Raw genomic sequence first — 56,736 nt, forward strand, 5'->3', positions numbered from 1 at the left:
CCTGCTTGACGCGCGTCGGCCGGTCGGTCGCGCAGCCGGGGCAGCAGCCGTCGGCGGCATCCGCGGCGGCCTGTGCCTTCTGGCCTTCCTCGGTTGCTGGTTCGGTGCGTGGGGTGATCACCAGCAGAGGGCGTTCGGCCGGGGCGGTTGCGGTGGTAGCGGGCTTGGGCGAGCAGTCGTCGGCGCTGGTCCGGCCGCTGGCGTCACTCGTCGTGGCCGCCGTGGCAGCCGTGGCCTGCTGTGGTGCGGATCGGGCGGGCACGGGCTGGCGCGAGCTCGGGGCGATGGCGATGGTGCCTGGTAGCGGGGTGGCCTTGGCGGCGCGGATCGCGTTGGCGATGACCAGGACCTCGGCGAGTTCGTGGATGAGCACCACGGTGGCCAGACCCAGGACGCCGAGAGCGGCCAGCGGGATCAGGACGGTGATGATGGCCAGGGACATGCCGATGTTCTGCAGCATGATGGTGCGCGAGCGGCGGGCGTGGCGCAGCAACTGGGGCAGGTGGCGCAGGTCCTCGCCCATCAGCGCGGCGTCCGCGGTTTCGATCGCGACGTCGGTGCCCATGGCGCCCATCGCTATGCCGACGTCCGCCGTGGCCAGGCTGGGGCGTCGTTGATGCCGTCGCCGACCATGGCGACACCACCCCGGCCGCCCTGGGCGCGCAGCTCGGTGACGAGGTCGGCCTTGTCCTCGGGGCGCAGGTCGGCGCGGACGTCCTCGATCCCCGCCGTACCGGCGAGGGCCTGGGCGGTGCGGGCGTTGTCGCCGGTGAGCATGGCCACCTTCACGCCCAGGCGGCCCAGTTCGCGTACGGTCTCGACGGCTTCCGGGCGGAGTTCGTCGCGTACCGCGATGGCGCCGAGCAGGACGGTGTCGCGCTCGACGAGGACGACGGTCGCGCCCGCGTCCTGCAGGCGCTCCACCTCCGCGGCGAGGGCGGCGGGTTCGATGAAGCCGGGTCGGCCGAGCCGTACCGGCGTGCCGTCGACGTCGCCGCGCAGCCCGTGGCCGACGACCGCGGTGACGTCCGCGGCCTCGGGTATCCGGTCGGCGGCGGCGATGATCGCGGCGGCGAGGGGGTGTTCGCTGCGTGCCTCCAGGGCGGCGGCCAGCCGCAGCACCTGCGGCTCGGTCGCGCCGTTGGCGGTGAGGGCGCCGATGACACGGGGCTCGTTGCGGGTCAGGGTGCCGGTCTTGTCCAGCGCCACGGTGCGCACGGTGCCCAGCTGTTCGAGGGCGAGGCCGCCCTTGACCAGGGCGCCGGTGCGGCTGGCCGCGCCGACGGCGGCGACGACGGTGAGCGGCACGGCAATGGCCAGCGCGCAGGGCGAGGCCGCCACCAGCACGACCAGGGCCCGCTCCAGCCACAGCAGCGGATCACCGAGGACCGCACCGAGCCCGGCGATCAGCACGGACAGGACCACGATGCCGGGCACCAGCGGCCTGGCGAGCCGGTCGGCCAGGCGCTGGCCGGAGCCCTTGCGTTCCTGGGCCTCTTCGACGATGTGCACGATGCGGGCCAGGGAGCTGTCCTTGGCCAGCGCGGTGACCTCGACCTCGATCGCGCCGCCGCCGTTGATCGCGCCCGCGTACACCGGCTCGCCGACGCCCGCCTCGACGGGCATGGACTCGCCGGTGATGGCGGACAGATCCAGGCTGGTGCGCCCGGAGCGGATGACGCCGTCGGTGGCGGCCCGCTGCCCGGGGCGCAGCAGCATCACATCGCCCAGCGCCAGGTCGTCCGGGGTGAGTTGCACTTCGCGGCCGTCGCGGAGGACGGCGGCGGTGTCGGGGACCAGGTTGAGCAGGGCGCGCAGGCCCTGCCGGGTGCGGACGACCGCGTAGTGCTCGAGCCCCTCGGCGACGGAGAAGAGCACGCCGAGCATGGCGGCTTCGAAGAACTGACCGAGGGCCACCGCGCCGATCGCGGCGATGGTCATCAGCGTGCCGACACCGACGTGCCGGTGGGTGAACAGGTTGCGGACGGCGGCCGGGACGAAGGTGGAGGCGCCGACCGCGACCGCGGCCAGCCCCAGTACCATCTCGGGGGTCTCGGCTCCGGCGCGGCCGGTCAGCCATGGGATCTGGCCCCTCAGCATGTCGATACGAGCTGCTGGACCCCTTCCGAGCGGCGTCCTACGGAAAGCCGCGTACGTCGTCCGCCCCTGGGAGCTCTGGTGCAGTTGGCGACTATTCCTGAAAACGTTGCACTCCGAGTGAATTAATATCTGTTCCCGGGAGGTCAGATTTTGACGGACCGCGCAGTGGGAGTTTTTGTCGCGAAGAGCAGAGTGGAATCATCCGACGCACACGGGCCGTTCCGGCGTGCTACTGTCTATCTCAGTTGCAGTTGTGGTTCCCGAAACTTCAAGTGCCCCCACCAGGCTTCTGCCGGTCGGGAGCACTTTTGTATTTCCGGTCATTTCCGGGCGGGGTGATCATCGCGGCGACACGGCGTTCGCGCGGTGCGGACGCCGATGCACTGCCCCAAAGGAGATATGACATGGCTGCTGGTACCGTGAAGTGGTTCAACGCGGAAAAGGGCTTCGGCTTCATCGAGCAGGACGGTGGCGGCGCCGACGTGTTCGCCCACTACTCGAACATTGCCGCGCAGGGCTTCCGTGAGCTGCTCGAGGGCCAGAAGGTGAACTTCGACATCGCGCAGGGCCAGAAGGGCCCGACGGCCGAGAACATCGTTCCGGCCTGACGCTCACGCGCAATCCGTAGCTGGGGCCCGCATCCTTCGGGGTGCGGGCCCCAGCTGCACGCGTATCCCGCAGCGGCTTTCACCCGCGGGACGCCCCGGAGGAATCCGCAGTACCACCACAAGCGGTTCCTCCCTCAGGACGCAGACGCATCCTGAAGCGCTGCACCACGGCCGGCGCCCGGATCGCAAGGTCCCCATCGCGTCACCCATTTCAGCACCTGCGCCCACGGATGTTTTCGCCGGCCAGATCTGCTTTCTTTTGCCACCGGTCCATACTTGTAATTCTCCGTGCCATTCATCGCAGCGGGAATTCCTTGATATGTGCCGCATCGAGGAAGGTTCCGCATGAACCGCACGTACACGAACGACCGCCCCGCCCGCTCCCGCGACGGCCGCGCCGACGCCGGAAGGGGCGGCAGCGGCTACGGCTCGCAGGCACCGCGTCGTACCGGAGCCCCCGTCCGCTCCGGCGGTTACGGCCGTCGGCCCGCCGCCGTGCATGGTGAGTTCGCGCTGCCCAGGACGATCACCCCCGCACTGCCCGCTGTTGAGGGCTTCGCCGATCTCGACATGCCCGAGCAGCTGCTGGCCGAACTCGGCAGGCAGGGTGTGACCGCACCGTTCCCGATCCAGGGCGCGACGCTGCCGAACTCGCTGGCGGGCCGTGACGTGCTGGGCCGCGGGCGCACCGGGTCCGGCAAGACGCTCGCCTTCGGCCTCGCCCTGCTCGCCCGCACCGCCGGACAGCGTGCCGAGCCCCGCCAGCCGCTGGGACTGATCCTCGTACCCACGCGTGAGCTGGCACAGCAGGTGACCGACGCGCTGACCCCGTACGCCCGCTCCGTGCGGCTGCGGCTGGCCACCGTGGTGGGCGGCATGTCGATCGGCCGGCAGGCCAGCGCGCTGCGCGGCGGAGCCGAGGTCGTCGTCGCGACCCCGGGCCGGCTCAAGGACCTCATCGACCGCGGCGACTGCCGGCTGAACCACGTCGGCATCACCGTGCTGGACGAGGCCGACCAAATGGCCGACATGGGCTTCATGCCCCAGGTCACCGCGCTGCTCGACCAGGTGCGCCCAGAGGGGCAGCGGATGCTGTTCTCCGCCACCCTGGACCGCAACGTCGACCTTCTGGTACGCCGCTACCTGACCGACCCCGTCGTGCACTCCGTCGACCCATCGGCCGGTGCGGTCACGACGATGGAGCACCACGTCCTGCACGTCCACGGCGCCGACAAGCACGCCGCCACGACCGAGATCGCCGCCCGCGACGGCCGCGTGATCATGTTCCTGGACACCAAGCACGCCGTCGACCGGCTGACCCAGGACCTGCTCAACAGCGGGGTGCGGGCCGCCGCGCTGCACGGCGGCAAGTCGCAGCCGCAACGCACCCGCACGCTGGCGCAGTTCAAGACGGGTCACGTCACCGTGCTGGTGGCGACCAACGTCGCGGCGCGCGGCATCCACGTCGACAACCTCGACCTGGTCGTCAACGTCGATCCGCCGACCGACCACAAGGACTACCTCCACCGCGGTGGCCGTACCGCCCGCGCCGGCGAGTCCGGCAGCGTCGTCACCCTGGTCACGCCGAACCAGCGCCGCGGCATGGTCCGTCTGATGTCGGACGCCGGAATCCGGCCGCAGACCACCCAGATCCGCTCGGGCGACGAGGCCCTGAACCGGATCACCGGCGCCCAGGCCCCGTCCGGCATCCCGGTCGTCATCACCGCACCGGTGGTCGAACGCCCCAAGCGCAGCGCCACCTCCCGAGGCCGCCGCCGCCCCACCTCCGCGACCAGGCGCACCCCCGTACGCCAGGCCGGCTTCGGCGCGGTGGCCTAGAACTTTCGTGATCAGGAAGCCGGCCATCTCTGCAGGAGGCACCCTTTGACGCTGGTCCAGACGCAGCCCCGCCCGGCGGACACCGACCCCGCGCACAGGACGGCGGTGGAGGTCATGGACGCGGCCGGACCGCAGGTATGTGACGACATGAGCGTCGAGGTGGCGCTGGCCGTCATGGCCGCCGCCCGCACGGTCCGACTGGTCGTCTGCGACCAGGACGGCCAGTGCACCGGCCTGGTCACCCGTACCGAACTCGCCGCCGTCCGTGACAGTTCCGACTACACGGACCGTGTCCGCCTGCGCGACATCCTCGGCGACCACGGTTCGTTCGCCTCACCCGTGACCACGATGGCCGAAGCCGAGCACGCGATGCGCACCCGTCGGCTCGGTGTCCTGCCGGTGGTCGACGAGCAAGGCAGCGCCCTGGGCGTCCTCGCCCTCTCCCGCTGAAACACCCCGCCCCTGGTCGGACCGTTCTTTCCTTCTCCCTGTGAGGCCACATGCGCTGCGTCATCGCCCGCTTCCCCTTCGAGCTCACCAAGGCCGGCGTGCTGGAATCGATGAAGGGCGTCAAGCCCGAACCGGTCACCGGCGAATCGGTGATCATCGGCCGCCGCCACTACCCCGTCAAGCAGGTCGGCCAGGTCATCACGCGCCAGGACCGCCGTGACTTCAGCGCCGCCGAAGTCCTGCGGGCCATGGCTCAGCTCGGCTTCACCTGCCGCGCCGTTCCCAAGGAAGCGCCCCTGGGCATGCTCAGCCCGATGCAGCACGCCTCCGCGATGCTCGGCACCCCCGTCACGGTCTGACCGGGTAAACGGACACGAGCCGACACCTGAGCAGCAGTGTGGGCCCGACCGGTACGCCGGTCGGGCCCACACTGCGTGCAGCTGGTGCCCGTCGCCGTTGCCCTGCAGGATCCGGGCGGCATGGAAGTGCAGACGCGTGGGGGCCCGTCCTTCTTCACGGGGGCGTCGAAGACGGCGGGCGAACTCGCCCAAGTGGGCGGAATCCCTCAGCACATCCGACACCCTCTGCCTCCACACCGCTTCGGCAGCCAGCCGACCGGTGAGGACAGCGCCACCGGTGGCCACGGTCAGGGACATCTGGTTGCTCTGGCCGGACTCCACCAGGGCGGCGACGTCAACCAGCAAGTCGTCAGGCTGCGGCATGAGGCGGACCATGCGCCGGCCGTCCGGCTGCTTGAGCGGTGACGCTACCGGGCAAGGAAGGCGCTCACGGTCTTGCCGCCGGAGGCCCCGTGGGTGACCGCCGTGGCGTGGGCGAGGCGGGTGACCATGGGCCAGCCGAAGCCCCCGGTGCCGCCGTTCACGTCAGGGGTGCGCATGCGCGGCACATGTCGGCCGGGATCGGGAACGGCGACCTCGATGGTGTCGGGGTGCGCAGTCAGTTCCAGGGTGCAGCGGCCCCCACCGTGGCGCAGGGCGTTGGTGACGAGCTCGGACACGACCAAGACCACAGTGTCCGCCGCGTCAGGAGCCACGGCCGGCTGCTGCAAACCTTCGAGGAAGGCCCGTGCCGTCTCGCGCGCGCCGGCAATGGCTGTGGAACGGACGGCTGCGGCGCTGGCCATCACCGTGATCATCAGGGTCACCCTGGCCTCTGAATCGTCCCTGCCCCTGCCCGTGCCTACCCAACCCCTGTGCCCCGCTCCTCCACCTGACAATCCCGCAGAGCCCCAGTGCTTGCCTGAAGGGGGCGGAGGACCACAGTCGACGCATGACGGCACCTGCTGCCGTGAGCCCGTGTCTCCGCAGCCCGCGGTCTGCTCGAGTCAGGGGCCGTGCCGGTTCGCCACCAGCTCCTCGACCATCCCGGGATCGTCGAGGGCGGCGCAGGGCCTTCTGCCACGCTCGTCAACGCCGACCTGGGGGGGGGCGTCACCGTGCCTGTCGGTGGTGGTCTTCACGAGACGCAGTGTTGGTCGGTGCCGCCGACGCTCGCCGCGGCGGAGTCGGCGACGTCACGCCCAGCCCGACATGCCACGCGGTGGTGGGTCACTGTGAGCGCCGGACAGAGCCTCGCAGCTGCTTGAACCATCCATGGGGACCGGCCGAGGCGGAGTACCTCATCTTCCAGTGCACCGAAATCTATACCCGCTGGAGTAGACATTGGTCGGCGGTGTGGTTAAGGTTTCTGTCGTAGCCGAGATCAAGAGAGGCCCGGCAGAGATGAACTGCCGGGCAGCAGTACGCAGTTGCAGTTCGCAGGACGGTGCGGTGGTGGAGTTCCGAAGCCAGAGCGGTTGCAGGACGGCGACGGGACTGACGACCGGACCGGGTGGCCCGCAGTGATCAGGGGCCGCCATGAGCAGTACCGCAGTGGAAGTAGCAGTAAGTGAAGGTTCGCAGTACTCAGCAGTGAGGTCAGTGAGCAGTACCTCGGTGAAGGCGTCGGCTGCGGGCGCGCGCACCGGGAGGTTCGGCAGTGGGGTTCCAAGCCAGAGCAGACGCATGACGGGCGACGGGGCTGGCTGCCGAAGAGTGGCGCTGTTCGAGGCCGCCAGCAGTTCGCAGTTTCCGTTAGTGAGTAGTTGATCAAGAGGGAAGAACGGAGGAGCCGAGCGCCATCAGGATCGCCCGGGCGGAAGTCTTGGGCCCGGGTACCGCAGGACATCGATAGTGAGGTGGTCTCCGGTCGAGCAACCGCGATCCCCGCGCCCCCGACAGCGTCTCGGTCGGGTCTGCGGAAACAGAGGGCCGGTGCAGTATCAGGGCCGGCAGATGGTGTAGCAGTTCCTTCGGGGCCCTGGTGCCAGTACGGCGCCAGGGCCCCTCCACGCATTCCACAGAGAGGTGCAATGACAGCAGACGACACCTTCGGCCGTCTCGATGACGACGACTACCCCGCCTACACCATGGGCCGGGCCGCCGAGATGCTCGGCACCACACAGGGCTTCCTCCGCGCCATCGGCGAACACCGCCTCATCACCCCACTCCGCTCCGCAGGCGGCCACCGCCGCTACAGCCGCTACCAGCTGCGCATCGCCGCCCGCGCCCGGGAACTCGTCGACCACGGGACCCCCATCGAGGCCGCCTGCCGAATCGTCATCCTCGAAGACCAGCTCTCGGAAGCCCAGCGCCTCAACGCCGAATACCGCCGCGCCACCGAATCAGCGAACCCAACGGCAGCAGCATGAGAGGAGCCGTGCCCGTCAGGTTCGGCGGGCACCGCACGCACAATCTCGGTGTACGGCGTGATCATTTCCTATGGTGACGCGGTGTGTAGGCGTGTAGCGTCTGCGTCAGCTGTCGTGGTTCGGAATTCCCTCTTGCCCACGCCTTCGGTGTGGGCGTTTTGCTGTGCTGTGCCGCAGGGACCAGGGCGATCACCTCCGTCTGCCACATGGAGTGGGAGGCGTTCATCGACTGGAAGGCATGAGACATGGCTACGGGAACTGTGAAGTGGTTCAACGCGGAGAAGGGCTTCGGCTTCATCGCCCAGGACGGCGGCGGCCCGGATGTCTTCGCGCACTACTCCGCGATCAACTCCACCGGCTTTCGTGAGCTCCAGGAAGGCCAGGCAGTGACGTTCGACGTCACCCAGGGCCAGAAGGGTCCGCAGGCCGAGAACATCAACGTGGCCTGACCTCGCAGACCTGCCCGAGAGATCGCGCACGCCGCGTCCAGGTGGCCGCCGCCCCTGCGGGCCCTGCCACCCGCCCGGACGAAGGCGCCTGCTCTCGTGCCGGGCCGGCAGGATCAGGAGCCGCGCAGCAATGGCTGCGCCACCCCTGATCTGTGGAGGGCCCCGGGCCGGTGCGAATTCGGCCCGGAACCTCCCAACCTCAGTCGCTGCAAGCGTCGTCGGGCACGGGAGCCGCATGTCGCGCGCGGCTGCCGTGCAGCTCGAAGGAGCCGACGCTCAGACGCTCGTCCAGGCGTCGAGGAAGGCTTTCCGCCCAGCCGGATCGTCCGACCTGCGATCTGCGTGCAGGACGCGCCAGGCGGTGAGCTCGAGATCTCGGAGCCACAGTTCCCCGATGACCTGTGTCTTGAGGTCGGGCAGATGGTCGGACTCGACGAGGGCTTGACCGATCACCTCCCCGGCCGCGACGCGCTGGGGTGGGGTCATCTCATCGACGGCCGAGAGGACCTGCCGGGCCAGGGCGGTTCCTTCTCCCGCCAGCGAACGCAGCACCGGAGCCTTGATGTTGACGGGCAGCAGGTACGCGGTGCCCGACGACCTCTACAGGTCCGACCAGAAGCGTTCTCCCGCCTTGGTGGGAGCAGGCAGCGCGGCCAGCAGCCCGAGGAGATGGCCGGTGGCCGCATAGCCGTCGCAGTGGGCAGCTGCGACCACCGCAATGCTGGCGACGCGCTCCACGTCGAGCTGGTCGGCTTCGAGATGCGGAGCCAGGTCCAGTTGGTGTTCCAACTGGTCTGCGAGGGCGGTGGATACGTGGGGGCGGACCTCAGGAAGCATCGGCGATCCTGGCGCGTAGGCGAGCGGAGATGCCCGTTCCGAAGCCTTGATCGTTCCCATGACCAGCCGTTCTGCTCGGCTTCGGCAAGCCCGATCGGCGGTAGCGCCAACGGGGCTGGAGCTCACACGGCGGCGAACCGGCCCGCGCCCGGCGACGTGGCTCTGGACCGACCTCCCGTTATGTATCCGGGTGAGGTTCCCTAGCATGACCGCATGGTTGCCAGTGACGCCGAGGAGCCCGGGGGAGGACGAGAAGCTGTGTCCCGCGACGCCGCTGAAGTCGAATGTGGTCACGTCGTGTCAGCGCGTGGAGAGCGCCGTGCAGACGGGCCACCCGACCAATCACAGGGCGACCATGCGGGGGAGGGGGCTCACTCGGTTGCTGCTCTGGTGGAGCGGGTGTCCGACCTGGCCGAGCCGATCAAGCCGAGGTTGCGTGGCTGGCTCCATGCCGGAATGGTCCCCGCCGCACTGATCGCAGGCGTCGTGCTCATCTGCCTGGCCCGTACTCCGCAGGCGGTCGTGGCCTGCGCCGTGTACTCGGTCACCGCCTGGCTGCTGTTCGCGACGAGCGCCATCTACCACCGCGGCACCTGGGGACCGCTCGGCGAGGCTCTTCTGCGACGCCTCGACCACGCCAACATCTTCCTGATCATCGCCGGCACCTGCACCCCCCTGGCCGTAACCCTCCTCTCGCCGGACCAGCGGTCCGTGCTGCTGTGGATCGTCTGGACGGGTGCTTTGGCCGGCGTCGCGTTCCGGGTCCTGTGGGTCGGAGCCCCGCGCTGGCTGTACACCCCGTGCTACCTGGCCCTGGGGTGGGCACCGGTGAGCTACCTGCCCGACTTCCTGGACACCGGCGGAGCGGCCGTAGTGGTCCTGATCGTTGTCGGCGGTCTCCTCTACAGCGCGGGCGCCGTGGTCTACGCCCTCCAGCGGCCCGACCCCGCACCCCGCTGGTTCGGTTTCCACGAGGTCTTCCATGCGCTGACCGTGGTGGCCTTCACCGCGCACTACACCGCCATTTCCCTCGCCACCTACTGACCCCGCGACAGTGTTCCGGTACGCCGCTCATCGCCCACGTCGCCGTGTGCTGGACCGCGGCGGGCCGGGCGGTCGCCGAGGCATCGCCCCGCGCGTGAAAGTCGAGGCGGAAGACATCAGGGGGATGGTTCGCTGTGGCGCGTCACGCGTACGCCGGTGGAGGGGCCAGGGATACGAGGTCGTACGCGCCGCCGTCCGCCCTGAAAGTTGGCTGCTCTCCAGGGTGTGACGCTCCGTAGGCAGGTAAGGAGGGAGGAGCGAGAGAAAGACGACAGCGGTCTTCAGCTGACCTGAGACCGGGGGCTCCGTGTTCGAGGCGCAAGACATCAGGGAATGGCGAGGCCACGACGTGGTCGACCACGAGCGGCACAAGATCGGCGTCCTGGAGGCGGTCTATGTCGACACGGCCACAGACCAGCCCGCGTTCGCGACGGTGACGGTCGGCCTGCCGACCCGGCACCGGCTGGTGTTCGTCCCCCTGGGCAACGCGACGGTCGGTCCCGGTTATCTGAAGGTCGCCTACGACAAGAAACAGCTCAAGGAAGCGCCCTCGATCGGCACGGACGGCGAACTGCTCGCGGAGGACGAGAAGACAGTCGCCGAGTTCGAGGCTGACGCGCTTGAAGTCGCGTGCGGCGGCCTGGTTGATGTGGCGGCCGGTGGCGTCCGAGCCGGTGAACGTGATCTTGCGGACGAGGGGGTGTCGACGAGGGCGGCGCCGGCGTCCTGGCCGAAGCCGGTGACGACGTCGACCACACCGGGCGGCAGCCCCGCCTCGTGGAGGAGCCGGACCAGTTCGAGAGTGGAGGCGGAGGTGAACTCCGACGGTTTGACCACCACCGTGCAGCCGGCGGCCAGGGCCGGGGCGATCTTCCAGACCAGCAGCAACAGCGGGGAGCCACGGTGTGATGACCGCGACGACCCCGACGGGCTCCTTCTTCGTGTAGGCGAGTTGGACTCGGCGAGGCCGTGGCCGACCGTGGTCCGCGGCGCAGCCTGGCCCAGGGCCGGTGCGGTGTGCTGGGCGCACGGATGTCCCGCGCGCGGGCTGTTCATGGCGGGGTGAGCCTGCCAACACCTGTAAGTCCGGTGTGGAGCTGGGGGGCTCGCGTGGCGTCGGTGCAGAGCAATGATCAGCGGCTGCTGGAGCGCATGCTGGAGGACCGGCATCGCAAGCTGGCGCCGGACAAGAGCCGGGATGACTTCTTCACGTAGGCGACTTGCTTAGAGCCGGGGCGCCGAGCGGCACCAGCACCATGAGCCGGGTGCTTCCGAACCTGCCGGCGAGCAAACCCAGCACCGTCATGCTCGCGATGGCGCGCACCGCGAACGCGAGAGCGCGAGCTGAGCAGACAAGTTGCTCAGCTCCGGTCGGGCCTTCACGGTGGGGACGCTGTCGGCTTCGGCACCCAGTCGGCGCCGAAGACCCCGGCGGGCCGGTGCCCTTCCGGCGCGGCCCCGGTTCCGCCTGGGAAGGCCACGGGGAGCAGGGGGCGATGTCAACGCTGCGGCCGGCGTAGTACGGGAAGGGATCCGGGAGATCGATGGCGGGCGTCAAGTGGATCTACTGGGTGAGGTCTGCCAAGAGTGCGGTGATGACCCGCTCCGTGGAGGCGGCCATGTCGACGGAGTCCGGCGCGAGCAGCCACTGGATCTGGAGGCCGTCCATGAGGGCGATGATCGCCGTGGCTGCCTCTTCGACGTTGAGGTCGGGCCGTGTCTCGCCGAGTTCGGAGGCTTCGGCCAGGGCTTCGGTGACCATGGTGCGCAGGCCGGCGTAGCGGTCGCGGAAGTAGTCCTGGGCGGGGTGGCCTTCGGTGACGCTCTCCGCCGAGAGGACGGCGTACAGCCGGACGATGCCTTCGCGTTCGGTGTTGCGGCGGATGGTGTCGACGAGGTGGCGCAGGAAGGCCATGCCCTGGGGGCGGTCGGGGCCGAGCTGTTCGATGTCGGTGGCGTCGCGCAGGTCCAGGACGCTGGTGAGCAGCTGGGCCTTGGAGCGGAAGTAGTGCAGGACGCCGGCCTGGGTGACGCCGGCGCGGTCGGCGATCTCTTGCAGGGAGGCGTTGTTGTAGCCGCGGGCGGCGAAGGTGTCCATGGCGATCTGCAGGATTTCCTGCCGTCGCTGCTGGGCTTTGAGGCTCTTCCCTGTGCGGGGCTGCCGCTCCCCGTTCGGCGTGCTCTCGCTCATCGTGCGGAGTCTACGGGGCTGTCGATCAGTGGTCACCTGTCGATCAAACCTGAGAAAGAACTTCCCCACAAGGACTTACTAAGTACTTAGTAAGTGTGCTTTCCTGCTCCCGTTCCGCCCGCTTCGTGCCGCACCGCGGCCTGGAAGGACGAGCATGAGCCGCCCTGCCCTCCCTGATGACACCGAACTCCGTGACCGCGTCCGCGGCCTGGACCTGGACTCCAAGATCCGCCTGCTGACCGGCGCCGACCTGTGGAGACTCCCGGCCGAGCCCCGGCTCGGGCTGTCGGCGGTGACGATGTCCGACGGCCCGCAGGGCGTGCGGGGGACCGGCGACGACCCCGCCGAGACCGGCCTGCTGGCCCCCGCGCCGAGTGCGCTGGCGGCAGCCTGGGACACCGACCTCGCCGAGCGCCTGGGGGAGCTGTTCGCCACGGAGGCCCGCCGCAAGGGCGTCGACGTGGTGCTGGCGCCAGTGGTCAACCTCCAGCGCACCCCGGTCGCCGGGCGCCACTTCGAGTACTTCTCCGAGGACCCGCTGCTCACCGGTACCCTGGCCGCCGCCGTCGTGCGCGGCCTGCAGAGCCGGGGTGTGGGCGCGTGCCTGAAGCACTTCGTGGCCAACGACTCCGAGACCGACCGCACCGAATACCGCGCCCGGCTGGACGAGCGGACGCTGCGGGAGGTCTACCTGGCCCCCTTCGAGCAGGTCCTCGCCGAAGCCGAGCCGTGGAGCGTGATGGCCGCGTACTCGGGCGTCGAAGACGGGACCGTGTCCGCGCCGATGACCGAGAACGCGCGCCTGCTGCGCGAGGTACTGAAGGGGGAGTGGGGCTTCTCCGGGCCCGTGGTCAGCGACTGGGCCGCGACCTGCTCCACCGCGGCCTCGGCGGTCGGTGGCCTGGATCTGGTGATGCCCGGCCCCGACGGTCCGTGGGGTGGTGCCCTCGCGGCGGCCGTGCGTGCGGGCGAGGTGGACGAGCGGCTCGTCGACGACAAGGTGCTGCGGCTGCTGCGCCTGGCCCGGCACGTCGGCCGGCTCGACGAGCCGGGGTCGGCCCCCGTGCCGGCACAGCCCGCTGAGGAGGAGTTCCGGTTGCTGCGCGACGTCGCCGCCCGGGGCACCGTGCTGCTCCGCAACCAGGAAGACCTGCTGCCCCTGACGCCTGACGGCATCCGCAGCGTCGCGCTGATCGGCCCCAACGCCGTGGCGCCGTACCTCCAGGGCGGCGGCAGCGCCTACGTCCCGGCGGTGCGCACGGTGTCGTTCGAGGAGGGACTGCGCGCCGCGCTCCCCGAGGACGTCCGCTTGACCGTGCACCGGGGCGGTGACGCCCGCCTGCGCCTGCCGTACGCCTCCGCCGAACTGCTCACCGATCCCGGCACTGGCGAGACGGGCGTGCGCGCCGACCACCTGGACGCCGACGGCAACCGGATCGGCGGCGAGGTCCGCGCCACCGGGGACTGGACCACGTACGACGGCTTCGGTTCGGAGACCCGTCGGGTGCTGCTGCGCACGGTGCTGACCCTCACCGAACCGGGGACCCACCGTCTGGAGTTCGGCTGCTCGGGGCGCTTCAGTGTGACGGTGGACGGCGCGGAGGTCCTGGCCGGAGACGATGGCCGAGGTGTGGAGCTGGTGCTGGAGTCCAGCCACAACCACCCGCCCCTGCGGGGGATCGGCGTCGAGGTCGGACCGGAAGGTCGCAGGCTCGCGCTCGCCCTGGACCTCACCGTCGTGGACGCCGGCGGCTACGGCCGCTTTGTCACCGCCCAGCTGAGGCACGCTCCGCCCGGGCCGACGCCGTACGAGGAGATCGCCGAAGCCGCCGCCGCGGCCCAGGCGGCCGATGTGGCCGTCGTCGTGGTGGGCACCAACGAGGAGGTCGAATCCGAGGGCTGGGACCGCACCGGCCTCGACCTGCCCGGCCACCAGAACGACCTGGTCCGCAAGGTGATCGCCGCCAACCCGCGCACCATCGTGGTCGTCAACGCCGGCGCGCCGGTGCTGCTGCCCTGGGCCGACGAGGCCCCCGCACTGCTGTGGGCATGGCTGCCGGGCCAGGAAGCCGGCCACGCGCTGGCCGGCGTCCTGCTCGGCCGGATCGAGCCGTCAGGCCGACTGCCGTGGACCCTGCCCGCCCGCGCCGAGGATGTCCCCGTCCCCGACGTCCGCCCTCGCGACGGCATCGTGGACTACACCGAGGGCGTCCACGTCGGTCACCGGGCCTGGGACCGTGCGGGGTTCGTCCCGGCCTTCCCGTTCGGCCACGGTCTGGGTTGGACCCGATGGACGTACGAGTCCGTGACCCTCTCCCCGACTCCCGTCTCCGCCACTCTGCCCAGCCCCGCGGGCGGAGACGGGCTCAATCTGACCGTGGAGCTGACCAGCACAGGCCCCCGGGCCAGCCGTGAGGTCATCCAGGTCTACCTAGAGCCGCCACACGACGGCATCGACCGGCCGGTGCGCCTGCTCGCCGGCTTCGCCACCGTCCAGGCGGCACCGGGCGCACGGGTCACCGCCGAGGTGCACGTGCCCGCGCGCGCCTTCCGCGTCTGGGACAGCGAGGCGAGCGCATGGCGTACGCCGCCCGGGCGCTACCGCCTGCACGTCGGACGCTCCAGCCGTGATGCGCGTCTCACCGCCGAGGTGACCGTCGACGACGGCCGCCTGTACCCCGCAGTCTGACCCATCCGGACGGCCAGCCCCTTTTGCCCCACTCACCCCCCCCGCGCCCTGTTCAGCACGATCGCAAGGAGCCGCAACGATGAGCACCCTCCGTCCCACCGCCAGAACCCTCCAGATCGCCTGCGCGACCGTCGCGGCGGCCCTGCTGGCCACCGGCTGCGGCCGCAGCGACGACGCCTCGGCCGCCGACAAGGCCCCGACGAAGATCAGCAGCGGCAAGGCCAAGGGCAAGCTGGTCATGTGGTCCATGGGCGACAAGGCCGACAAGGACCTGCAGACCCTGGCGAAGAAGTTCGAGCAGCAGAACCCGGACGTGTCAGTCCAGATCACCGCGGTGCCTTGGGACGCCGCGCACGAGAAGCTCACTACCTCGATCGCCGGCGGCAACACCCCGGACATGTCCCTGATCGGCTCCACCTGGATGGCCGAGATGGCCGCCATGAACGGCTTCCAGGCCACGCCGGCCTCGTTCGAGCCGTCCGCGTTCTTCCCCGGCCAGTGGGACACCACCAAGTACAAGGACACCTCCTACGGTGTCCCCTTCACCGCGGACACCTCGGTGATCTATTACCGCACCGACATCACCACGAAGGCCGGCATCACGGGTGCGCCGGCCGACGACTGGGACGGCTACCTGAAGGACCTCAAGGCCATCCAGGCCACCGCGGGCAAGCAGAACCCCAAGCTGCGCAACGCCACCCAGCTGCAGGTCGGCTTCAACTCCTGGCTGTTCTGGCTGCCGATGGTGTGGCAGCAGGGCGGTGACATCTACGACGCAGAGGCCAAGAAGTTCACCTTCGACTCGCCCGCGGTCACCAAGGCCCTGGAGTACTACAGCGGCGTCTTCAAGGACAAGTTGTCGCCGAACGACAAGACCGACGCCCGCCAGAACCTCCAGAACGGGTTGATCGGCACCGTGCAGCAGGGCGCCAGCTCCGGCGGCGACCTCCACAAGAACGCTCCCGAGCTGGACAGCAAGTGGCAGACCATGCCCCTGCCGAAGGGCACGCAGTCGGCCGGCCTGGCCGGCGGCAGTGACCTGGCGGTCTTCAAGGACGCCAAGAACCCCGACGCGGCCTGGAAGTTCATCCGGTTCCTCACCGAGCCGAAGAACCTGGCCGAGTACGGAGAGGCCAGCGGCAGTCTGCCCGCGGCCGTCCAGTCCTGGTCGGAGGGCGACCTGGGCGAGAACCCGAAGATGGCGGCCTTCGAGAGCCAGCTGAAGGTCACCAAGGCCCCTCCGGCGATCACCACGTGGCAGCAGATAGCCGACGCCATCGACTCCGAACTGGAGAAGCTCGCCTACGGCAAGGCCACCGTCGCCGAGGTACAGAAGACCCTGCAGTCCAGGGCCACCAGCATCGGCACCGGCCGCTGAACCGCCGCCGCATCCCTCGTACGGACGGATGACCACCATGTCCACGAACACCATCGCCGGGCAGGGCACCGAGGGGCGCGACACCGCCGGCAAACAGCCGGCGGCCCGCCGCCGCACCTCCTCGCCGCGGCGCACCGCGCAGGGCCGCCAGGCCCGCGCCGCGTGGATCCTCGCCGCACCGTTCCTCGCCCTGTTCCTCGCCTTCATGCTGCTGCCGGTCGTCTGGTCGACTCTGATGAGCCTGACCGACACCAAGAGCGCCGACCTGCGCACCCCGCTGAACGTGTCATTCGTCGGCCTCGACAACTACATACGGCTCTTCCAGGATCCGCAGTTCTTCACCGCCCTGCGCAACACGGCCGTGTTCGTCCTGGTGGCCCTGCCCCTGACACTGGCCGCCGGGCTCGCCGCCGCCGTCGCCCTCAACAGCGGCATCCAACGCTTCCGAGCCGTCTTCCGGGTCGGCTTCTACCTGCCGGTGATCACCAGCATCGTGGCCGTCGCCGTAGTGTGGAAAACCCTCCTCGAACCCCATGCGGGCCTGGTGAACACCGTCCTGGCCTGGTTCGGGATCGACGGGCCGGCCTGGCTGGCCGACACCCGGTTCGCCCTGCCCGTCATGATCCTCATGGCCGTGTGGCGCAACCTCGGCACCGTCATGATCATCATGCTGGCGGGTCTGCAGTCCGTGCCCCAGTCCCTGATGGAGGCGGCCGAGCTCGACGGCGCCGGAGCCTGGCAGCGCTTCTGGCGCGTCACCTTCCCGCTCCTGCGCCCGGCCCTCCTCCTCACCGCTGTCACCACCGGCATCGGCTACCTGCAGTTCTTCGACGAGCCGTTCGTCATGACCGACGGCGGGCCCCTGGACTCCACCCTGTCGACCACGCTGTACGCCTACAAGCAGTTCGGCAACGGCAACTACGACGTCGCCTCGGCCGCCGGCTACGTCGTCTTCGTTCTCATCATCGCGCTGACCGTGCTGCAGTTCCGCGTGCTGCGCGACAAGGACTGATGCCCCATGAGCACTACACCTCTCGCTCCCGCTGTACAGAGGTCCGTGCGGCGTCGCCGCATCCGGCAGGAGTGGGGTCGGCCGTGGCTGTACCTGCCGCTCACCGGCCTCCTGCTGCTGATGGTCACGCCGTTCCTGTGGATGCTGTCCTCGGCGTTCAAGTCCGAGGGCGACATCCGCAGGATCCCGCCCGACCTCATCCCCACGAGGCCCACGCTCACCAACTTCCAGGAACTGTTCGACAGCCTGGACTTCACGAGGATGTTCGCCAACTCCGTGATGGTGGCCCTGGCCGTCACGGCGGGGAACCTGATCTTCTGCTCGATGCTCGGATACGCCCTGGCCAAGCTCGAGTTCCGTGGACAGCGCGCCGTGTTCACCGTGGTCATCGCGACGCTCATGGTCCCGGGGCTCGTCACCTTCGTACCGCTGTACGTGCTGGTGGCCAACATGCAGCTGACGGGCTCCCTGCTCGGGCTGATCCTGCCGTTCCTGGCCACCCCGTTCGGGGTGTTCCTGATGCGGCAGTTCATCTCCACCCTGCCCGACGAACTCATCGACGCCGCCCGCGTCGACGGCTGCCGCGAACTGGCCATCTTCTGGAAGATCATTCTCCCGCTGACCAGGCCGGCCCTCGCCACTCTGGGGATCATCACCTTCCTCGGCTCCTGGAACAACTTCCTGTGGCCGCTGGTCGTGGCCCAGAACGAGAGCCAGTACACCCTCCCCGTCGGCCTCGCCCTGGCCAGCAGCGGACAGGACTTCACCCGCTTCGGCATCCTGCTCGCCGGCGCCGTTGTCGTCCTGCTCCCGGTGACCATCGTCTTCCTCCTCTTCCAGCGCCACTTCGTCGCCGGTATCGCCACCACCGGCCTGAAGTGACCCCAGCTCCGGCGCCCTTACCCGGCCCCCACGCGCCGGTTTCGCACCGCCCACGTCATGCACGCGCGCCGCCGTGCACGGCCGTCATGCCCGCAAGGAGCCGCACCATGAGAACCACCACCCGGCAATGGCGCCGGACCGCCCTGGCAGCCACCGCGCCCCTGATCGCCACGCTCGCCGTCCTCCCGTCGGCCACACCGGCCTCCGCCGGCACCGCCCTCGGCAAGGCGTCGGTCTGGCTCACCAACCCGTCCACCAAGACGTACCTGTCCCAGCAGTCGCCGGTGACCTGGAAGACCGGATCCGCACCCTCCGGCTCGACGATCACCGTGGACACCACCCGCAAGTACCAGCCGATGACGGGCTTCGGGGCCTCGTTCACCGACTCCTCCGCCTGGCTGGTCGGCACCAAGCTCAACGCCAAGCAGCGCAACGCGCTGATGCGCGACCTGTTCAGCCGCCGTGACGGCATCGGCCTGAGCTTCCTGCGCCAGCCGATGGGCGCCACCGACTTCACCGCGAGCGGCAACTACTCCTACGACGACATGCCCGCCGGCCAGACAGACCCCACCCTGGCCGACTTCACCATCGACCACGACCGGTCGTACACCATCCCCCTGCTGAAGCAGGCCCGGAAGATCAACCCGCAGCTGACCCTCATGGCCACCCCGTGGAGCCCGCCGGGATGGATGAAGACCGGCGACTCGATGAACGGCGGCCGACTCAAGCCGGACGCCTACCAGCCGTACGCCGAGTACTTCGCGAAGTTCCTCAAGGCGTACGCGGCAGCCGGCGTCCCGGTGCGCTACGTCACGCCGCAGAACGAGCCGCTGCACAACACGTCCAGCTACCCGAGCATGAGCCTGACGGCGGACGAGGCCAAGACCTTCATCAACGACCACCTCGCCCCGACGCTGCGGAAGCAGAACCTGTCGACCGGCATCCTGGGCTACGACCACAACTGGGACGTCACCAGCTACCCCGAGACCCTGTACACCGACGCGGCGAGCGCCAAGAACGCCACCGGCACGGCCTGGCACTGCTACGCCGGCGACGTTTCGGCGCAGACCGTGGTCCACAACGACTACCCCAACAAGCCCGCCTTCCAGAGCGAGTGCTCCGGCGGCAGTTGGGAGGGCGACGAGCGGGGCGCCTTCGCCGGTGTGATGGACAACGTCATCAACGGCCCGCGGAACTGGGCTCAGAGCATCATCCGCTGGAACCTCGCCCTGGACGCCGGCGGCGGCCCCACCAACAACGGCTGCCAGGGCTGTCGCCCCGTGGTGACCGTCTCCCCGAACACCAACGGCACGTGGAGCTACACGCCGACGGCCGACTACTGGGGGCTGGCGCACGCCAGCAAGTTCGTCCAGCCCGGCGCCCGCCGGGTCGCCTCCAACACCTTCGGCAAGGGCAGCGTCGAGGACGTCGCCTTCACCAACCCCGACGGCTCCACGGCACTGGTCACCTACAACTCCGGCACCACGGCACGCACCTTCAACGTGGGCTGGGGCGACCGCCACTTCACCTACAACCTGGCCGCGGGAGCAGCCGCGACCTTCACCTGGACCGGCACCCAGCACGGCAGCACCGACGCGGCCGCCATCGGCTCCGTCGACATCCCCTTCCGCAACGCCGACGGCAGCCAGGCCCTGATCAGCTACGACAGCAGCCTGCTCGCCCAGCAGCCCCAGGTACGCATCGGTGACCGGTGGCTCGGCTACACCCTGCCCACCGGCGCGTCCCTCACCTCGCCCACCGGCGAGAAGGCCCTGCCCCGCGACGGCTGGCGGGCATCGGCATCCGCGAGCAGCTCGGACGCCCCGCCGTCCAAGGCCATCGACGACGACCCGGCCACCCGGTGGAGCCTGGGACACGGCATGCAGCCGGGCGACTGGTTCCAAGTCGACCTCGGCTCGGCCCAGACCTTCGACCAGCTTGTCCTGGACACGAGCGCCTCGTCCGGCGACTTCGTCCGCCAGTACGATGTGTACACGTCCGACGACGGCACCAGTTGGGGCAGGCGGATCGCCACCGGCCCCGGCAGTACCGTGAGCCGGATTCTGCTGCCCACCACCACGGCCCGCTACATCCGCGTGGTCAACAAGGCAAGCTCCGGCAGTTGGTGGTCCATCCACGACGTCTCCGTCTTCGCCTCCGACGGCAAGACCACGTCGCCCCCGGCCACGAGCGCCGGCCTCCAGCGTAAGAACGCGACCCTGCCCGACGGCACCAAGCTGCAGGTGACGTACAACTCCGGTAGCGGAGCCGCTACGTTCGACGTCCCGTGGGGCGGCACGACGTACAGCTACCGACTGCCCGCCGGCGCCGCCGCGATCCTCACCACGCGCGCTGCCTGAACACACGCCTGCGGAAACCGCCCGATGAAGCCCACACAGCGAGGGCCCGCGCAGAGGGAATCTGCGCGGGCCCTCGCCCTCTTACGCTCTCAGCCCGGCACTACTGCTCGGAGGAACACGTGGAACGAGTCGGCATCGACGAGACCTTTGTCCGTGATCTTGTTCGTGGTCAGCACCCGGACCGGGCGGACCTCGATATCCGGCCGGTTCCCTCGGGCTGGGACAACCAACTGTGGCGAATGGGCGACGAACTGGCCGTCGCCTGCCGATGACCGAACGAGCCCCCGCGCTTTTGAGCAGAGAGTTCCGGTGGCTCCCCGAACTCGCCAAGCTACTGCCGCTGCCGGTACCGGCACCCCAGCGCCTCAGCGCGCCGACACCACGCTTTCCCAGACCGTGGGTCATCGCGACATGGGTTCCCGGCGAACCGGCGGACGGCGCTGAGACCAGCAACGTTCGACAAACGGTGGACAGCCCTCTGTCCAGAACGAGCCTGGTCTGGGCGGACCAGCCGGCGACACCTTCGGACTCGATGTGCTGCGCAGCCCCGGGGACGAAGAACGGACCCGTCTGTTCTACGACGCCCCAGCCGGACAGCTGGGCGTCGATAGAACACGATCCGGAAACAACTCCAGCGTCGACGCCAACCCGGGCATCCAGAAGGGTCCGCTGACGCTCTCCGACGGAGAGTTGTCACTGGATGTGTTCCTGGACCGTTCGATGATCGAGGCATACGCGAACGCGCACAAGTCCATCACCACCCACGCGTACCCCTTCCGGCAGGACTCTCTCGGCCTGCGGCTCTTCGGCGACGGCAGTGTCGTCAAGTCCATGACCATCTGGAAGATGGGCAACCTGACCGACTGACCCGTCGGCGCCATCGACCTCCGTCAATGCCGGTCACGGGTGAGCGAGAAGTCAGCTCATTGTTTGCCCGTCCAGGCAGCCGTGGCCGTCGACACTCGCTCGCCTCCGTCGCGTATGCGGGTCTTCCGTATGCGGGTCTGAAGAGCCCTCGATCGCATCCGGTGTCACCATTCGCCTCCGGGCCACGGGCTCACCTCGGTCGGTACGCCGTCCACCTCGGCCGTCAGGGCCCCGTGGGGAAAGCCCGGGAGGGCGACGCGCAGCCGCGGGCGGCCGGGGCCCTCCGTGCGGAGGGTCAGGCGGTCGTCCCCGGACAGGCGGGCGGTGATGACGGTCCGGTGGCCGTCCTCGTCGCACAGGACAGCCCGGGCCGTACGGGAGGGCTCGGCCTGGGGGCGGACCCAGACGGCGGTCACCTCCGGGAACGGGGCGCTGCCCGCGCGGTCGGCCGGAGCGGTGGTCAGCAACAGGCTTCCGGCCCGTAGCCAGAGCGGGGCGGTCGCGAGCGGGAGCTCCACCCGATGCCAGGCCGGACCGGCCACCGGTTCGCCGGCCGGTGCGTTGCCCGGCTCGCCGCTCTTTCTCGCGCCCGGTTCGCCTCCCCGCCCCGCGTGCTGCTCTCCGGTCGGCTTTCCGGGCTGTTCTCCACCCGCGTACGGCAGCCATTCACCGGGCGGGAACCAGATCTGCCGTCGTCCGCCCGGCGCGTACAGCGGGGCGACCAGCAGGTCGGGGCCCAGCAGGTACTGGAGGTCGGCGGCATGGGCGTCGGGGCGGTCCGGATGGTCCAGGGCCATGGGGCGGGCCAGCGGCTCGCCGGTGCGTACGGACTCCACCGCGGCCGCGTGGAGGTGGGGCAGCAGACTCATCCGCAGGCGGGCCGCGTGCAGCACTGCCGCGTACGCCTCCTCGCCGAAGTCCCAGGGCAATCGGGAGGTCATGCCGTGGAAGCGGCTGAGCGGTGACAGCAGACCGAACTGGGCCCAGCGCACGAAGAGTTCGGCGTCCGGTGTGCCGTGGAAGCCGCCGATGTCGTGGCTCCAGAAGGGGTGGCCGGAGAGGGAGAGGGAGAGGCCGGCACGGAGGGTGGCGGCGAGGTCCGGCCAGTCGGCGTTGGGGTCGCCGGTCCACTTGGCGCCGTGGCGCTGGCCTCCGGTCCAGGTGGAGCGGCCCCAGGTCAGGCCGTGGTCCGCGGTGGCCTCTCGGGTGACCTCGGCGACCAGGTCGTTGTAGAGGAGGGGGTAGAGGTTGTGCAGGCGGTCGCCGGTCATGCCGTTGTGGGCGACGGCGTCGGCGGGGACCGCCTCGCCGAAGTCGGTCTTGAGGACGCACGCCCCGCCGGCCATGACCTGGCGGATGCGGTCCCGGAACCAGGCGACCGCACCGGGATGGGTGAGGTCCAGCAGGGCCGTGTCCGGATGCGCCCCGCCCCAGACCTGCCCGACCCATGTGGAGCCGGAGGCGGTGCGCAGGAACCAGCCGTTGCGGTTCGCCTCCGCGTAGTGGGCACTGTCCACGCCGATGTGGGGGTTCATCCAGAGTGAGACGTGGAAGCCCTCCCCGGCCAGTGCCTCCACCAGCCCCCGGGGGTCGGGGAACGCCTCGGTGTCCCAGCTCATGTCGGACCAGGAGCCGTGCGGCTGCCAGTACGTGTCGATGTGCAGGACGTCGCAGGGGAAGCGGTGCTCGCGGATCCGGCGGGCGCGCGCACGGACGTCGGCCGCGCTGTCCTGGCGGAAGCCGCCGGAGATCCAGGGTCCGAAGGCCCATCTGGGAGGCAGCAGGGCGGGGGCGGTCAGGTCGCGGTAGGCGGCCAGGCATTCGGCGGGGGTGCCGCTGATCAGGCAGTAGTCGAGCACCTCGTCGGGGACGGTCATGGACCAGGCGCCGGTGTTGCTGTGCGCGAGGTCGAAGGTCGCCGCGGTCGTGGTGTCGACCAGGACGGCATAGCCACGGCTGGAGAGCAGGAACGGGACCGCTTTGTAGGAGCGGGTGCCGGTGGAGCCGAGGGCGTCCTGGCCCCAGCACTCGACCCTCTGGCCGCGCAGGTCCGGGCCGGTGAAGCGTTCACCGAGGCCGTAGAAATGCTCGTCGGGTTCGGCGGTCCAGCTGTCGTGGTGGGCGAGGCTGCCGTCCGTGAGTTCGGTGACACCGAGCGGGAGAACGGTCAGGCGGCCGTTGGGGTCTCGTACGTCGGTGACCTGGCGCAGCGACCGGCCGTGGCGGTCGGTCAGTTCCATCGAGAACGGGGACAGGCGCACCTCCACGCTCAGGGCCCCGAGCCGCAGGGTCACCGCGTTCGGAGGCTGTTCGATGATGCATCTGCCGGCGTGTGGCGCGGTGACGAGGGATGCCCGCGGCGCGGTCGGGACGTCGTCCATGCGCAGGGTGACGCGTACGGCCGTGCCCGTCGCGGGCCGCAGCCGGAGTGTGCCGGTGCGTCCGGCGGCGGTGCGTACGTCCAGGGTCGCGCCGCCGGCGCCTGCGCGGGCGACGGAGGCGCTGACGACCGGGTCGAGTGCGCCCGGCCCGGCGGGGACCAGGGTCGGCGGCGGGGCGACGTACGCCGTGTGGTCACGGGGATGCAGTGAGGACATGGCTTTCCCGGTCGTGAAGTGGGGTGTGGGTGGGCGCGCGCATCGTCAGCCCCTGACGCTGCCGACGGTGAGGCCGCCGACGATGAAGCGCTGGAAGAGCGCGAAGACGCAGACCACCGGAATGCTGATGAGGGTGGCGGTCGCCATCAGGGCTCCCCACGCCGTGCCGTGCCGGCCGACGAAGGAGTTGAGCAGGACGGTGACGGGCTGGACGCCGGGCTCCTCGGCGAGTGTGAGCCCGAAGAGGAACTCGCCCCAGCCGAGCAGGAAGGACAGCCCGGCCGTCGCGACCAGTCCCGGCACCGTGAGCGGCAGGACGACGCGCAGCGCTACGCCGGGCAGCCCGCAGCCGTCGACCAGTGCGGCCTCCTCCAGTTCGGTGGAGACCGCGCGCAGCACCGGGCGCAGCACGATCACCGCGAAGGGGAGGGTGAGCGTGGTGTCGGCGGCGATCAGGCCCACGTACGTGTCGTCGAGACCGACCCGGCGTTCGAGGATGAACAGCGGTGCGGCCAGCACGATCGCGGGCGGCAGTTGGGCGACGAGCAGGGCGAGCACCATGCTGCCCGAGCCCCGCATCCGTACCCGGGCGAGGGCGTAGGCGAGCGGGACACCGAGGAGCATGGTCAGCGCCACCACGCCGGTGGAGATCACCAGGCTGTTGAACAGGGCCCGGGTCAGGCCCTCGTAGCCCAGCGCCGTCGAGTAGTTCTCGCCGGTGACCGGGTAGGGGACCCACTGCGGGGTCGGTGCCAGGATCCGGTCCGGCGGCGTGAGGCTGGTCTTGGCCATCCAGTACACCGGCAGCAGGAAGGCCGCGGTGATCACCACGGCGGTCGCGGTGAGCAACCAGGGGTGGCGGGGCGGTTTCACGTGGCACCCCCTGTCGTTTCCTCGCGCCGCAGCCGTCGTACGTAGAAGACGCCCGCGAGCAGTGGTACGACGAGCAGCAGCAGGCCGGCGGCCGCCCCCTGCCCGAACCGGAAGAACTTGAAAAAAACCTCGTACACGTAGAGGGGGAGCACGCGGGTGGAGTCGACAGGGCCGCCGCCCGTCATCACGAAGACGGTGTCGAAGACCTTGAATGTGTAGATGAGGCCGAGCAGCAGCACGGTGACGGAGACCGGCCGCATCAGCGGGAGGGTGATCCGGTGAAAGCGCTGCCAGGGTCCCGCGCCGTCGATGGCCGCGGCCTCGTACAACTGGGGATCGATGGTGTGCAGGCCTACCAGGAGCAGCAGCATGTTGAAGGGCACGCCGACCCAGATGTTGGCGAAGACGACTCCGGCGAGTGAGGTGGACGGGTCGGTGAGCCAGTCGTGGGAGAGGCTGCCCAGGCCCACCGCCTCCAGCAGGGCGTTGTAGGCGCCGGACTCCGCGTCGAGGAGCCAGCGGAAGAGGGTGCCGCTGACCACCGGGGGCAGCAGCCAGGCCACGAGGAGGAGGGAGCGCAGGAGGCCGCCCAGCGGGAACGGGCGGGCGAAGAGCAGGGCCAGGGCGAAGCCGATGGAGAACTGGAACACCAGCGATCCCAGGGTGAAGACCACCGAGAGACGTACGGAGTGCCAGAAGGCCGGATCGTCGAGCACGGCCCGGTAGTTGTCAAGACCGTTGAACTGCCAGCTCCCGCCGAGCAGTTGGCTCAACCGCACGTCGTGGACGGACGTCCGGACGTTGTAGAACAGCGGGTAGGCCAGGAAGAGGGCGAGGAAGGTCATCCCCGGAAGGCAGAACAGGTAGCCTGCGCGTCGGCGGCGGGAGGACGGCGGCCTGCTCCGGTGTGGCCTCATCGGCCGGACAGTGCTTTGTCGATCTTGGCGGCCGCGGTCCTCGCCGCCGCGGACGGGGACGCGGAACCGGTCAGCACGGCCTGCTCGGCCTCTGAGATGGCCTGCGAGGCGTCGGCGTAACCGCGTCCGTACTGCCGTGGGCGGGCGAGGGGGAGCTGGCTGAGGAAGAGCCGCAGCGCCGGGTCGGACGCCCAGGCGCCCCGGTCGGCGAGGTCTTCGCGCGCGGGCAGGTTGCCGAACGACACCAGGTACGGCACCAGCACCGACGGGCGCTGGGTGTACTCCAGGACCTCCCACGCCTTGTCCAGGTTCTCGCTCTGCGCCATCAGGACCCAGTTCTCCCCGCCCAGGCAGGTGGCGGCTTCCTGGTCGCGGGGCAGGGCGACGACGCCCCAGTCGAAGTCCGCCTGCTTCAGGGTGGGGATCTGCCAGGGCCCGTTGATCTGCAGGGCGGCGCGCTGGTTCATGAACCGCGTGTTGACGTCCTGCTGGGTCCAGCCCACGCAACTCTCCGACAGCGAGCCCTTGGCGATCAGGTCGTGGAGGAAGGACAGCGCCGTCGCGCCGTCGGTGGCGAAGGTGTCCAGGTCGCCGCCCGCCTGCCACAGGAACGGCAGGAACTGGAAGACGCCCTCCTCGGACTTGATCGCGCTCAGTGCCAGACCGAACCGGTCCCCGCTGGTCAGCCGCTCGGCCGCGGAGGCCAGCTCGTCCCAGGTGGTGGGGGGTTCCACTCCGGCGGACTCGAGCATCCGGGTGTTGTAGTAGAGGGCGAGGCAGTTGCTGTTGTTGGGGATCCCCAGGACCTTCCCGCCGATCCGGCAGCTGTCCCAGGGGCCTTGGTAGTACTGGTCGGCCTGGCCCCACGCCTCGACCTTGCCGGTGAGGTCGGCCAGCAGATCGCTGCCCCCCAGGGTGTTCATGGCGACGTTGTCCACGATGGCGATGTCGGGCCGCTCGCCGGAGATCGCGCCCAGGGTGATCTGCCGGTCGAGCTCCGCGAACGGGAAGGTCCGCCGCTGGATCCGGACGTTCGGGACGCCGGCCTCGACGTCCCTGATGAGACGGTTCATCCCGGGCTGGAAGTTGTCCAGGGTGAAGTAGTCCCACCAGGTGAGGGTGACCGTTTCCGACTCGTCGGAGCCGCAGGAGGCCAGCGCCCCGCCAAGACCGATGGCAGCCGCTCCCGCGCCCGCGGTACGCAGGAGGCCGCGGCGGTCGACCGTGTAGGACATGGGCTGCTCCACGAGGATCGTGATCGGGGTACAAGAAGTGACGTATCAGAAATCCAGGTCAAAATCCGGAAACTCCGGCTCGGGTTCCGAACCGGGCACCGGTCGGCAGCGGCCTGTGCTGGCGCGCAGGCTGATCAGGGGTTTCATCAGGACGCGCCGGGGATCCGAGCCGGGGGAGCGCAGCCGCTCCACCAGCAGGTCGACGGCCACCCGGCTCATTTCCTTGGCGGGTATGTCGGCGGCGGTCAGCGGCGGGCTCACCTGCTCGGCCCAGGGGCTCGCCGCCACACCTACGACGGAGAAGTCGCGCGGCACGCTGCGGCCGTGCCGGGTCAGCCCGCGGTAGAGGCCCTCCAGGGCCGCCTCGTTCTGGGTGACCAGGGAGGTGGTCGCCGGATCGTCCCGCAGGATCCGCTCCACGACCTCCTGCCCCGAGACGATGTCGTCGTCGCAGAGGTACGCACGGGGGGTGAGCCCCAGTTTCGTCATCGCCTCGGTGTAGCCCTCGTCGCCGAGCCGCGCGAACCCGTACCCGCTGTAGAAGAGCCGCACCGACCGGTTGACGAAGGCGATCCTGCGGTGCCCCAGGTCGGCGAGGTGCTGGACGCAGGCACTCGCCAGACCCGCGAAGTCCAGATCGACCCAGCCGGCCGCGTCAGCCCGGGGATTGCGGCCGATGGCGACGAACGGGAAGCCCGCCTCGTCCAGATGGCCGACCCGGTCGTCCTCCCGGCGGACCTCCATGACGATCACGCCGTCGACGCGTGGCACGCCCGCACACGGCCGCTCCCCGCCTTCCCGCCCCTCGCCGCCCGTCCGCCACGGGCCGTCCGGCCACAGCCCTTCACCCACCATCCGCCGGAACGAAGGCTCGTCGTCCGTGTCCGCCGGGGAGAGCAACAGGTCGTAGCCGTAGCCGGCGGCGGCCTCGGCCACCCCGCCGATGAAGGCGAGTTGCATCGTCGTGTAAACGCGATTCCGGTCGGCCGGCGGGTAGAGCAACCCCAGCGTGTGGGTCCGGCCGCCGGTGTCTGCGGGCCGCTGCGGCGTCGGAACGCCCGGGTGCTCTGCCATGGTCAGCTGGCCGGGAGGGGTTGTTCGGCCCAGATGGTCTTGCCCATGGTGGTCTGGCGGGTGCCCCAGCCCTGGGTGAGCTGGGCGATCATGTGCAGCCCCCGCCCGCCCTCGTCGTAGGTGCGGGCACGGCGCAGGTGCGGGGCGGTGCTGCTGGCGTCGGACACCTCGCAGATCAGAGTCCGGTCCCGGATCAGCCGCAGTCCGATCGGTACGTCCCCGTAGCGGATGGCGTTGGTGACGAGCTCGCTCACCACCAGCTCGGTGACGAACGCCGCGTCCTCCAGCCCCCAGGCCGCGAGCTGACGGCTGGTCTGGGCCCGGGCGTCGGCCACGATCGCCGGATCGGCGGGCAGGGCCCAGGCGGCGACCTGGTCGGCGTGCAGGGCTCGGGTGCGCGCCAGGAGGAGGGCCACGTCGTCGGGTGGGCTGTCGGGCAACAGGGCCTTGAGGATGGCGTCGCAGGTGACCTCCAGTGAGGGAACAGGGTGGGCCAGGGCGTCGCACAGCCGATCCAGGCCGAGGCTGACGTCTCGATCGCGTGCCTCGATCAGGCCGTCCGTGTAGAAGGCCAGCAGACTGCCCTCGGGCAGTTCCAGCTCGGTGGACTCGAAGGGCAGACCGCCGACTCCCAGCAACGGGCCGGGGGCCAGCTGGACCACGCTGACCGCGCCGTCGGGGAGCAGGACGACGGGCGGCAGGTGGCCGGCACTGGCGAGGGTGCAGACGCGGGAGACCGGATCGTAGACGGCGTAGAGGCAGGTCGCCCCGATCTCACCGGTGGTGTCCCGCAGACCGGTCTTGACGCCGGAGTCGTCCGACGTGAGGTGGATGACCAGGTCGTCGAGGTGGGTGAGGAGCTCATCGGGCGGCAGATCCACGTCGGCGAGGGTGCGCACCGCGGTGCGCAGCTGCCCCATGGTGGCGGAGGCGTGGATGCCGTGCCCGACCACGTCGCCGACGACCAGGGCCACCCGGGTGCCTGACAGGGGGATGACGTCGAACCAGTCGCCGCCCACTCCCACGCCCGTACCGGCCGGCAGATATCGGTACGCCACCTCGACGGCCGCCTGCCTGGGGAGATCACGGGGCAGCAGACTGCGCTGGAGGGTGAGCGCGTTGGTGCGCTCGCGGGTGTAACGGCGCGCGTTGTCCACGCCCACGGCCGCCCGGCCGGCGAGTTCTTCGGCGAGCAGCAGATCGTCCTGCTCGAAGGGCTCGGAGCCCTCTCCGCGCACGAAGACCGCCACCCCGAGGGTGATGCCCCGGGCCCGCAGCGGGGTGGCCATGAGCGAGTGGAGCCCGAACTCCCGGACCCGGGTGCTCCTCATCCGGTGCTCGGTGACCCACCGGACGAAGTCGGGGTCGTCGATGCCGCTGAGTACGGATTGCCCGCTGCTCAGGGAACGGGCAGGGGGTGAGTACGGGGGATAGGTGTCGACCTCTCCGAGGTCGACTGCGGCTTCGGGCGTGTCGCCGCCGGCGGTGACGGACTGGTGCGCGACCCGGCGGAGTACCACGGCCGCGTCGACGGGCCCGGGGACCGGTTCCTCTCCGAGCAGCACGGAGTCCAGTAGGTCCACGCTGACGAAGTCGGCGAGCCGCGGAACGACCAGATCGGCGAGCTCCTCGGCGGTCCGTGTGACGTTCAGGGTCGTACCGATCCGGGTGCCGGCCTCCTTCAGCAGGGCCAGCCGCTGGCGGGCGGAGCGCTGCTCACTGCTGTCGAACGTCGCGGTGCCGACGCCGACCACCTCACCGGTGGCGGGATCGCGGACCGGCCACAGCTCGATGATCCAGGCACGCTGGCGAGCCGAGGGCTGAGCCCGGCCGAAGCGCTCGTAGCGCATCGACCGGGCTTCCTCGGTGACCAGGCGGACGCATTCCAGGAACCCCTTGTCGGCGCAGGCGTCGCCCAGGGGAGCGGAATCCGGCGACGGATTGTCCTCGGCCACCTGCCTGCCGTCGGTCGCCCGCGTCTCCTCGACGGCGGCCGTCGGGGCCTCCTGCTCACCGCCCTCCGCGGCCGCGTTCAGCTGCCATGAGCCCGAGGCGGTGGCATACGTGGACAGCGGGATCGACGACTGGGCGAACGCCCACTCCACCATCCTCAGGTCGTGCTCCGACTCGCGACCCGTGGTGGCGGTCACTACGAATCCCTGGGGGGTGCCGTCGCCGCCCAGCGACGGATGGGCGTGCAGGGTCAGCTCGACGAGGTGGCCGTCCCGGTGCCGCAGTGCCGCCGTGCCGCTCCATTCCTGGGAGCCCGCCAGGGAGAGCCCGGCCGCGTCGGGGGGCTCCGGACCGGCGAGGAGTCCGACCGCCGCGCGTCCGACGACCTCCCCGGCCCGGTGGCCCAGCAGCCGCCGAGCGCCCTCGCTCCACCCTGTGAGCACGCCCTCCAGGCTGATGGTGGCTGTCGCAGCACCCGGTGACCACCCGTAGTAACCATGAGACTGATCATAAGTGGCCATTCCTGCCCGATTCGCGCCGGTGGTGTCACTCACAGTCCAGCGTGCGCGCCACGGGAGAATCCGACAAATCGGATCGGCCGAGGTGGCGGAACCCCGGGAGCACCCGGGTGCGTCGCCCGTCGTGAGGATCGGCGTCAAAGTCGGGCCCGGGACCAGGCTCCGTCCCCTCAGCGCTCGATGATGTTCACCGCCGGCCCGCCCCGGGTCGATTCCTTGTACTTCGTGGACAAGAGTGGGCCAGCGACCAGTTCCTTGACCTGCGGGTTCGAGAGCTACTTCCTTGATCCAACCGGCCAGCAGGGATTTTCAGGGATTGGAAGTTGGTGGATTTCAGTGACGAGACCGGCCGCCCGGCCCTGGCACTTCGACAAGGATGTGCTGGACGCCCAGGTCGCCGCCGACGGCTGGTACGCGTTGCTGACCAACCTGAGCCCCGAACAGGCCAGCGCCCAGGAGGTGTTCCTGCGCTACAAGGGGCAGGGGCTGGTCGAACGCCCGCTACCACGACTTCAAGGGCCGGCTCGCCGTCGCACCGTGTTCTTGCAGCACAACCGCCGCATCGCTGCCCTGATCACCGTGATCTGCCTGGCCCTGCTGGTGTTCTGCCTGATCGGACGCCAGGTCCGCCAAGCCCTGGGCTCCGAGCAGACCATGCGCGGTCTCTACCCCGACAACCGCGCCGTCCGCCCCACTGGCCGCATGATCTTCTGCCAGCTGTCCAGCCTGACTCTCCGCCCCGGCAGCGTGACCGACGCACCTGTGAGCCTCATCAATCGAGGAGTTCAAGCACACCTGCTTGAACTCCTCGGCGTCGACGAGACACGACCCCGCCGGCTGGGGACCTAACTCCCTATGTGCGAAGTCTCCGGCTAGCAGGAAGCCCGGCAGAAGCGCCGGGCCGATCCGGGGTGCGGCCCGGGGTCCCGGAGCCGGCTATGCCGCGCTCGGCGGGGTTGACTGGAAGTGGCGCCGGCGCGCGCGGAGGAAGGGCACCGCGCTGCTGAGCAGGACCAGGAGCAGGACAACCACGCCCGCGGGGGTGAGCTGGACCGTCACCTGCAGCGTGGTGGGCAGCACGGCCACCGCCACGCCCGCGACGGTCAACCGGTTGCGCGTGCCGAAGAGCAGGGCGATCGCGAGGACCCCGGCCCACAGGACCCCGGCCCGCAGCGGGCCGATGTCGCTGAGAACGCCCAGCGTCGACGTCACCGTGCGAGCCAGACTGGAGCCGTTGCGCGGGAAGCTGGTCGGGCCGGCCGACCGCGGCTGGCTTCGGAAACTGCCCGAGGGCCGGTTCACCACTCGCCTGTGACCAGGGACGCTGCCGCCCTGATGGCACTCATTGACTGAATTCCCCACCTCTGCTCTGTTCCCAAGTCTGCTTATCCGGGACGTTTCCTCTGCCCGTGCAGCGATCCGTACGACCCTTGATGGTGTGGGAGCGCGGGGCGCGCCTACGGCAGCGGGGTTTGCATGTGCCGTAGCGGCATGTGGTCCAGTAGGCGGCGAGCACGACATTGAGAGGTTCCCGCGCATGCCCCTTCCTGCGATTCCCCGCCGGGTCAAGATCGGCGATGCCGCCGCGTTCGCCGGGACCACACCCCGCGCCATCCGCCACTACCACGCCATCGGGCTCCTCGCCGAACCGGAACGCGGCAGCGACGACCGCCGCCGCTACGCATACGACGACATGATCCGCTTGCTGTGGATCCGCAAGATGGCTGATGCGGGTATCTCCCTGGACGACATCCGGGCCGGCTTTGAGGGCGCCACCGGCATCGAGCAGTCCCTGGCCCGACTGGAGGAGTCCCTCGTCTCCAAGGCGGCCGCCATCGAAGCCCAGCGGGCCGCCGTGCACCGCCTCCGCGAGGTGGGCAGCCCCCTGGGCCTGCTCTCACCGCTGGTCAGTGGCCGCCTGCTTCATCTGCCGCCCGGGTCCCTGCGCCCGGCCGATCTCGATACCCTTCTGGTCACGGAGCGTATCTTCGGCTCCCTGGGCGCCGCCGTCCAGGCCAACCGGTTCATCGTCCTGGCCACCCACCCCGAGCTGCGGGCCGAGGAAGACCGCCTGGCCGAGGCCGAGGCGGCCTTGGACGGCACCATGTCCCCCGACGACCCCCGCATCGAAGACCTGGCTGCCCAGCGGTGTGCTCATGAGACCGCCTTGGGAGCCACCATCGACAGATCCGGCCTGGACGAGGCCCTCGACGGCCTCCTGGACCAGGAGGACGAGCACGCTGGCGAGGAGGAAGGCGAGGCGAGGATGAGCCCGATGGAGGCCATCGGCAAGATGCCGTACGACTTCTCCCCGGCCCGCGTCCGGTACGAGGAACGTGTCATCGAACTGCTTCACTCGGCCGATCAGGACGGCGACACCCCACGGACCTGCTGACTGGAATCGGCGCTCGGGGCGAGCCCGACAAGAGCAGCCCGGAATGGTGCAGCACGAACGTAACCACGGTGCCCCCGGCGGCCGTTGGAATTGTGTGACGAAACCAAAGAACGCGCCGAGGGCACCTGCCCGCTTGTCTACCAGTGCCGTCTGCCGCTGTCCACGCGGACCGTCAACCACCTCGCGGGTCTGCTGCGGCGCCATCTGAAGGCGATACGGTCCAGGTGGCGGGTCCTGCCGCCCGGACGGATCGCGGTGATCGTCCTGGCCGTGCTGCGCCACGACCAGCGCCTGGCTGACATGGCTGGCGGCAACAGCGTCTCCGAGTCCACCGTCCGCCGATGGCGCGACGAGCTGATCGCCCTGCTCGCCGCGCAGGCCCCGCGCCTGGACCGCGTCCTGAAGAAGGCCGCCAAACAGGGCGGGAGGTGGTCCTGATCGACGGCACTCTCATCCCCACCCAGCGCCGCACCGGGAAGGCCGACCGGCGGAACTACTCCGGCAGACACCACCATCACGGCCTGCACTTCCTCGCCCTGACAGACGAGAAGGGCCGCCTGATCTGGATATCCGCCGCCCGGCCCGGCCGCACCCACGACATCACCGCAGCCCGCCACGACCACATCCTGGCCCACCTGCGCGCCGCCGGCCTCGGCGCCCTCGCGGACCTCGGCTTCCGCGGCCTGGACAACGACGTACGCGACCCCGTGATCGTCACCGGCTTCCACGCCAGCCGCACCCACAAGCTCACCCCAGGCCAGAAGACCGCCGACCGCGTCCTCGCCATCGGACGGGCACCGGTCGAGCATGGCTTCGCCCACCTCAAGAACTGGCGGCCCCTCACCAAGCTCCGAACCGACCCCGCCCACGCGACCCCCCTCCTGCGCGCCCTGCTCGTTCTGACGAACCTCGAAGTCAACCGCTGACAGATGATCTACTCCGCAGACAGTCGCCGCCGACCAGCGTGAGCACCCGAGAACCGGTCACATCAGCCCTTTGACCTGCGACTTCAAGTTGGCGGAGGCTCACCGGTGGGCATCGGCCCGGACAGCGCCGTCACCTTGCTGATCACCATGGGAGACCACCCCGAGCGGCTGAACACCGAGGCGTCCTTCGCCGCTCTGTGCGGAGTCAGTCCCATCGAGTACTCCTCGGGCCGCCGGACTTCGCGTCGCCTCAACCATGGCGGCGACCGGCAGGCCAACGCCGCCCTGCACCGCATTGTGTTCACTCGGCTGCGCCACGACCCGCGCACTCAGGCGTACTACGAACGCCGCGCCCAGGAGGGCAAGACCCGCCGTGAGATCATCCGCTGCCTCAAGCGATATGCCGCCCGAGAGGTCTTCAACCTGGTCAGAACGGTATCCATCGACCCCCAATCATAGGGGCGTCCGTGATAAGAGCGTGACAGGAATGAAGCTGCAGAACCCCCGCTGGCTCGCCCTCATCTGACGGGGCTCCATGAGGTGAGGGCTGACTGGAAGGAAGCGGCTGACCTCGGGCGATCGCCGAAGGCCCGGCCGACGCCGGGACGGGGAAAAACTTGGTGTGCGGGGCCGAAGGAGCCGGGTAACGTCTTGGCCATGTTCTTCCAGACGCCGATTTACGAGTGAGAGCGTGATGGGCCCCTGCTGACGTCCTTCGACGTCGCTGGCCGTCCCTCACCGATGAATCCGTAGAGCACTTCACATCATTACCGGGAGAACCCGTGACCGTGAGCAAGAACATCAACAACCCCGTGGGCATGGGCGGCGGCCAGCGCAAGAAGCTGTCCCGCGCCGAGCGGCAGAACAACGGTCCGCACCGCAACCTCGACCGTCAGGGTGCAGCCGACCAGAAGGCGGAGCTGGTGCGCAAGATGCGCGAGAAGACAGGAGCAGCTGAGGGCGCCACGCAGGCGGGCGACGACACCGCACAGAACTGACGTACCGCCGCCGCAGGGCGGCACCGCACGAGGCAGGGCCCGGACCGCGACGCGCGGTCCGGGCCCTGCTGCCGTACCGGGCGCGGCCGGTCCCGCTCAGCTCTCGGCCGAGCACCCGCCGAAACCCGACCCTTCGGAAAGAACTGGCCGGGCTGCAACCCGACACACTTCCATACCTCAGGGTCCGCCGACGCCAGCAAGAACGACGAGGACGCAGCAGGGACGGTGGTGCAGACCACCTGCGTCACTCTGTGCCTGCTGGCCCACCGCGCATGGGACAGCTCACCGCGCGTTTCCTGGTGGGGCGATCGGCACGTGAATGGCCTGGATCTCGGTCGCTGGGCACGTGGAGGCCGGCGGGGATGTCGTCAAGCAGGCGTCCCCGGTGCGTGCTGGGCTCAGAGCCGCCCGGTGATCGACTGGAGACCGACGCCGGTCGCGGCGACGGCGGCCCAGAGGATCGCACCCAGCAGGAGCGGCCGCGGACCCGCCTCGCGAAGTTTGGAGAACTTCAGTGACAGACCGATCCCCGACAGGGCCAGAGTGATCAGAAACGTACTGATCACGGGCAATGTCGGCTTCCATGAAGCCGGGATGACGTCGTATGTGGCGGTGGCTGATGCGAGCAGGAATCCCACGATGAACACGGGGAACGCGCGCCAGATCCGCCTGCCCGCGCTCTCGTCCTGCCGGGCGCCCCGGGCTCGCTGGCCGAAGGACCGCCACAGCACCAGGGCCACACAGATCGGCACGATCATGAGACTGCGGGTCAGTTTGACCACCACCGCGTACTGCCCGGCCTCGGTTCCGTAGCTGTAGGAGGTGGCGACGACCGAGGACGTGTCGTTGATCGCGGTGCCGCTCCACAGCCCGAACGCCTCCTGCGACATCCCGAGAAGATGGCCCAGCGGGGGAAACAGGACAACGGCGGCGATGTTGAAGGTGAAGATGGTGCCGAGGGCATAGGCGACACGGGCCTCGGCGGCGCCGACGGCGGCGGTCACCGCGGCGATCGCCGAGGCTCCGCAGACGCCCGTGCCGACTCCGATGAGCAGCCCGGTCTCGGGGTGGACACCCAGCAGTCCGCCGACGGCCCAGGCACCGAGCAGCGCCACGGCCAGCGTGCCCAGCATGACCGGCAGTGACCCCACTCCGACTCGCGCCACGTCACTCAGCGAGAGCCCGGTCCCGAGCACGATGATGGACGCCTGCAGGACCTGTCTGCCCACGACCGCGAACCCGGGGTGCAGACGCTCGGCCGTTCCGTGGGGGGCCATCCGTCTCAGCAGGGCTCCGGCGAGAGCACCCACCACGATCCCGAACACCGGGCCGCCCACGGTCGGGACGAGACGGCCCAGCCAGACGGCCGGCAGCGCGACCGCCACCGCCACCGCAAGTCCCGGCAGTACGGCACCCGACGCGCGCCCGGCGCGCCTCGTACCGGCGAGCACGCGTGGCTGCGGCTTGACCGGCAGGGCGTGGGACGATTCCATGACCTCTCCCTTCCTGCAGCTCAATGGCGATCTGCACCTGCACGATCGCCGGGTCCCGCCGGTCTCCGGTAGAACCCCGTTTCAGAGGAGGTCATAAGCAGTGCTGATGGGCCTTCCGCCGGGGACACCGGAACTCAAAGTGCTGGACCTGCTGGTCTCCGTCGCCCAGACCGGCAGTCTCGGACGGGCCGCCGCGCGGCACGGGATGAGCCAGCCGGCGGCGAGCATGCGCATCACAGCGCTGGAACGGCAGCTGCGGCTGGTGCTGCTCGAACGCGGCCCCACCGGATCACGCCTCACCCCGGCCGGGACCGCCGTCGTGGACTGGGCGCTCCCCGTGCTCGACGCGGCCCGGGCGCTGGTCAGTGGCGTCGCGGCGCTCCACGCGGATCAGCAGGGCCGGCTGCGGATCGCCGCGTCGATGACCATCGCTGACCACCGGGTGCCGGGGTGGCTGATGGCCCTGCGCACCAGGCTCCCCGAGGTCAAGGTCGCCCTGCGGGTCGGCAATTCCTCGCAGGTTGCCGACATGGTGCGCGACCGGGAGGCCGACCTCGGTTTCGTCGAGGGACCGCACGCGCCGGACGGACTCCGCAGCCGCACCATCGCCCACGACGAACTGGTCGTGGTGGTCGCGCCGGGGCACCCGTGGGCCAGACGCAGACAGCCGCTGCCGCTGCGGACACTGGCGGCCACTCCCTTGATCGTGCGCGAACAGGGCTCGGGCACGCGCGACGCCGTATGGGAGATCCTTCGCCGTTCGGCGGGAACGGTCCTGTCCCCGCATGTACTCGACGCTCCCGCTCCTCCTGTGTCTTCGGATCGGACCCCTCCCGCCACGGTCTCGGCCAGTGCCGCCGGACGTGTCCCCCCTCAGTCGGCGAGCCGCGAGGAACCCGCGCCGCCCGCGGCGGAACTGGGTTCCACCACTGCGATCAAGTCGGCCGTGTCCACGGGCTACGCACCCGCCGTGCTGAGCCGTCTCGCCGTATCCGCCGAACTCGACGACCGTCGGCTGATCAGCGTGCCGCTGGAGGAACCCGCCCTGCTGCGACGGCGGTTCCGGGCCGTCTGGCTGCGGGAGACGCCCCCGGTGGGGTCGGCGGCCACCCTGCTGACTCTGATTTCCCGCAGGTAGCGGGCAAGGACGGACGCCCGCGTGAGCGACGGCCACCGTCGCACCCGTGGACTGAGACGTGCGTGACGGTTGCCGGGCAGCGCCCGTGGCGTTTGCCGCGCCGGAACCCCTGCCCGCCGGGCGCCCGCAAGCCCTCCCGGAGCCCGCAGCCCTGGCGGTAACGGCTCACTCACGCCCGTTCTCCCAGGTCAGGAGGGTGCGGGTAGGGATGAGCTTGGCGTAACCGATGCGTAATTGCGGCATCCGGCCGGCGTAACACGGCATCCGCAGCATTCCGGCCATGACAGCGATCGCCGCAGGTGGCAGAGGTTCAGGTAGCCGTGTCGCACCGGTACGGCGGATTCGGGACGTGCTGCGCACCCGCATCCTCACCGGCGTATACGGAACCCGGCCGTTGCCCTCCGAGGCGGAGCTGGCCGCGGAACTGGGGGCCAGCCGCAACATCGTCCGGGACGTCCTCGCGCTGTTGCGCATCGAGGGCCTGGTCGACCGGATTCCCGGGGTCGGAACGTTCGTCGTGTCGGGAAAGGCCGTACAGGGCCTGGACCGGCTGCGCGGACTCGCGGAGAGCTTCGACACCGGCTGCGACCGCGTGGTCAACCAGGTGCTGCTGGCGGACACCGTGCCCGCCACACCCACCGTCGCCGAGCGCCTTGAACTCGCCCCCGGCTCCGAAGTGGTCGCCCTGGAGCGGGTGCGGCTGCTCGACGGTCAGCCCCTGTCGCTGGACGCCAGTTACCTTCCCGCGGACATCGGCCGGCCCCTGCTGGAGATGGACCTGGCGCGGCACGACGTCTTCGGGCTGCTCGAACGCGAACTGGGGCTCCCCCTGGGCGCCGCCGCCCTGTCCATAGAGGCGATCGCCGCCGACCGTACCGTCGCCGGCCTGCTGCGCGTGGCGGACGGCTTTCCCCTGCTGTTCCTCGAACGGCTGACCTACACCCACGCGGGCCGGCCGATCGATCTCGAATTCGTCCGATTCCGCGGCGACCGGATGTCCCTGGCCGGCTGGCTCCACCGCACCCCCGACCCGCTGCTGAACCACCCTTCCACCGAAAGGGGCTGACCTCCGTGCAGATCCCACCTCAGTCTCAACGCCGCGAGTTCACCTGCGACGTTCTCATCGTCGGCGGGGGTACCGCCGGCACCATGGCGGCCCTCACCGCGGCGGCGAACGGCGCGGACGTACTCCTGCTGGAGAAAGCACACGTACGTCACTCCGGTGCCCTGGCCATGGGCATGGACGGGGTGAACAACGCCGTCGTTCCGGGCAAGGCGACCCCCGAGGACTACGTCGCCGACATCACCCTCGCCAACGACGGCATCGTCAACCAGCGCACCATCTACGAGACCGCGACCCGCGGCTTCGGCATGGTGCAGCGGCTGGAGGGCTACGGCGTCAAGTTCGAGAAGGACGAACACAACGAGTACGCCGTGCGCAAGGTGCACCGCTCGGGCAGCTATGTGCTGCCCATGCCCGAGGGCCGCGACGTCAAGAAGGTCCTGTACCGCACGCTGCGCGCCCGCCACGTGCGCTCCCGGGTCACGATCGAGAACCGGATCATGCCGGTGCGGGTCCTCACCGTGGACGGCCGGGCGGTCGGCGCGGTGGGGTTCGACACCCGGTCCGGGGAATTCGTCACCATCTCGGCCGGCGCGGTGATCCTGGCCGCCGGGGCCTGCGGACGCCTCGGCCTTCCGGCCAGCGGCTATCTGTACGGCACCTACGAGAACCCCACCAACGCCGGCGACGGCTACGCGATGGCGTACCACGCGGGCGCGGAACTGTCCGGTATCGAGTGCTTCCAGATCAACCCGCTCATCAAGGACTACAACGGGCCGGCGTGCGCCTACGTCGCCAACCCCTTCGGGGGCTACACGGTCAACGCCGACGGCAACCGCTTCGTCGACTGCGACTACTGGTCCGGCCAGATGATGGCCGAGGTCAAGCGCGAACTGGACAGCGCCCGCGGCCCCATCTACCTCAAGCTCAGCCATCTGCCGGACGCCACGATCAACCAGATCGAGGGCATCCTGCACACCACCGAGCGGCCCACCCGCGGCACCTTCCACGAAGGCCGCGGCCACGACTACCGCACCCGCGACATCGAGATGCACGTCTCGGAGATCGGACTGTGCAGCGGCCACTCCGCCTCGGGCGTCTGGGTCGACGAACACGCCGCCACCACGGTGCCGGGCCTGTACGCCGCCGGGGACATGGCCTGCGTACCGCACAACTACATGATCGGCGCCTTCGTCTACGGGGACATCGCCGGCGAACACGCCAGCGGCTTCGCCGCCTCCGCCGGCCGCCCCGCGCTGCCCGAGGACCAGATCACGGCGGCGCACGAACTGATCTACCGGCCGCTGTCAAACCCGGACGGACCGCCTCAGCCGCAGGTGGAGTACAAGCTCCGCCGGTTCGTCAACGACTACCTCCAGCCGCCCAAGACCGAGCGCTACCTGACCCTCGGTCTGGAGGCGTTCGGGCGGATGAGCCGCGAGATCGCCGGCATGGGGGCCCGCACTCCGCACGAGCTGATGCGCTGCGCGGAGGTCACCTTCATCCGGGACTGCGCCGAGATGGCCGCGCGCGCCTCACTGGCCCGTACGGAAAGCCGCTGGGGCCTGTACCACCAGCGCGCCGACTGGCCCGAGCAGGACGACGCGAACTGGTTCCGGCATCTGAACCTGCGCAAGAGCCGCGCGGCGGGCGCGGGGGAGACGGGCGAGATGGAGACGCTGACCCGGCCGGTGGCGCCGTACATCGTGCCGGTGCCCGGCTTCACCCGCCCCGACGGGGTGCCGGACGTGCCCGCCCCGACCGGTGCCGACCTGGCGGCGGTGTGGGGATGACCAGCGCTACGCCCGCGCAGGGCGGCCCCCACCGCATCCTGGCGCTCCTCGAACTCGCCGAGGAGATCCCGACCACCGACGAGCTGGCGGAGTTCCTCACCGACGCCGACCCCGATGTGCGCCGCACCGCGCTGACCGTGCTCAGTGAGGCGGCGGAATCCTGGGAGGAGCCGTCGGCGGTCTTCGCCGCTGCCCTGCTGGACCCGGATCCAACCGTCCGCCGTGCCGCCATCGAACTGCTCGGCGAACTGCGGGAGGTGCTGGTGCCCGGCGAACGTTTCACACAGTCGCTGCGCGAGGCGTGCGGACACCCTGACCCCGACGTCCGGGGCGCCGCGGTGGTCGCCCTGTGGCGTCACCGGCTGTGCACGGTCGACGAGTTGACCGCCCTGCTGACCGACCCGGACGAGGCCGTGCGCTGCGAGACCGTGCTGGGGCTCGTCTCCCTGGACGCACTGGACGCGCTGGCGGCCGCCGCCAGTGATCCGGCCGCCGCCGTACGTCTCGCCGTGGCCCGGGGACTGGCCGCCGTCGGAGACCCGCGCGGCGCCGCCACCCTGATCCGCCTCGCCGAGGACTCCGACGTCCTGGTCCGGGCCGCGGCCCTGTCCGCCATGGCCCACACCGGCTGCACCGAGCAGGCGGCGGCCCTGGCCCGTACGGCTCTGGCCGACCCCGCCTGGCAGATCCGCCAGGGGGCGGCGGCAGCGCTGGCGGTGGCCGACCCCCAGGAGGCGGTCGAGCCGCTGATCGCCGCGACCCGGGACACCAACCTCGATGTGCGCAAGGCCGCCGTCCGCGCCCTCGGGGGCCTGGCTACGGGCCGCCCGGAGGTCCGGGCGGCGCTCGAGGAAGCCGTCGCCGACGTGGACGCCGATGTCCGCGCCTTCGCCCGCATGGGCCTGTCCGACGCTCGTACGGACCTCACCGAATCCCCGACCACCGACACCGCGACAGGCTGAAGGAGACCACTGATGGCGCACGCATCCAACCGGGTCGACGTACCGGTCACCATCGACGAATCCAAGTGCATCGACGGATGCACCCTCTGCGTGGACATGTGCCCGCTGGACTCACTGGCCATCCACCCCGAGACCGGCAAGGCGTACATGCACGTCGACGAGTGCTGGTACTGCGGTCCCTGCGCGGCCCGCTGCCCGGTCGACGCGGTCACGGTCGACATCCCCTTCCTGCTGCGGTGAGCGGAGCCTGACATGTATCCCTTTCCGCATCCCGTCCCACGCCCCTCGGTCCTGTCGCGGGTCCGCCGCCGGCCGTTGCTCGCCGTAGCCGCCGTACTGGGGCTCGGCGTCAGTGCCTGCGGTACCGAGACCTCGGCCGGCGGCTCCTCGACCGTGGTGGTCAACATCGGCTACCAGTCCAAGACCATCAACACCGTCACCGCGGGCACCCTGCTGCACGCCCGCGGCACCTTCGAACGCAAGCTGAACGCCATCGGCAAGACCTCGGGAGTGCACTACAAGGTCGTCTGGCAGGACTTCCCGTCAGGACCGCCGCTGACCGCCCAGATGATCGCCGGCAAGGTGGACATCGGCTCCATGGGCGACTACCCGGTCCTCGTCAACGGTTCCAAGACCGCCGAGTTCCCCGACGCCAGGTCGGAGCTGGTCGCGGTCACCGGCTACAACCTCCGCGGATCGCTCAACCAGGTCGTCGTGCCGAAGGACTCCCCGGCACAGAAGCTGACCGATCTGCGCGGCAAGGTCCTGTCCACCAGTGTCGGTTCGGCCGCCCACGGAATGCTCGTGAACGCCCTGCGGAAGAACGGACTGAGCCCGGACGACGTCAAGCTGCTCAACCAGGAACCGGCGGTCGGCGCCTCGGCGCTGGAGGGCAAACAGGTCGCCGCGCTGTCCCAGTTCGTGCCCTGGCCGCAGCTGATGGTGTTCCGCAAACAGGGCAAGCTGCTCTACGACGGCGGATCCAACGGCGTCCCGACGTTCCACGCCGTCGTCTCCCGCAAGGCGTTCGCCGACGATCACCCCGAAGTGATGCGGGCCTTCCTGGAATCGGTCCGCGACACCGCGGACTACCTCAACAAGAACCCGCTGGCCGCCGCCCAGCAGGTCGCCAAGGTCACGGGAATCGAACCTGAGGTGGTCTACCTCTACAACGGGCCGAGCGGCCTGGTGACCTTCGACCCGACCATCAAACCCCAGCTGGTCGACGCGCTCTCCAAGGACCTGCCCTTCCTCAAGGACCTCGGCTCGGTCAAGAACCTGGACCTCGACAAGTTCGTCAACGACAGCTATCTCCGCAAGATCTACGGCGCCTCGTACGACGCCGCAAGCAGGAGCACGGCATCCCCGAGCATGCTCAGCGGCCAGGACCCGGTCTGTCACCAGCAGGTCAAGGAACCGCTCACCGCCTCGGAAGTGTGGTTCAGCGGTCAGAAGTCGACCGGGGTCGCGGCGACTCCCACCTGCCTACTGCGGCAGATCGCCGCCCACGACGGGGACGTACGTGCCGCCTATGTCCCGGACGCGAAGTACGGGACCCGGATGTTCGCGTCCGCCGCGACCTGGGTGCTCGACCCCGGCTTGTCCGCGAACTCCCGGCTGCTGCCGTTCGAGGTGGCCGCGGACGCGGATTCCTATCTGGCGGACCACTCCGACGCCCGCAAGCTCGGCTACGAGGCGGCGGTGGAGGCCGCTTCGTGAGCCGGCGGCGGTCACAGGAGCCGCGCTTCGGCACCACCCATCGCAGAGCTGAGTAGGTATCGCAGGTATCGCAGGAAAGAGGACGCATGACAACGACTCCCGTCTCCCAGCAGTCCCTGAAACCGACCGGTGATCCGATCGCCGTCACTCGGCGATCACGACCTTGTCTGCGGGCCGGCCTGCGCCCGCTCACGGTGCTCGGAGCGTGGCCGCGCCGACTGGCCGCCGGAGCGCGGGCGGCGCTGCCGCTGGCCGCGGCGCTGCTGATCTGGTACCTGCTCACGGCCAACAACGTCGTCCTGTGGCTGCGCTTCGACAAGGTGCCCGGCCCGGTCGAGGTGTTCCACACGCTCAGGGGGCAACTGGCGTCCGGCAGCTACTACCAGGACCTGCTGGCCAGTCTGCGCCGCATCCTGCTCGGCTTCGGGCTCGCCGCGGTGAGCGGGGTGGCCATCGGCATGGCGATCGGGCGCTCCCGGGTCGTCCAGGCGCTGGTCCGGCCGCTCATCGAGGTGGCCCGGCCGATCCCGGCGATCGCCCTGGTCCCGCTGGCGATCCTCATGTTCCCGACCGGCGAGCAGGGCATCGTCTTCATCACCTTCTTCGCCGCGTTCTTCCCGGTGGTGGTCAGCACCATCCACGCGATGAGGACCCTGCCCAAGGTGTGGGAGGAAGCCGCCCGGACGATGGGCGCCCGCCGGCTGTCCGTGCTGGCGCACGTAGTGCTTCCGGGAGCGATGCCCGGCATCTTCTCGGGGCTGTCCGTCTCGGTGGGGGTGGCCTGGATCTGCGTCATCAGCGCCGAGATGATCTCCGGCCAGTTCGGCATCGGTTACTACACCTGGCAGTCCTATGGCCTGCTCGACTACTCCGGCGTGATCGTCGGAATGCTGTCGATCGGCATCCTGGGCTGGGGCACGGCCTGGCTGGTGGAGCGGCTCGGGTCGCGCATCAACCGCTGGCTGCCGAGGAACGCCCGATGAGCGCGGGAGCGAGGGTCCGGCTGGAAGGACTGAAGCTCGCCTTCGGCGACATGCCGACCGCCGAGGTCGACCTCGATGTGCGGCCCGGTGAGATCGTCGTCCTGCTCGGGCCGTCCGGGTGCGGGAAGTCGACCATTCTGCGGGCCCTCGCGGGGCTGCTCACACCCACCGCCGGGCGCGCGGAGGTCGACGGGAAACCGGCGGGCGGGGCCGACACGGCCTGTGCGATGGTCTTCCAGGAGGACGCCCTGCTGCCCTGGCGTTCGGCGGCGCGCAATGTCGAGTACGCCCTGAAACTGCGTGGCGTGCCCCGGCGGCAAAGGCGCCCGGAAGCCGAGGAACTCCTGGCCCAGGTCGGTCTCGAGGGCTTCTTCGACCATCTACCGGGCCAGTTGTCGGGCGGCATGCGGCAACGTGTGCAGCTCGCCCGGACGCTGGCCACCCGCCCCCGGGTGATGCTGATGGACGAGCCGTTCGGCGCACTGGACGCCCAGACCCGCTCGGAGATGCAGCAACTGCTGATCTCGGTCTGGCGGCAGTACGGGACCACGATCCTCTTCGTCACCCATGACGTGGACGAGGCCCTGCTGCTGGGCGACCGGGTCGTCCTGCTCAGCCCCCGCCCCGCCGTCGTACGCGAGATCGTCGACATCCCGGGGCCGCGGCGCCCGGGGGCCCAGTTCGAGCCCGAATTCGCCCGTCGCCGCTACGAGATCCTCGCCTCGCTCGGGGACGCTCCGCCCGCCGAGCTTTCCCCCGAAGGCGCCTGAAGTACCTGTCGACCGTAACCGCGCAGGTCTTTTGCACCTCAGCGCCAGGTCTTCCGCACCGCCAGAGGCCGACCGAGCCGAACCACTGCGGGTCGTTCGACCCCACACCAAAGGAGTCACCTCATCATGACTTTTGTCATCGGGGCCGCGTGCGTCGACGTCATGGACCGCGCCTGTGTCGACGAGTGCCCGGTGGACTGCATCTACGTCGGGGAACGCATGGCCTACATCAACCCCGACGAGTGCATCGACTGCAGCGCCTGCGAACCGGTCTGTCCGGTCGAGGCCATCGCCACGGTAGAGGAACTCGCACCCGAGGACGCGCCGTTCGTCACGGAGAACGCGCGCTTCTTCTCCGAACCGCTGCCCGGGCGTGCCGAGCCGCTGGGCTCGCCCGGCGGTGCCGCGGACCTCGGTCCCATCGGTGTCGACACACCCTTCGTCCAGAGTTACGTAGCGCCATGAGCGGCACCGACGCCGGCCCTGCGGGCACCGTGCGGACCGGACAGACCAGACAGACCGGACAGATCGGACAGACCGAGCGGACCGAACAGCTCGAGCGGGTGGTCATCCGGTTCGCCGGTGACTCCGGAGACGGCATGCAGCTCACCGGCGACCGGTTCACCTCGGCGGCCGCGGCCTTCGGGAACGACCTGGCCACGCTGCCGAACTTCCCCGCCGAGATCCGCGCCCCCCAGGGCAGCATCGCGGGAGTCTCCTCCTTCCAGGTGCACTTCGCCGACTACGACATCCTCACCGCCGGGGACCGGCCCGATGTGCTCGTGGCCATGAACCCGGCCGCGCTGAAGGCGAACCTCGCCGACCTGCCTCCGGGCGGCACGGTGATCGTGAACACCGACGAGTTCACCCCCCGCAACCTGGCCAGGGCCGGCTACCGCTCCGACCCGTTGGAGGACGGCACTCTCACCTCCTTCCAGGTCCACCAGGTCACCATGGCCACGCTGACCCGGGGCGCACTGGCGGACTCCGGTCTGAGCAAGAAGGACGCGGAGCGGGCGAAGAACATGTTCGCCCTGGGCCTGCTGTCCTGGATGTACCACCGTCCGACCGCCGGGACCGAGCGGTTCCTGCGGCAGAAGTTCGCGCGCAGGCCCGAGATCGCCGAGGCGAACATCCTCGCCTTCCGGGCCGGCTGGAACTACGGCGAGACCACCGAGTCGTTCGCCGTGACGTTCGAGGTCGCCCCCGCGACAGCGCTGACTCCGGGCACGTACCGGCAGATCACCGGCAACACCGCCCTGGCGTACGGAATCGTCGCGGCCGGGGCCAGATCCGGGTTGCCGGTGCTCCTCGGCAGCTACCCGATCACCCCGGCCAGCGACATCCTGCACGAGCTGTCCCGGCACAAGAACTTCGGCGTGACCACGGTGCAGGCGGAGGACGAGATCGCCGCCGTCGGCGCTGCGCTGGGAGCCTCGTACGGCGGGGCCCTGGGCGTGACCACCACCTCCGGCCCCGGTCTCGCCCTCAAGAGCGAGACCATCGGCCTGGCCGTGATGACCGAACTGCCGCTGCTGGTGATCGACGTACAGCGCGGCGGGCCGTCCACCGGCCTGCCCACCAAGACGGAGCAGGCGGACCTGCTGCAGGCGATGTTCGGCCGCAACGGCGAATCCCCGGTGCCGGTACTCGCGCCGGCCACCCCGGCGGACTGCTTCGACACGATGCTCGACGCGGCCCGGATCGCCCTCACCTACCGGACCCCGGTGCTGCTGCTGTCCGACGGCCATATCGCCAACGGCTCCGAGCCCTGGCTCGTCCCGGACGCCGCGCAACTGCCCGACCTGAGCGTCGAATTCACCACCGAGCCCAACGCCCCCGACGGATCCGGCGGTTTCTGGGGCTATCTGCGCGACCCGCACACCCTCGCCCGGCCCTGGGCGGTGCCCGGCACTCCCGGACTCGAACACCGCATCGGCGGCCTGGAGAAGGCCGACGGTACGGGCGACATCTCGTACGACGCGGACAACCACGACCGCATGGTGCGACTGCGGCAGGCCAAGATCGACGGGATCACCGTGCCCGACGCGGTGCCGGACGACCCGTCCGGCCGGGCCGAGGTCCTGGTGGTGGGCTGGGGCTCGTCGTACGGGCCGATCGGCGCCGCCGCACGCCGCGTCCGCCGGGCCGGGCACCCCATCGCACACCTGCATCTGCGGCACCTCAACCCCCTGCCCGCCAACCTCGGCGAGGTGCTCTCCCGCTACGAGCGCGTCGTCGTCCCGGAGTTGAACCTCGGCCAGCTCGCACTGCTGCTGCGCGCGAAGTACCTGGTCGACGCCGTCTCGTACACGAAGGTCGCCGGTCTTCCGTTCGGCGCGGAAGAACTCCAGGGCGTGTTCACCGATGTGATCGAAGGAGTCCGGACATGACCACCATCGACCTCGGCCTGCCGGGCCTCGGCGGGCAGGCACTGGTGCCCGAGTCCGAGACGAAGCTGTCGCCGAAGGACTTCAAGTCCGACCAGGAGGTGCGCTGGTGCCCCGGCTGCGGTGACTACGCGGTCCTGGCCGCTGTGCAGGGCTTCATGCCCCGGCTGGGGCTGAAGCGGGAGAACACCGTGTTCATCTCCGGCATCGGCTGCTCCTCCCGCTTCCCGTACTACATGAACACCTACGGGATGCACTCCATCCACGGCCGCGCCCCAGCCATCGCCACCGGTCTGGCCGTCGCGCGTCCCGATCTGTCGGTGTGGGTGGTCACCGGCGACGGGGACGCTCTGTCGATCGGCGGCAATCACCTGATCCACACGCTGCGACGCAACGTGAACCTCAAGATCCTGCTGTTCAACAACCGCATCTACGGGCTCACCAAGGGCCAGTACTCGCCGACCTCGGAGCCCGGCAAGGTCACCAAATCCACCCCCATGGGCTCGGTCGACGCCCCCTTCGACCCGGTCTCGCTGGCCCTGGGCGCCGGTGCCACCTTCGTGGCCCGCGTCCTCGACTCGGACCGCGCCGGGCTGACCGGCGTGCTCACCGCGGCCGCCGAACACCGGGGCACCGCGCTCGTGGAGATCTACCAGAACTGCCCGATCTTCAACGACGGCGCCTTCGAGGTCCTGCGGAGGCCCGGAGAGCGGGAGCGGCGGATCGTCCCACTGCTCCACGGCAAGCCGCTGCGCTTCGGCGCCGAAGGGGAGTTCGGCGTCGTCCGTACCGGCTCCGGAGGGCTGGAGACGGCGAAGGTCTCCGAAGTGGGGGAGGAGGCGCTGGTGGTGCACGACGCCACCCTGGAGGACCCCTCCTACGCCTTCGCCCTGTCGCGGCTGTGCTCCCAGGATCTCGCCCACACGGTCACCGGCGTCTTCCGCTCCGTCAGCCGCCCGGTCTACGACGACCAGGTCCGCGCCCAGATCGACCAGGCCAGGAGCACCACACCCGCCGACCTCCAGTCCCTGCTCGCCGGCAAGGACACCTGGACCGTCGCCGGCTGACGCCGCCTCTTCGCCCGCCCGCACACCCAGTGCCCCTCGGATTCGGAGCCCCGCCTGTGACAACCGCACAGACCCACGAGCACGCCGCCCCGGCCACGGACACGGTCCGCAAGGCGCTGTCCGCGGTCCTCGACCCGGAGATCCAGCGGCCCATCACCGACCTCGGGATGGTCAAGGAGATCACGGTGGGCGCCGACGGCACGGTGCTGGTCGGCATCTATCTGACCGTCTCCGGCTGCCCGCTGCGCGAGAAGATCACCGCGGACGCCACCGCCGCCGTGTCCGCGCTGCCCGGCGTGCGCGAGGTGCGGATCGAGCTGGACGTGATGAGTGACGAGCAACGCACCGAACTGCGCAGGAGCCTGCGGGGCGATTCGGACCAGCCGGAGATCCCCTTCGCCCGGCCCGGCTCCCTGACCCGGGTGTACTGCGTCGCGTCCGGCAAGGGTGGGGTCGGGAAATCGAGTGTCACGGTCAACCTGGCGGCCGCGATGGCCTCCCGCGGGCTGTCGGTCGGCGTGCTGGACGCCGACATCCACGGCCACTCGGTTCCGCGGATGCTGGGAGTGACGGCGGGCCCCACCCGCGTCGAAAAAATGATCATGCCGCCCCGGGCGAACGGTGTGAAGGTGATCTCCGTAGGGATGTTCACCTCGGGCAACGCGCCGGTGATGTGGCGCGGCCCGCTGCTGCACCGCGCGCTGCAGCAGTTCCTCGGTGAGGTGTACTGGGGGGATCTCGACGTGCTGCTGCTCGACCTGCCGCCCGGCACCGGCGACATCCCCATCTCCCTCGCCCAGTTGCTCCCGCACTCCGAGATCCTCGTGGTGACCACACCGCAGGCGGCCGCGGCCGAGGTGGCCGAGCGGGCCGGCGCCATCGGCCTGCAGACCGGTCAGCGGGTGGCCGGGGTGGTGGAGAACATGTCCTGGCTGCGGCTGCCGGACGGTTCGACGACGCGGCTCTTCGGCGCCGGCGGCGGCCGGACGGTCGCCGACTCGCTGTCCCTCGCGCTGGGCACGGAAGTCCCCCTGCTGGGTCAGGTGCCGATGGACCCCCTCCTGGGCGAGGCGGGCGACGCCGGCACGCCGTTGGTGCTGAGCGCCCCCGAGGCTCCCGCGGCGGCGGCGCTCCGCGCAATCGCGGAGGGGCTGTCCGCACGCAGACGTGGCCTGGCTGGTCGCCGGCTCCCGGTCAGCCCGTCATGAACGGGCCACAGCAGACGATCGTCCATCTGCCCGGCCTCGCGGTCAACCGGGCCTCCGCCGGCTCGGCGCCGAGGACGAGCAGGGTGGGCATCGGTTGTTCCGCCAGCATGCGGGCCGCGTCGATCGCATCGGTGGCACGGGCAGGTTCGGCGGGTGGCCGTGCCGTCGCAGTCGGCCCCGGGCGTGGCTTCCCGGCCCGACCCTGGCGACGGAGCCGTACTGGACATCAGTCGCCGCGTTGAACAGGTACTACTGCGACTGGGCAGTACGCGGTGTGCAGCACTTCGGCACTGACCGACCCGAGCAGGAATCTGCGCACCCCGGTGCGCCGATGGGAGCCGACCACCAGCAGGCAGGCACCGGCGGAGGCTTCGACGAGCAGCCGTCCGGGGGAGGCGTGGTCGATGCGCAGGTTCACCTCTACGTCGGGGTGGCGGTCACGCCGCCTTCTGAGTTCGGTGTCGAAGAACTCCCGCTGGCCGCTTCTCACCAATGCGGGGTCCACGGGGACCGTCGTGACGGCCCCGGTGGGAGACGTGGCGACGTCGAAGGCGCAGTGCACCACGTCGAGGCGAGCACCGCGCAGATCGGCTTCCAGATACGCCACGTCGAGGGCCTGCAGCGAGGCGTCGTCGGTGTCGACGCCGACCACGACACGATTGTCCGGCCGCTCCGCCGTCTCTGAGGGACGCACGACAACGACGGGGCACTCGGCGTGCGTGGCCACCTGCCAGCTCACCGATCCGAGCGGCAGCCGGGGGAACCCGCCACTGCCCCGATGGCCGATCACGATCAGCTCCGCATCCGCGGAGCGCTCGATCAGCCCGGCGGCCGCGTGCCCCGTGATCAGCTCGCCGCCGACGCAGAGGCCGGGAACCTCCTCGCGGGCCAGTCGCTCGTAATGCTCCACCAGCTGACCACTCGCCTTGGCCGCGGAACGGCTTTCCTCCTCGTCGGATAGGGAACCTCCGGGCAGCGGCAGCTCGAAGGCGTGCGCGATGTGCAGGGGGCGTCTGCGCAGTGCCGCTTCGCGGGCTGCGAACCGTACGAGATCCTCATGGCCGGGCCCTCTGTCGATACCGGCGATGATGGGGCGCTCCGGTGGCTTCAGGGCACTGGTCATTGCTGCTCCCGGCGGGCATCGGTCCCAGGGCCGATACGGGTACCCGAACCCAGGCTGCTCCAGACGTCCGCCGGTGACGCCTCTGGGCGGATGCCGGCGAGGTCCGCAGGGGAGCCAGGAAGCTCCGGGCCAAGCGCCCCCCGGCTTCCTCCGGGTGCGCTGCGTGCCCCGGGGCACGCGCTGCTGTCGTTCCGTCGCGACGGAACGATCACCACCGCGGTCGCCCCGGGCACCCGGTCAGCGGGGCCCTCACGGCGAACTCTCCCTCGGCTGCCGAACGGAGCACAGGTCCGCAAGCCGGGCTGTGGGGAAGCCCGCGCGCTCGTCCAGCAGCTCCAGCCACAGCCGCTCGACGATCTCGTCGGCCTGCGCCTCGGAGAGGGGCGGTTCGCCCTCGTGGTCGCGGCCCTTCACCAGGTACACCGTCTCGCGGATCATCGCCTCGATGCCCAGACAGCCGTCCTGGAGCATTGCGCGGACATGCCCGCTGCTGGTGCCGAGGAGCACTGTTGATGAGGTGTCGGCCGCCTTCCCCTTCGGTGCTCCGCTGTGTTCCCCTCTCCGCGTACGGTCCGGTCGGTGAGAACACCGTATGGTCTGACGGGGCTCGACAGCCGGGTAACGCCGGGCTGCGCGTGGTGGGTTGCGTCCGCCTCCTGGGAAGGGGAGGGGCGGGTCTGCCACCATGGATCTTGTTCGTCCGGTCCGGGGCCGTGCTGCCCCGGTCCGGGGCCTGGCCGGTCGAGGGGGAGGGGAGGACGGTATGGAGGCCGAGAATCGCCGTCTCACCGTGCTGTCGGTGCTGCCCTTCGTCATGATGGCCGCGGTCACTGTGGCCGACATCGCCGCCGGCCCTGCGGTGGGCTTCCTGCCGTTGGTGTCGCTGGGGCCTGCCTTCGCCCCGCTCACCGGCAGCCGGCAGCGCACCGCGTGCGTCGGTGGAATCGCACTGCTGCTGTGCATCGGGCTCGGCTGGTACAACGACCTGCTCACCGCTGGACGCGGTTTCATGAGCATCGCCTCGGTCCTCGGTGTCACCGCAGCGGGCCTCGTGGCCGTGTCCATGCGTCAGGAACGCGAGGCGGAGCTGGCCAGCGTGCGCTCCATCGCCGAGGCCGCTCAGCGGGTGCTGCTCAAGCCCGTTCCCCGGCTCGCCGGGCGGGTGCGTGCGGCCGTCTCCTACATGTCTGCCGTGGCCGAGGCCCGTATCGGCGGCGACCTCTACGAAGTGGTCACCTCACCGAATGGTGTACGGGTGATCGTGGGCGACGTCCAGGGCAAGGGACTGGACGCGGTGGAGACCGCGGCCGTGGTCCTTGGCGCCTTCCGCGAAGCGGCTCCCGAGGAAGCGGACCTGGCAGCCGTGGGATGCAGGCTGGAGCGGGCCGTCGAGCGGCAGTTGGAAGGGGAGAAGTTCGTCACCGCCATCCTCGCCGAAGTGCAGGCGGAAGAAGTCACCTTCCTCAACTTCGGCCACCCGGCGCCCCTGGTGATCCGTGCCGACGGCACTGTCACCTGGCCCGAGCCACCCTCCTACGCGCTCCCGCTCGGCCTGGGCGCTCACGATACGGAGCCTCCGGAGCCGTTCCGCGTGAGCTTCCTTCCCGGCGATCAGCTCCTGCTCTACACCGACGGAGTCACCGAAGCACGCGACGCCGCGGGCCTCTTCTATCCTCTCGCCGACCGTGCTCACCTGCTCAAGGAACGCGACCCGGAGACAGCGCTGGAGATGCTGCGCCAGGACCTGCTCCAGCACGTCAGCGGTCCGCTGCACGACGACGCGGCCATGCTGCTGCTCCGCTACCGCTGACTCTTGGCGCTTCTCGACCGCCGTACGCTACGAAGCGCTGCGCCGGAGCGAGCTCCTCGGGGCGGAAGTCCCGCGAGCCGGGCAGGGACTGATCAACCGGGCCGGTTGTGGGTACTCGCTTGCTCGTGCAGCTCTGGCAGCCACTGAAACGCCGAGAGGGGTACCTGCCGATCGAAGATCATGGTCTGATCGGTGACGGCCGCGGCTGCGCCCTGGTCGGCCGGGACGCGGAGATCAGCTTCATGTGTGTTCCGCGCTTCGACCAGGACCCGGTGTTCTGCTCCTTGCTCGACCGGCGTCATGGCGGTGGCTTCCGGCTCTCGCCGGACGGCGTGCGGGCGAGCCGCCAGCGCTACGTGGACGACACGGCCGTTCTGATCACGGAGCTTCGCACGGACACCGGCGTTCTTGAGGTCACGGACGCCTTTCTCCTGCGTCCTGGTACACGCCTGGAGGAAGACGCTCCGGCAGCGGCGGGGGAGCTGATACGCCAGGTCCGGGTTATCGAGGGCGAGGTCACTCTTCGTGTGCGTCTGGAGCCACGCGGCGGCGCCCGCATCCGCCGCCGGGGAGATGACTGGATGTTCCACTGCGCGAGGCAGGGCATCACCCTGAGCTTGTGGTCCTCACGCCCCGTGACGCCATCCGACGGCGTCTTGAGGCTCCAGGCCGGGCAGAAGCTGTCTTTGCGGTTGCGCTGGGAGGGATCGCCCAGCCCTTGCCCGTCTGCAGAGGCCGGCCTTGAGAGCACGGTGCGTGCCTGGAAACGCTGGGCCTCCTTCGTGGTCGACGACGTACCGCAGTCCGACCTGGTGCGCCGGTCGGCCCTGACCCTGAAACTGCTGGACCACTTCGAGAACGGGGCGATCATCGCGGCTCCCACGTCGTCACTCCCCGAGCACATCGGGGGGACACGCAACTGGGACTACCGCTACGCCTGGATCCGCGACGCCGCGTACACCGTCTTCGCACTCCGCCGCATCGGACTGCCGTCGGAGGCCGGGGACTTTCTGCAATGGGCCCTTGAGGCCGCTCGGCACAACCATCAGCCGCGGGTGCTGTACGACGTCGACGGCGAAGTCCCGCCGCCGGAGGTGGAGGACGACGGACTCGAAGGGTATCGACGGTCCGCACCGGTTCGGTGGGGCAATGCCGCGGGCGAGCAGACCCAGCACGACGTCTACGGGGAGATCCTTGACTGTGCCTTCCAGCGGGCAGCCACCGGAGGAACGTTCGACGAGACGCTGTGGGACTGGTTGGCCGGCCTCGCCGAGCGGGCCGCGCATGCCTGGCGCAGTCCCGACCACGGGATCTGGGAGGTCCGCACCTCCGGCAGGCCCTTCACCTACTCCGCCGCCATGTGTCAGGTCGCCCTCGACCGGGCCGCCAGGCTCGCCCGCCGACTGGGGTTGCCCGGCGACGCCGACCGCTGGGCGCGCGAAGCCGATCCGCCGGGCATCTTTGGTGGGCGTCTGCCCGGAGCCGTGCGACGAAGCCTCACCGGAGCGCTCCGGTGAGGCTTCGTCGTGAAGTCGTCTGCGCCGGCGTGCACGATGCGGTTGGCGCCTCAGTGGACGTTGAGTCCGATCTTTCTCGGTTTGTGATCACTTGATCGTGGTACCGATCGACGCGCAGACCGCCTGCTGGGCATGTCCATGTTGAGATTCGGGACATGAAGAGAGAGCCGTACCTCAGCGACTTATCGGACGAGCAGTGGGCGTTGATCGAGCCGATGATCACGGCCTGGAAACAGGACCGGGTAGCGCGGTCGGCGACCGGGGACCCTGGGTCCTGTGACCTCCGAGAGGTCGTGAACGCGATCTTCTACCAGAACCGGACGGGCTGTCAGTGGCGCTACCTGCCCCATGACCTGCCGGCCTGGTCGGCGGTGTTCTACTACTTCACGCTGTGGCATCAGCACGGCCTTGACCAGCGGATCCAGGAACTCCTGCGCTGCCAGGTACGGGAGAGAGCCCGGCGATTAGAGGACCCGTCCCTCGTGATCATCGACACCCAGTCCGTGCGCGCGGCCGCTGGTGTCCCGAAGACCACGACGGGACTGGACGCCAACAAGAAGGTGTCGGGCCGCAAGCGGGGACTGGCCGTCGACGTGCTGGGGCTGATCATCGGGGTCGTCGTGCTCGCCGCATCCGCCCACGACAACGCCGCCGGCACCGCCCTGCTCGACCAGGCCGCCGAGCGGTGCGGGATGCGTCTGGAGAAGGCTCTGGTGGACCAGGGCTTCAAGGACGAGGTCCTCATCCACGGTGCCCTGCTGGACATCGACGTCGAAGTCGTCCGCCGCAACCCGGCTGACCAGGGCAAAGGCTTCGTCCCGCAACCGAAGAGGTGGATCGTGGAACAGGTCAACGGCACGCTGATGCTGCACCGCCGACTGGCCCGCGAGTACGATCACCGGCCCGACACGTCCGCCTCGCGCGTCTACTGGGCCTCGATCGCGAACATGACCCGCCGCCTCACCACACCGAGTCCAGCCTGGCGCGACACCCTCGGACTGGCCGCGTGAACGTCATCGAACTCCTGGCCGGCATCCAGGCCCAGCACGACAAGACCGCAGCCCGTGCCGACGAACTGCGCGACCAGATCCAGCACTTAACCGCCGCCCTGACCGAGACCGAAACGCGACTCGCGAACCTGGTCACCACCCAGAAGGTCATCGCCGAACTCGCGCCGGCTTCAGGCCAGCCCCGCACCGCCCGAGACGAACACCGCCTACCAGGCCATCGTGAACACCTTCAACCAGCATCCCGATCAAGAGTTCCGAGCCCGTGAGCTGCACGAACTCCTCGGCATGCCCACCGACGAGGCATCCGTCAACATCACCCGAAGCCGCCTCGGACGCCTCACCCGCCAAGGCTTCCTCACCCAACCCGGGCGAGGCCGCTACCAGAAACGGACTTAACGTCCACTGAGGGCTCCTTCGCGGGCTCCGTTGTACTCGGGCTCACCGCTGTCGAGCACCCGAAGCAGGGACGTGGTGACGACCCGCGTGCGGCGGCCGATGCGGAGCACGCGGTACGGGAACTTCCCCTGGCGAACGAGGTCGTAGCCCTTCGCCCTCGAAGGAGCCGTGCGACAGACTCACTCCCTCGCTGCCGTCGTCGTGTATCGCCCATGTATGGCCGCTCCATAGCATGACGCCGATGGAGGCGCCATGTTGGGAATGATCACCGGTCAGCTGCGCAGGCAGTCCGTGCGGACGTTGACGTTGCTGGTCGGTGTGCTGGTGGCCACGGCCGGGTTCACTCTCCTGACCGGGTCCGTGGAGACCTCACGCCTGACGGTGAAGGCGTCCGCCGACGCCAACTTCCGTGCCGCGTACGACATTCTCGTGCGGCCCGCCGGTGCGCGGACCGGGCGCGAGGAGTCCGCCGGGCAGGTGCGGCCCAACTTTCTGTCCGGGCAGTTCGGTGGGATAACTCCCGGTCAGTGGCGGGAGATCGCCGGGCTGCGAGGGGTGGAGATCGCCGCTCCCGTGGCGATGCTCGGCTATGTGCAGGCCGGGACGCACGCCCAGGTCGATGTGACCGGGCAGCTCGACCCCGCGGCCGACCGGCAGCTGCTGCGGCTGCGCAACACCTGGACCACGGACCGGTCGCTGAGCAAGGCCCGGGACCCTGGTTCGGCGTACGTCTACGTCACGAGCAATCCGGTCGTGCTGCCGGATGCCGCATCGACGGCCAAGGACCCGAGTTGGAAGAGTCTGTACACGTACCGCGGACGGCAGCTGACCGAGGTCGGTGACGCGCTGAGCCAGGGGGACAGCCCCTGCGACGACGGTGAGATGCCTCCGCTCGAAGTGCTGCCCGGGGGGAAGTTCGAGCCGCTGTGTGCCATGCGTACGGTCTCCTCGTACGGCGGTGGCGCGGTCAACGACCAGCTCGACCCCGCCCAGCGCAGCGAACTCGTCGTCGTGCGGCGGCATGCGGACGGCACCTTCACCAGCGGGACGGACGTGCACAACCGCACGACCTCCCGCCGCGCGGTGGTCGACATCGACTGGTCGATGACGCTGCTGCTCGCCGCCGTCGATCCCGAGCAGGAGGCCCGGCTGGTCGGGGTGGACGCGGCGATGGCCTCCGGCCGGTATCTGAAGGACGCTGAGAAGCCCGCCGTGGACGCGCAGGGCGGGTCGCAGTTCGAGGACATCCCGTTGATCAGTACGGACCGGCCGTATCTGGACGAGCAGTTGACCACGTCGGTCTCAAGCGTCACGGGGACGCTTCCGAAGCTTTCCGGGCGTGGCGGGAAGGAGCTGCGCGGTCTGCTGGCCGGGCTGCCCGTCAGCCCGGGG

51 protein-coding genes and 6 pseudogenes (2 of these 57 cut by a window edge) are annotated in these 56,736 nt (G+C 69.9%); 38 read left to right on the forward strand and 19 right to left on the reverse strand.

Annotation, left to right across the window (positions count from 1 at the left end):
* On the reverse strand, positions 1-565 hold the 5' portion of the coding sequence (locus ACFY9S_RS19420; protein ID WP_391129896.1) for a hypothetical protein. The gene continues 104 nt to the left of window position 1, outside the view; the window shows 565 of its 669 coding nt (coding positions 1-565); its start codon is at positions 563-565; its stop codon lies off the left edge, out of view.
* An 11-nt stretch (positions 566-576) separates the two neighbouring features.
* Positions 577-2,100 carry a heavy metal translocating P-type ATPase gene (locus ACFY9S_RS19425; protein WP_391129899.1) on the reverse strand — a complete coding sequence of 508 codons (1,524 nt, stop codon included), beginning with the start codon at positions 2,098-2,100 and terminating at the stop codon, positions 577-579.
* A 404-nt stretch (positions 2,101-2,504) separates the two neighbouring features.
* Here ACFY9S_RS19425 and ACFY9S_RS19430 point away from each other — a divergent pair, with 404 nt between their 5' ends.
* The 4 genes from ACFY9S_RS19430 (at position 2,505) to ACFY9S_RS19445 (ending at position 5,356) form a co-directional block, all read left to right on the forward strand.
* The gene (locus ACFY9S_RS19430; RefSeq protein ID WP_003973099.1) at positions 2,505-2,708 is read left to right on the forward strand and encodes a cold-shock protein; all 204 of its coding nucleotides are present in this window, start codon (positions 2,505-2,507) and stop codon (positions 2,706-2,708) included.
* Between the two features lie 345 nt (positions 2,709-3,053).
* Positions 3,054-4,547 carry a DEAD/DEAH box helicase gene (locus tag ACFY9S_RS19435; protein WP_391129903.1) on the forward strand — a complete coding sequence of 498 codons (1,494 nt, stop codon included), beginning with the start codon at positions 3,054-3,056 and terminating at the stop codon, positions 4,545-4,547.
* 45 nt (positions 4,548-4,592) lie between these two features.
* Positions 4,593-4,997, forward strand: coding sequence for a CBS domain-containing protein (locus tag ACFY9S_RS19440; protein ID WP_391129906.1), 405 nt, complete (start codon positions 4,593-4,595; stop codon positions 4,995-4,997).
* Positions 4,998-5,047: 50 nt separating this feature from the next.
* On the forward strand, positions 5,048-5,356 hold the full coding sequence (locus ACFY9S_RS19445) for an SCO5918 family protein (RefSeq protein WP_391129910.1): 309 nt from the start codon (positions 5,048-5,050) through the stop codon (positions 5,354-5,356).
* Between the two features lie 99 nt (positions 5,357-5,455).
* Here ACFY9S_RS19445 and ACFY9S_RS19450 read toward each other — a convergent pair.
* From ACFY9S_RS19450 to ACFY9S_RS19460, 3 genes and pseudogenes are all read right to left on the reverse strand, one after another.
* A pseudogene (locus ACFY9S_RS19450) lies at positions 5,456-5,719 on the reverse strand (hypothetical protein); the annotation flags it as partial.
* Positions 5,720-5,763: 44 nt separating this feature from the next.
* Complete coding sequence (locus ACFY9S_RS19455; protein WP_391129913.1) at positions 5,764-6,153, reverse strand: ATP-binding protein; 390 nt, start codon at positions 6,151-6,153, stop codon at positions 5,764-5,766.
* Between the two features lie 189 nt (positions 6,154-6,342).
* Positions 6,343-6,477 (reverse strand): hypothetical protein, encoded by a 135-nt coding sequence (locus ACFY9S_RS19460; RefSeq protein ID WP_391129916.1) that lies wholly within the window; start codon positions 6,475-6,477, stop codon positions 6,343-6,345.
* A gap of 891 nt (positions 6,478-7,368) precedes the next feature.
* Here ACFY9S_RS19460 and ACFY9S_RS19465 point away from each other — a divergent pair.
* A complete protein-coding gene (locus ACFY9S_RS19465) occupies positions 7,369-7,707 on the forward strand; it encodes a MerR family transcriptional regulator (RefSeq protein WP_391129919.1) in 339 nt (112 codons plus the stop codon).
* 245 nt (positions 7,708-7,952) lie between these two features.
* A complete protein-coding gene (locus tag ACFY9S_RS19470; protein ID WP_031104458.1) occupies positions 7,953-8,156 on the forward strand; it encodes a cold-shock protein in 204 nt (67 codons plus the stop codon).
* A gap of 276 nt (positions 8,157-8,432) precedes the next feature.
* On the opposite strand, the gene ACFY9S_RS19475 is transcribed toward ACFY9S_RS19470, so the two are convergent.
* Together ACFY9S_RS19475 and ACFY9S_RS19480 are read right to left on the reverse strand one after the other, a co-directional pair.
* On the reverse strand, positions 8,433-8,708 hold the full coding sequence (locus tag ACFY9S_RS19475) for a hypothetical protein (protein ID WP_391129923.1): 276 nt from the start codon (positions 8,706-8,708) through the stop codon (positions 8,433-8,435).
* A gap of 48 nt (positions 8,709-8,756) precedes the next feature.
* Entirely contained in the window at positions 8,757-9,053 is a 297-nt protein-coding gene (locus ACFY9S_RS19480) for a hypothetical protein (RefSeq protein WP_391129926.1), read from the reverse strand.
* Between the two features lie 153 nt (positions 9,054-9,206).
* On the opposite strand from ACFY9S_RS19480, the gene ACFY9S_RS19485 reads away from it, so the two are divergent.
* Both ACFY9S_RS19485 and ACFY9S_RS19490 read left to right on the forward strand, forming a co-directional pair.
* Positions 9,207-10,037 (forward strand): hemolysin III family protein, encoded by an 831-nt coding sequence (locus ACFY9S_RS19485; RefSeq protein WP_391129929.1) that lies wholly within the window; start codon positions 9,207-9,209, stop codon positions 10,035-10,037.
* A 307-nt stretch (positions 10,038-10,344) separates the two neighbouring features.
* A pseudogene (locus ACFY9S_RS19490) lies at positions 10,345-10,635 on the forward strand (PRC-barrel domain-containing protein); the annotation flags it as partial.
* Between the two features lie 60 nt (positions 10,636-10,695).
* Here ACFY9S_RS19490 and ACFY9S_RS19495 read toward each other — a convergent pair.
* A pseudogene (locus tag ACFY9S_RS19495) lies at positions 10,696-11,093 on the reverse strand (aldehyde dehydrogenase family protein); the annotation flags it as partial.
* A gap of 508 nt (positions 11,094-11,601) precedes the next feature.
* The gene (locus tag ACFY9S_RS19500; protein ID WP_391129932.1) at positions 11,602-12,228 is read right to left on the reverse strand and encodes a TetR family transcriptional regulator; all 627 of its coding nucleotides are present in this window, start codon (positions 12,226-12,228) and stop codon (positions 11,602-11,604) included.
* 154 nt (positions 12,229-12,382) lie between these two features.
* Here ACFY9S_RS19500 and ACFY9S_RS19505 point away from each other — a divergent pair, with 154 nt between their 5' ends.
* The 8 genes and pseudogenes from ACFY9S_RS19505 (at position 12,383) to ACFY9S_RS19540 (ending at position 21,416) form a co-directional block, all read left to right on the forward strand.
* A complete protein-coding gene (locus ACFY9S_RS19505) occupies positions 12,383-14,917 on the forward strand; it encodes a glycoside hydrolase family 3 C-terminal domain-containing protein (protein WP_391129935.1) in 2,535 nt (844 codons plus the stop codon).
* 79 nt (positions 14,918-14,996) lie between these two features.
* Complete coding sequence (locus ACFY9S_RS19510) at positions 14,997-16,295, forward strand: extracellular solute-binding protein (protein WP_391129937.1); 1,299 nt, start codon at positions 14,997-14,999, stop codon at positions 16,293-16,295.
* Between the two features lie 28 nt (positions 16,296-16,323).
* On the forward strand, positions 16,324-17,307 hold the full coding sequence (locus ACFY9S_RS19515; protein WP_391129940.1) for an ABC transporter permease subunit: 984 nt from the start codon (positions 16,324-16,326) through the stop codon (positions 17,305-17,307).
* A 6-nt stretch (positions 17,308-17,313) separates the two neighbouring features.
* Entirely contained in the window at positions 17,314-18,189 is an 876-nt protein-coding gene (locus ACFY9S_RS19520) for an ABC transporter permease subunit (protein ID WP_391129943.1), read from the forward strand.
* 107 nt (positions 18,190-18,296) lie between these two features.
* On the forward strand, positions 18,297-20,549 hold the full coding sequence (locus ACFY9S_RS19525; RefSeq protein WP_391129946.1) for a discoidin domain-containing protein: 2,253 nt from the start codon (positions 18,297-18,299) through the stop codon (positions 20,547-20,549).
* A 119-nt stretch (positions 20,550-20,668) separates the two neighbouring features.
* Positions 20,669-20,821, forward strand: a complete 153-nt coding sequence (locus tag ACFY9S_RS19530; protein WP_391129949.1) for a hypothetical protein — start codon at positions 20,669-20,671, stop codon at positions 20,819-20,821.
* Positions 20,818-20,928, forward strand: a pseudogene (locus ACFY9S_RS19535) (aminoglycoside phosphotransferase); the annotation flags it as partial. The gene ACFY9S_RS19530 and the pseudogene ACFY9S_RS19535, both read left to right, overlap by 4 nt.
* A gap of 119 nt (positions 20,929-21,047) precedes the next feature.
* Complete coding sequence (locus ACFY9S_RS19540) at positions 21,048-21,416, forward strand: GH32 C-terminal domain-containing protein (protein ID WP_391130415.1); 369 nt, start codon at positions 21,048-21,050, stop codon at positions 21,414-21,416.
* Positions 21,417-21,580: 164 nt separating this feature from the next.
* On the opposite strand, the gene ACFY9S_RS19545 is transcribed toward ACFY9S_RS19540, so the two are convergent.
* The 6 genes from ACFY9S_RS19545 to ACFY9S_RS19570 form a co-directional block, all read right to left on the reverse strand.
* Positions 21,581-24,013 carry a TIM-barrel domain-containing protein gene (locus tag ACFY9S_RS19545; protein WP_391129952.1) on the reverse strand — a complete coding sequence of 811 codons (2,433 nt, stop codon included), beginning with the start codon at positions 24,011-24,013 and terminating at the stop codon, positions 21,581-21,583.
* 45 nt (positions 24,014-24,058) lie between these two features.
* Positions 24,059-24,886, reverse strand: a complete 828-nt coding sequence (locus ACFY9S_RS19550) for an ABC transporter permease subunit (protein ID WP_391129954.1) — start codon at positions 24,884-24,886, stop codon at positions 24,059-24,061.
* A complete protein-coding gene (locus tag ACFY9S_RS19555) occupies positions 24,883-25,731 on the reverse strand; it encodes an ABC transporter permease subunit (RefSeq protein WP_391129957.1) in 849 nt (282 codons plus the stop codon). The genes ACFY9S_RS19550 and ACFY9S_RS19555 overlap by 4 nt, the downstream gene beginning before the upstream one ends.
* A 68-nt stretch (positions 25,732-25,799) precedes the next feature.
* A complete protein-coding gene (locus ACFY9S_RS19560) occupies positions 25,800-27,038 on the reverse strand; it encodes an extracellular solute-binding protein (RefSeq protein WP_391129960.1) in 1,239 nt (412 codons plus the stop codon).
* A 45-nt stretch (positions 27,039-27,083) separates the two neighbouring features.
* Complete coding sequence (locus tag ACFY9S_RS19565) at positions 27,084-28,112, reverse strand: substrate-binding domain-containing protein (RefSeq protein WP_391129963.1); 1,029 nt, start codon at positions 28,110-28,112, stop codon at positions 27,084-27,086.
* A 2-nt stretch (positions 28,113-28,114) separates the two neighbouring features.
* Positions 28,115-30,586 carry a SpoIIE family protein phosphatase gene (locus ACFY9S_RS19570; protein ID WP_391129966.1) on the reverse strand — a complete coding sequence of 824 codons (2,472 nt, stop codon included), beginning with the start codon at positions 30,584-30,586 and terminating at the stop codon, positions 28,115-28,117.
* 333 nt (positions 30,587-30,919) lie between these two features.
* Between ACFY9S_RS19570 and ACFY9S_RS19575 the strand changes: the two genes are divergently transcribed.
* Positions 30,920-31,432: a hypothetical protein gene (locus tag ACFY9S_RS19575; protein WP_391129969.1), complete on the forward strand. Its 513-nt coding sequence runs from the start codon at positions 30,920-30,922 to the stop codon at positions 31,430-31,432.
* A gap of 87 nt (positions 31,433-31,519) precedes the next feature.
* Here the strand turns inward: ACFY9S_RS19575 and ACFY9S_RS19580 are convergent, their stop codons facing one another.
* Positions 31,520-31,795 (reverse strand): hypothetical protein, encoded by a 276-nt coding sequence (locus ACFY9S_RS19580; RefSeq protein ID WP_391129972.1) that lies wholly within the window; start codon positions 31,793-31,795, stop codon positions 31,520-31,522.
* A 325-nt stretch (positions 31,796-32,120) separates the two neighbouring features.
* Between ACFY9S_RS19580 and ACFY9S_RS19585 the strand changes: the two genes are divergently transcribed.
* From ACFY9S_RS19585 to ACFY9S_RS19605, 5 genes and pseudogenes are all read left to right on the forward strand, one after another.
* Positions 32,121-32,978, forward strand: coding sequence for a MerR family DNA-binding transcriptional regulator (locus ACFY9S_RS19585; RefSeq protein WP_391129975.1), 858 nt, complete (start codon positions 32,121-32,123; stop codon positions 32,976-32,978).
* Positions 32,979-33,062: 84 nt separating this feature from the next.
* Positions 33,063-33,416, forward strand: coding sequence for a hypothetical protein (locus tag ACFY9S_RS19590; RefSeq protein ID WP_391129978.1), 354 nt, complete (start codon positions 33,063-33,065; stop codon positions 33,414-33,416).
* Complete coding sequence (locus ACFY9S_RS19595; protein WP_391129980.1) at positions 33,407-33,904, forward strand: transposase family protein; 498 nt, start codon at positions 33,407-33,409, stop codon at positions 33,902-33,904. Before ACFY9S_RS19590 ends, ACFY9S_RS19595 begins: the two co-directional genes overlap by 10 nt.
* Positions 33,905-34,015: 111 nt before the next feature.
* Positions 34,016-34,363: pseudogene (locus tag ACFY9S_RS19600) on the forward strand (transposase); the annotation flags it as partial.
* Between the two features lie 323 nt (positions 34,364-34,686).
* The gene (locus ACFY9S_RS19605) at positions 34,687-34,902 is read left to right on the forward strand and encodes a DUF6243 family protein (RefSeq protein WP_391129982.1); all 216 of its coding nucleotides are present in this window, start codon (positions 34,687-34,689) and stop codon (positions 34,900-34,902) included.
* A 398-nt stretch (positions 34,903-35,300) separates the two neighbouring features.
* Here the strand turns inward: ACFY9S_RS19605 and ACFY9S_RS19610 are convergent, their stop codons facing one another.
* On the reverse strand, positions 35,301-36,395 hold the full coding sequence (locus tag ACFY9S_RS19610) for a putative sulfate exporter family transporter (RefSeq protein ID WP_391129985.1): 1,095 nt from the start codon (positions 36,393-36,395) through the stop codon (positions 35,301-35,303).
* Positions 36,396-36,501: 106 nt separating this feature from the next.
* Here ACFY9S_RS19610 and ACFY9S_RS19615 point away from each other — a divergent pair, with 106 nt between their 5' ends.
* From ACFY9S_RS19615 to ACFY9S_RS19665, 11 genes and pseudogenes are all read left to right on the forward strand, one after another.
* The gene (locus ACFY9S_RS19615) at positions 36,502-37,533 is read left to right on the forward strand and encodes a LysR substrate-binding domain-containing protein (RefSeq protein WP_391129988.1); all 1,032 of its coding nucleotides are present in this window, start codon (positions 36,502-36,504) and stop codon (positions 37,531-37,533) included.
* A 280-nt stretch (positions 37,534-37,813) separates the two neighbouring features.
* Complete coding sequence (locus ACFY9S_RS19620) at positions 37,814-38,599, forward strand: UTRA domain-containing protein (protein ID WP_391129991.1); 786 nt, start codon at positions 37,814-37,816, stop codon at positions 38,597-38,599.
* A 5-nt stretch (positions 38,600-38,604) separates the two neighbouring features.
* Positions 38,605-41,351: pseudogene (locus tag ACFY9S_RS19625) on the forward strand (fumarate reductase/succinate dehydrogenase flavoprotein subunit).
* A 12-nt stretch (positions 41,352-41,363) separates the two neighbouring features.
* A complete protein-coding gene (locus ACFY9S_RS19630) occupies positions 41,364-41,591 on the forward strand; it encodes a ferredoxin family protein (RefSeq protein ID WP_053748154.1) in 228 nt (75 codons plus the stop codon).
* A 12-nt stretch (positions 41,592-41,603) separates the two neighbouring features.
* Complete coding sequence (locus tag ACFY9S_RS19635) at positions 41,604-43,070, forward strand: ABC transporter substrate-binding protein (RefSeq protein ID WP_391129994.1); 1,467 nt, start codon at positions 41,604-41,606, stop codon at positions 43,068-43,070.
* 86 nt (positions 43,071-43,156) lie between these two features.
* Positions 43,157-44,053 carry an ABC transporter permease subunit gene (locus tag ACFY9S_RS19640; RefSeq protein ID WP_391129997.1) on the forward strand — a complete coding sequence of 299 codons (897 nt, stop codon included), beginning with the start codon at positions 43,157-43,159 and terminating at the stop codon, positions 44,051-44,053.
* Positions 44,050-44,823 (forward strand): ATP-binding cassette domain-containing protein, encoded by a 774-nt coding sequence (locus tag ACFY9S_RS19645; protein WP_391130000.1) that lies wholly within the window; start codon positions 44,050-44,052, stop codon positions 44,821-44,823. The genes ACFY9S_RS19640 and ACFY9S_RS19645 overlap by 4 nt, the downstream gene beginning before the upstream one ends.
* Before the next feature lie 126 nt (positions 44,824-44,949).
* Positions 44,950-45,288, forward strand: coding sequence for a ferredoxin (gene fdxA, locus ACFY9S_RS19650; RefSeq protein ID WP_053748152.1), 339 nt, complete (start codon positions 44,950-44,952; stop codon positions 45,286-45,288).
* A complete protein-coding gene (locus ACFY9S_RS19655) occupies positions 45,285-47,216 on the forward strand; it encodes a 2-oxoacid:acceptor oxidoreductase subunit alpha (RefSeq protein WP_391130004.1) in 1,932 nt (643 codons plus the stop codon). The genes fdxA and ACFY9S_RS19655 overlap by 4 nt, the downstream gene beginning before the upstream one ends.
* Positions 47,213-48,280: a thiamine pyrophosphate-dependent enzyme gene (locus tag ACFY9S_RS19660; protein WP_391130007.1), complete on the forward strand. Its 1,068-nt coding sequence runs from the start codon at positions 47,213-47,215 to the stop codon at positions 48,278-48,280. Before ACFY9S_RS19655 ends, ACFY9S_RS19660 begins: the two co-directional genes overlap by 4 nt.
* A gap of 56 nt (positions 48,281-48,336) precedes the next feature.
* On the forward strand, positions 48,337-49,488 hold the full coding sequence (locus ACFY9S_RS19665; RefSeq protein WP_391130010.1) for a P-loop NTPase: 1,152 nt from the start codon (positions 48,337-48,339) through the stop codon (positions 49,486-49,488).
* A gap of 226 nt (positions 49,489-49,714) precedes the next feature.
* Here ACFY9S_RS19665 and ACFY9S_RS19670 read toward each other — a convergent pair whose 3' ends face one another.
* Positions 49,715-50,611: a universal stress protein gene (locus ACFY9S_RS19670; protein WP_391130013.1), complete on the reverse strand. Its 897-nt coding sequence runs from the start codon at positions 50,609-50,611 to the stop codon at positions 49,715-49,717.
* Positions 50,612-50,860: 249 nt separating this feature from the next.
* A complete protein-coding gene (locus ACFY9S_RS19675; RefSeq protein ID WP_391130016.1) occupies positions 50,861-51,118 on the reverse strand; it encodes a hypothetical protein in 258 nt (85 codons plus the stop codon).
* Between the two features lie 256 nt (positions 51,119-51,374).
* On the opposite strand from ACFY9S_RS19675, the gene ACFY9S_RS19680 reads away from it, so the two are divergent.
* From ACFY9S_RS19680 to ACFY9S_RS19700, 5 genes are all read left to right on the forward strand, one after another.
* Positions 51,375-52,421 (forward strand): SpoIIE family protein phosphatase, encoded by a 1,047-nt coding sequence (locus tag ACFY9S_RS19680; RefSeq protein ID WP_391130019.1) that lies wholly within the window; start codon positions 51,375-51,377, stop codon positions 52,419-52,421.
* A 125-nt stretch (positions 52,422-52,546) separates the two neighbouring features.
* A complete protein-coding gene (locus tag ACFY9S_RS19685) occupies positions 52,547-53,938 on the forward strand; it encodes a glycoside hydrolase family 15 protein (RefSeq protein ID WP_391130022.1) in 1,392 nt (463 codons plus the stop codon).
* A gap of 155 nt (positions 53,939-54,093) precedes the next feature.
* A complete protein-coding gene (locus ACFY9S_RS19690) occupies positions 54,094-54,948 on the forward strand; it encodes an IS5 family transposase (protein WP_391130025.1) in 855 nt (284 codons plus the stop codon).
* Positions 54,945-55,214: a hypothetical protein gene (locus ACFY9S_RS19695; protein WP_391130029.1), complete on the forward strand. Its 270-nt coding sequence runs from the start codon at positions 54,945-54,947 to the stop codon at positions 55,212-55,214. Before ACFY9S_RS19690 ends, ACFY9S_RS19695 begins: the two co-directional genes overlap by 4 nt.
* 382 nt (positions 55,215-55,596) lie before the next feature.
* Positions 55,597-56,736, forward strand: partial view of an FtsX-like permease family protein gene (locus ACFY9S_RS19700; RefSeq protein ID WP_391130032.1) — the 5' end (the start) only. The gene runs 1,722 nt beyond the window's last position; only the first 1,140 of its 2,862 coding nucleotides appear in the window; it begins with the start codon at positions 55,597-55,599; its stop codon lies beyond the right edge, outside the window.

Origin of the sequence: Streptomyces sp. NPDC012474 (genome assembly GCF_042955185.1) — a bacterium.
Lineage (GTDB): Bacteria > Actinomycetota > Actinomycetes > Streptomycetales > Streptomycetaceae > Streptomyces > Streptomyces cahuitamycinicus.

Excerpts from the sequence above, each read along its gene's own strand:
- ACFY9S_RS19425 (WP_391129899.1), bottom strand. The coding sequence starts at position 2,100 with ATGCTGAGGGGCCAGATCCCATGGCTGACCGGCCGCGCCGGAGCCGAG.
- ACFY9S_RS19430 (WP_003973099.1), top strand. The coding sequence starts at position 2,505 with ATGGCTGCTGGTACCGTGAAGTGGTTCAACGCGGAAAAGGGCTTCGGC.
- ACFY9S_RS19435 (WP_391129903.1), top strand. The coding sequence starts at position 3,054 with ATGAACCGCACGTACACGAACGACCGCCCCGCCCGCTCCCGCGACGGC.
- ACFY9S_RS19445 (WP_391129910.1), top strand. The coding sequence starts at position 5,048 with ATGCGCTGCGTCATCGCCCGCTTCCCCTTCGAGCTCACCAAGGCCGGC.
- ACFY9S_RS19455 (WP_391129913.1), bottom strand. The coding sequence starts at position 6,153 with ATGATCACGGTGATGGCCAGCGCCGCAGCCGTCCGTTCCACAGCCATT.
- ACFY9S_RS19465 (WP_391129919.1), top strand. The coding sequence starts at position 7,369 with ATGACAGCAGACGACACCTTCGGCCGTCTCGATGACGACGACTACCCC.
- ACFY9S_RS19470 (WP_031104458.1), top strand. The coding sequence starts at position 7,953 with ATGGCTACGGGAACTGTGAAGTGGTTCAACGCGGAGAAGGGCTTCGGC.
- ACFY9S_RS19480 (WP_391129926.1), bottom strand. The coding sequence starts at position 9,053 with ATGGGAACGATCAAGGCTTCGGAACGGGCATCTCCGCTCGCCTACGCG.
- ACFY9S_RS19485 (WP_391129929.1), top strand. The coding sequence starts at position 9,207 with ATGGTTGCCAGTGACGCCGAGGAGCCCGGGGGAGGACGAGAAGCTGTG.
- ACFY9S_RS19500 (WP_391129932.1), bottom strand. The coding sequence starts at position 12,228 with ATGAGCGAGAGCACGCCGAACGGGGAGCGGCAGCCCCGCACAGGGAAG.
- ACFY9S_RS19505 (WP_391129935.1), top strand. The coding sequence starts at position 12,383 with ATGAGCCGCCCTGCCCTCCCTGATGACACCGAACTCCGTGACCGCGTC.
- ACFY9S_RS19510 (WP_391129937.1), top strand. The coding sequence starts at position 14,997 with ATGAGCACCCTCCGTCCCACCGCCAGAACCCTCCAGATCGCCTGCGCG.
- ACFY9S_RS19515 (WP_391129940.1), top strand. The coding sequence starts at position 16,324 with ATGACCACCATGTCCACGAACACCATCGCCGGGCAGGGCACCGAGGGG.
- ACFY9S_RS19520 (WP_391129943.1), top strand. The coding sequence starts at position 17,314 with ATGAGCACTACACCTCTCGCTCCCGCTGTACAGAGGTCCGTGCGGCGT.
- ACFY9S_RS19525 (WP_391129946.1), top strand. The coding sequence starts at position 18,297 with ATGAGAACCACCACCCGGCAATGGCGCCGGACCGCCCTGGCAGCCACC.
- ACFY9S_RS19545 (WP_391129952.1), bottom strand. The coding sequence starts at position 24,013 with ATGTCCTCACTGCATCCCCGTGACCACACGGCGTACGTCGCCCCGCCG.
- ACFY9S_RS19555 (WP_391129957.1), bottom strand. The coding sequence starts at position 25,731 with ATGACCTTCCTCGCCCTCTTCCTGGCCTACCCGCTGTTCTACAACGTC.
- ACFY9S_RS19560 (WP_391129960.1), bottom strand. The coding sequence starts at position 27,038 with ATGTCCTACACGGTCGACCGCCGCGGCCTCCTGCGTACCGCGGGCGCG.
- ACFY9S_RS19565 (WP_391129963.1), bottom strand. The coding sequence starts at position 28,112 with ATGGCAGAGCACCCGGGCGTTCCGACGCCGCAGCGGCCCGCAGACACC.
- ACFY9S_RS19570 (WP_391129966.1), bottom strand. The coding sequence starts at position 30,586 with ATGGCCACTTATGATCAGTCTCATGGTTACTACGGGTGGTCACCGGGT.
- ACFY9S_RS19585 (WP_391129975.1), top strand. The coding sequence starts at position 32,121 with ATGCCCCTTCCTGCGATTCCCCGCCGGGTCAAGATCGGCGATGCCGCC.
- ACFY9S_RS19610 (WP_391129985.1), bottom strand. The coding sequence starts at position 36,395 with ATGGAATCGTCCCACGCCCTGCCGGTCAAGCCGCAGCCACGCGTGCTC.
- ACFY9S_RS19615 (WP_391129988.1), top strand. The coding sequence starts at position 36,502 with ATGGGCCTTCCGCCGGGGACACCGGAACTCAAAGTGCTGGACCTGCTG.
- ACFY9S_RS19620 (WP_391129991.1), top strand. The coding sequence starts at position 37,814 with ATGACAGCGATCGCCGCAGGTGGCAGAGGTTCAGGTAGCCGTGTCGCA.
- ACFY9S_RS19630 (WP_053748154.1), top strand. The coding sequence starts at position 41,364 with ATGGCGCACGCATCCAACCGGGTCGACGTACCGGTCACCATCGACGAA.
- ACFY9S_RS19635 (WP_391129994.1), top strand. The coding sequence starts at position 41,604 with ATGTATCCCTTTCCGCATCCCGTCCCACGCCCCTCGGTCCTGTCGCGG.
- ACFY9S_RS19640 (WP_391129997.1), top strand. The coding sequence starts at position 43,157 with ATGACAACGACTCCCGTCTCCCAGCAGTCCCTGAAACCGACCGGTGAT.
- ACFY9S_RS19645 (WP_391130000.1), top strand. The coding sequence starts at position 44,050 with ATGAGCGCGGGAGCGAGGGTCCGGCTGGAAGGACTGAAGCTCGCCTTC.
- fdxA (WP_053748152.1), top strand. The coding sequence starts at position 44,950 with ATGACTTTTGTCATCGGGGCCGCGTGCGTCGACGTCATGGACCGCGCC.
- ACFY9S_RS19655 (WP_391130004.1), top strand. The coding sequence starts at position 45,285 with ATGAGCGGCACCGACGCCGGCCCTGCGGGCACCGTGCGGACCGGACAG.
- ACFY9S_RS19660 (WP_391130007.1), top strand. The coding sequence starts at position 47,213 with ATGACCACCATCGACCTCGGCCTGCCGGGCCTCGGCGGGCAGGCACTG.
- ACFY9S_RS19670 (WP_391130013.1), bottom strand. The coding sequence starts at position 50,611 with ATGACCAGTGCCCTGAAGCCACCGGAGCGCCCCATCATCGCCGGTATC.
- ACFY9S_RS19680 (WP_391130019.1), top strand. The coding sequence starts at position 51,375 with ATGGAGGCCGAGAATCGCCGTCTCACCGTGCTGTCGGTGCTGCCCTTC.
- ACFY9S_RS19690 (WP_391130025.1), top strand. The coding sequence starts at position 54,094 with ATGAAGAGAGAGCCGTACCTCAGCGACTTATCGGACGAGCAGTGGGCG.